This window comes from Kitasatospora sp. NPDC030952 (assembly GCF_055571335.1).
Genome location: NZ_JBVIFM010000040.1, coordinates 1 through 43,893, shown reverse-complemented (window position 1 = coordinate 43,893; position 43,893 = coordinate 1). Strand labels below are relative to the sequence as shown.

Below are 43,893 nucleotides of genomic sequence, written 5' to 3'. Positions count from 1 at the left end.
TCGGTCGCCGCAGCTCCGCTGCTACTCCCTCCTCCGCCTTGCCAGGCTCGGCCCGGACGCCGCTCCTTCCTCCACCCACCATGTGCCGGTCGGTCTAAGACCGACCACCCGGACGTACGGGCGGAAGCTCCGAGTCGGACAGGCACGCCCTAGCCGGAGGCAAGGCCGGTATTAGCCCTGCCGGGGAACATGGCCGGGACAGCGGCCAGGACGGCGGTTCAGGGAGCACCCGTGGAAGGATCCGGATGGCAGCGAACCGTATCGAAGCACTGAACGACCTGCTCGACGAGCCCCGGGACGACGGGATCGACCCGGCCGACTTCCGGCGGGTGCTGGGCCACTTCGCCACCGGTGTGGTGGCGGTGACCGGGATGGACGACGGGGTGCCGGTCGGGCTGTTGGTGAGCTCGTTCACGTCCGTCTCGCTCGACCCGCCGCTGGTGGCGTTCTGCGTGGCGCACACCAGTACCAGCTGGCCCCGGGTGCGGGGCGGGCGGCAGCACGGCATCTGCTTCCTGGCGGCCGGCCAGTACGGGCAGGCCCGGCGGCTGGCCACCGCCAGCGGGGACTCCAAGTTCCACGGGGTGGCCTGGTCGGCGTCGCCCTCGGGGATGCCGGTCCTCGACGGTGCGCTGGCCTGGCTGGAGTGCTCGGTGGAGGCCGAGCACCCGGCGGGCGACCACATGATCGTGGTCGCTCGGGTGCACCGGCTGGCCAAGGCCGGGGACACCTCCGAGGCCGGGCCGCTGGTGCTGTTCCGCGGCGGCTACGGGCGGTTCACCGCGGTCGCCCCGGCGCCGGTCGACGCCGCCGCGGAGGCCCCGTCGTGAGCGTGCCCGAGGGCGTCCTGGTGACGGGGCTCGGGCACCGGCCCGGAGGGAGAGCGGGTGCCCGCGCGGGCCGGGCCAGTGCGTAGGCTTCGGGCGACGAGAGGAGGACGGGGGTCGGCTGATCGTCCGGCACGTTCCGGCCAGCCCCCTGACCAGCCATGACCGCAGACGAACCCCTGGACATGCGGGCCCGCACCAAGCAGGCCACCCGCGAGGCGATCGGTGCCGCCGCGCTCCGGCTGGCGGTGGAGAAGGGCCCCGACGGTCTGGCCCTGGTCCGGGTGCGCGACATCGCCGAGGCCGCCGGAGTCGCCCCCCGGACGTACAACAACTACTTCTCCAGTCGGGAGGAGGCGATCTGTGCCGCCCAGACCGACCAGTCCCGCCGTCTCGGCGGGGCGCTGCGGGCCAGACCCGCGGAGGAGCCGCTCGGTGAGGCCATCATCGCGGTGGTGGTCGAGGTCTTCGCCGATCCCGAACCCGACCGGGCCGGGCTCGCCATGATCATGTCCACGCCGGCGCTGCAGGGTGAGGCGCTGAAGGCGTTCAGCATGGCCGAGGAGCCGCTGGCCGACGCGATCGCCGAGCGCACCGGCGCCGAACGCTGGGAACTGGCCCCGGCGGTGACGGCAGCCGTGGTCGCCGGGGCGGTCCGGGTGGCCGGCCGGTACTGGCTCAGCAGCACCAACGCCCCGTCGTTCGCCGAGGTGCTGCGCGAGGCCCTGCGCCACGCCCTGGCGATCGGCCCCGGCGACCCCGGCGACCATGGCGACCATGGCGACCCCGGCGACCGCCCTTCAGCCGTCCTTTAGCCCGCGCGGCTGCACTGGGGAGCGCCCGGCCGATCGGTCCCGCCGCCGGTGCCCGCTGCCCGGACAGGCCCGGAGCGGAGCGGAGCTCCGGCCGGCCCGGCCGGTTGGAACACCTGTACCCGGTCTGCCGGGAGCCCCGGCGGACCCGAGCCACGCCCTCGATCCGCCCGGCGGGAACGCGCCGCACCGACAACGGCTACGGAGGTACCACCACATGGGTGAGGACAAGGAAGCGATCCTGAAGCTGGTCAGGGACTACCACCACAGCCGGACCGACGGAGAGTTCGTCCCGGGGAAGACCCCGGTGCTCACCTCCGGCGCGGTCCTGGACGAGGAGGACCGGGCGGCGCTGGTCGAGGCGGCGTTGGACATGCGGATCGCGGCGGGGCCGAGCGCGCGCCGCTTCGAGCGCGACCTCGCCAGGTACTTCAAGCGGCGCAAGGCCCACCTGACCAACTCGGGGTCGTCGGCGAACCTGCTCGCGCTGACCGCGCTGACCTCACCGCAGTTGGGGGACCTGCGGCTGCGCCCCGGCGACGAGGTGATCACCGCAGCCTCGGGCTTCCCCACCACGGTCAACCCGGTCCTCCAGAACGGGCTCGTGCCGGTCTTCGTCGACGTCGAACTCGGCACCTACAACCCGACGCCGGAGGCCATCGCCGCCGCGATCGGACCGCGCACCCGGGCGATCATGACCGCGCACGCGCTCGGCAACCCGTTCGCCGCCGAGGAGGTCGCCGAACTGGCCCGCCGGCACGACCTGTTCCTGATCGAGGACAACTGCGACGCGGTCGGCTCGCGCTACCGGGGCAAGCTCACCGGCACGTTCGGTGACCTGTCGACGGTGAGCTTCTACCCGGCCCACCACATCACGGTCGGCGAGGGCGGCTGTGTGGTCACCAACGACCTGGCGCTCGCGCGACTGGTGGAGTCGATCCGCGACTGGGGCCGGGACTGCTGGTGCGAGCCGGGCGAGGACGACCGGTGCCTGAAGCGGTTCGACCAGGGGCTCGGCACCCTCCCGCAGGGCTACGACCACAAGTACATCTTCTCCCACGTCGGTTACAACCTGAAGAGCACCGACCTGCAGGCGTCGATGGGCGTGACCCAGCTGCGCCGCATCGAGGAGTTCGGCGCGGCGCGGCGCCGCAACTGGAGGCTGCTGCGGGAGGGGCTGGACGGGGTCCCCGGCCTGCTGCTGCCGGAGCCGACCCCGGACTCCGACCCGAGCTGGTTCGGTTTCGTGCTGACCGTCGAGCGGGACGCGCCGTACACCCGCCGCGAGTTGGTGGCGTTCCTGGAGGAGCGGCGGATCGCGACCCGCCGGCTCTTCGGCGGCAACCTGACGCGTCACCCGGCGTACGCGGGCGTCACGTTCCGGGTGTCGGGGGACCTGTCGGTCAGCGACATCGTCACCGAGGACACCTTCTGGATCGGGGTGTACCCCGGGATCACCCCCGAGATGATCGACTACGTGGTCGGCTCGATCAGGGAGTTCGCGGGAGCTCCCCGCTGAGGGCGAGTTGGTCCCGCATGGTGGCCAGGGCGTCCTCGATGCGGGAGAACCGCACCCCGAGCACCCGGGTCGCGTGCTCGTTGGACACGTTCAGCCAGCGCGGGTAGGGGCGTCCGGCGTCGCGCAGGTAGTCCGCGAGGCGGCCGCGGGCGGCGGGGGCGGCGTCGAGGCCGAAGGTGCGGGCCACCGTCATCGTGAGGTCGTAGGGGGACAGCGAGCTGCCGCCCGCGCAGTGGAACAGCCCGTCGGGCGGGCGGAGTTCCGCCACCCGCTCGACGGCCGCGGCGAACTCGTCGACGAAGGTGGGGGTCACCAGGGTGTCGTCGAACATCGGTGGGATCCGCCCGGCGGCGAGCCGGCCGACCAGCGTGCGGACCAGGTCCCCCTTGCGCCGGTAGCGGGCTCGGAACGGGAAGGAGGGGCGGAGGACGGAGAACGCGCAGCCGGATTCCTGCACCTCGCGTTCGGCCCAGAGCTTGGTCCGGCTGTACCAGTCCAGCGGATCGGGCGGGTCGGTCTCCCGGTACGGCTCCTCCTGGTCGCCGCTGAAGACGTAGTCGGTGGAGACGTGGATCAGGTAGCGACCGTGCCGGCGGCACGCGGCGGCGAGGTTCGCGGTCCCGTCGACGTTCACCCGGTAGCAGGGGCCCCCGCGGTCGCCGGTCTGCGCCGCCGCCGCGTCGAGGTCGGTGAACGCGGCGAAGTGCGCGACCACCTCGGCGGGGCTCTCGGCGACCGCCCGGTCCACCGCGGCGGCGTCCGTGAGGTCGCACTCCAGCTGGTGCCAGCGGTGCCGGCCGCCGAGCTCGGCGGCCCGGTCGCCGACCAGGCCGCGCAGGCCGGTGCCGGCCAGGGGGGACTGCTGCTCGGTCTCCATGGCTTCTCCCGTCATCGGTGTCCGACGGCCCGTCGGGGGAGGTCGGCGCACGGCCGGCGACGACCGGCGGGCGCCGGGGCAGACGTCGGAGGAGGCCGCCGGGACCGGCGGCCTCCTCGCTGCGGGCGGTCAGGCCTCGATCGACAGCGCCCGGGACGGGCACAGGGTGACGGCGGTCCGCACGGTCTCGGCCGTGTCGGTGTCGGGACGGTCGGTCCGCAGCTCGACCATGCCGTCCTCGTCGTTCTGCTGGAAGACGCGGGGCTCGGTGAGCACGCACTGGCCGGCGCCGATGCAGACGTCGCGGTCGACGACGATGCGCACGGGGGTGTCCTTTCCGGTCGGATGGCGGGGGTGGTCGGGGCTGCAGGGTCCGTCGGTGGCCTGCCCGGCGCTGCCCGGTTCGGCCGGCGCCGGGTAGGCGGTCACCAGGTGACGGGCAGCTCGTGCAGGCCGTAGGTGTTGGAGTCCTGCTTGAACGGAAGCTCCGACACGGGTACGGCCAGCCGCAGGCCCGGCAGCCGCGCGAACAGCGTGGTGAAGACGATCTCCAGCTCCGCCCGGGCGAGGTTCTGGCCCAGGCACTGGTGGATGCCGTAGCCGAACGCCATGTGGTGCCGCGCGCCCCGGTGGATGTCCAGCCGGTCGGGGCTGTCGAAGACCGTCTCGTCCCGGTTGGCCGAGCCCAGCCCGAGCAGGACGCCGTCGTCCTTGCGGATCGTCACGCCGTCGATCTCGATGTCCTCGCGGGCGGTCCGGAGCAGCACGTCCGAGATGGTGAAGTACCGGAGCAGTTCTTCGACGGTCCGGCCGATCCGGCTCGGGTCCGCGATCAGCTCGGCCACGACCTCCGGGTTCTCCAGCAGGCCGGTGGTGCCCAGCGCGATCATGTTCGCCGTCGTCTCGTTGCCGGCGACCAGCAGCAGGTAGGCCATCTGGAGCAGGCCCATGTGCGTGAACACCCCGGTCTCCCGGTTGTTCACGATGAGCCGGCCGAGCACGTCGTCGGTCGGCTCCTGCTCCTTCTCCCGGATCAGGCCGTCGATGAAGGTGGCCAGTTCGATCATGGCGGTCCGGCGTTCCTCGGGGGTGCTCGCGCGGCTGAGCATCGCCGAGGTGCGGGTGTGGAAGAACTCGCGCTCGGGCGGGTGGACGCCGAGCAGTTCGGACAGCACCATCGAGGGCACGCGCACCGCCACCATGGCCACCAGGTCGGCGCCGGGGCCGGCGGCGATCAGGTCGTCGATGCAGCTCTCCACGATCTCCGTGATGCGGGGCCGCAGTTCCTGGACGCGCCGGACGGTGAACTCGGAGATGACCATCCGCCGCGGCGCGGAGTGCTCCGGCGGGTCGAGCCCCACCAGGGTGTTGCCCATTCCGTGGGACTCCCCGCCCTGGGAGCCCCCCTCGGCGGGGCCGAGCGGGACGAGCAGCGGCAGGTTGGGGTGGTGGTGGTCCGAGCTGATCCTCGGATCGGTCACCAGCGCGCGCACGTGCGCGTAGCTCGTGACCAGCCAGGCCTTCTGCCCGCTCGGCAGCGCGACCTGGGTGACCGGCCGCTCGGTGCGCAGCCGCGCGTACATCGGCGCCGGGTCGAGCGGGCAGCCGCGCGACATCGGGAAGTCGGGCACCTGGGGAAGGTCGCCACTGTGCGGTGCCGACGTGGCCTCGGTCATGGCAGCTCCTGTTTCGGCGGCGGTGCGGCACGGCCGGAGTCGTCGGATTTCCGGCGCCGCGGGATTACCGACATCGCGGGAATACCGGCATCCTGGGACTACCGGTGCCGCGGGTGCGTCGGAATTCGTTGGTCCATGGCGGGTGCCAGGCTAACGGTGAAATCTAAAATCTCACTAATATTCGATCCGGGGTATTCCGACCCGAGACAGGCCGCCGCTTCGTTGATAAATTGGGCCGCTGTCGCGGGCCGCGAAACGGAATTCGCCGGAATCCCGCGGCCCGATACGGGAGGTGTGATGAGCACGGGCGAAACCGTCCGGATGCCGCTGTTCACCGACGGTGGCGCCGAACTCCTGGAATGGATGCGGCGCATGCGCGACGAGCAGCCGCTCTGGCAGGACGAGCGCGGCCACTATTTCGTCTTCCGGTACGCCGACGTCCAAGAGGTGTTCTCCGACCCGGCGCGCTTCTCGTCGAACATCGGCCGGCTCATGCCGGTCTTCGGCGAGGAGAAGCTCAGCGCGAACCTGCCCTGGCAGGATCCGCCGGACCACCGGAAGCTGCGGCAGCTGGTCAGCCAGGCGTTCACGCCGAAGACCGTCGCCGCCCTGCGGCCACGCATCCAGGAGATCGTCGGGGAGCTGCTGGCCGCCGCCCCGGACGACACCTTCGACTTCGTCGAGTACCTGGCCTACCCGCTGCCGGTCATCGTGATCGCCGAACTTCTCGGCATCTCCCCGGCCGACCGGGCGTTCTTCCGGGAGTGCGCCGACCGGCTGCTCGGCATCCGGGCCGACGACTCGGAGTCCGACGAGGCCGCGGCCAAGGCCATCGCGGACACCACCAAGGAGCTCGACGAGTACCTGCTGGCCGAGGTCCGGCGCCGGCGCTCGGACCGGTCCACCGGGGACGTGCTCGGCGCGCTGGCCGCGGCGGAGCTCGACGGGGAGCGGCTGACCGACCTCCAGGTGGCCACCTTCGCGGCCCTGCTGCTCAACACCGGCCACATCACCACCACACTGCTGCTCGGCAACACCCTGCTCTGCCTGGGGGACACCCCGGAGGCCGAGGCCCGGATCCGGGCCGACCGGTCCCTGGTGCCCGCGGCGCTGGAGGAGGTCGTCCGGTGGCGCCCGCCGTTCCCCCGGGCGCTGCGGATCGCCACCGGGGAACTGGAGTTGGCCGGCGGCGTCATCCCGGCCAACGGGATCGTCATGCCGTCGATCCTCTCGGCCAACCACGACGAGCGGCAGTTCCGGGAGCCGGAGCGGTTCGACATCGACCGCGACCCGAACCGCCACGTCGGGTTCGGCCACGGCATCCACTTCTGCCTCGGTGCCCCGCTGGCCCGGCTGGAGACCGAGATCGCCCTCAACGGACTCCTGGACGCATTCAGCGAGCTGCGGCCCACGGGCGACGCGGTGTTCCACGACTCGGAGTTCTACGGCGTCAAGAAGATGACCGTGTCCGCTCGGCGGTCGTGAACGGCGACCGGCGGGCGGGACGCCTCCCGGCCTCGGGAGGCGTCCCGCCGGGCCGGTGCCGGCAGGTGCGGTCAGGCCAGCTCCTCCAGGGTGCGCACCAGGTCGGCGGGCGACGGGGCGGCGGCGATCTCGTCGCGCATCTTCCGGGCGGCGGCCCGGATCCCGCCGTCGGCGAGTACCGAGTCGACCGCGGCGCCGATGGCCTCGGCGTCGGCTCCGGTGCCGCTCAGGGTGATGCCCGCGCCGCTCTCGCAGAAGTTGGCCGCGTTGGGCGGCCGTTCCACCAGGGGGAGCAGGACCTGCGGGACGCCGAGCGAGGCGGCGGTGAGGATGGTGTTGGTGCCGCCCTCGCTGATCACGGCGCCGCAGGCGGGCACCACCGCGTGCAGGGGCAGGTCATCGGCGAGGCGGATCCGGTCCGGGAGCGGGCGGTGCCGGACCCGGTCGATCCCGCTGCCGGTGAGGACGACGTCGACGTCCCGGGCGGCGAGCGCGTCGAGGACCCGGGTGAGGACGGGCGCCTCGCCGGCCCCGCCGTCGGGCTCGCCCCGCTCGCCCCAGCTGACGCAGACCCGCGGGCGGCCGCTCGGCTCCGGGGTCCGGTCGGGCGCGGCGGCGGCGCCGTCGTACGGGACGAAGCGCACGGGGATGCGGGCGGGCGCGTCCGGTACCTGCACGCTGCCCGGCCAGGGGTCGATGCTGCCCGACGCGTAGTCGTCGCGGATCGCCGCGCCGAACTGCGCGTAGAGCTCGGCCAGCCCGGTGGGCCAGTTGGGGGTGTACTCGTCGCCGGTCGTCGGCCCGTGCATCGGATTGTGGGTGCGGTGCATGATGTCGGGCCCGGTGAGGTGGCGCAGCAGCGGGATGTCCAGGGCCGCCGCGGCCAGCGGGGCCGCGAAGGCCATCGGATCGGCGACGACGAGCCGGGGGCGCCAGTGTTCGGCGAACCGCACCAGGTCGGGGGCGGTCCGGACGGCCGTGTCGACCAGGGGGGCGAACCTGAGGTCGAGGAGCCTGCGCCGCTCGTCGTCGGACGCCTCGGCGAGGAGGCCGGGCGTGGCGGGCGTGGCGGGCCGGCCGCCGGGGGCGGTGGGCGCCGCGGGCTCCGCCGCGCGCGGTCCGGCGCCGATTTCGGCCGGGGTGAGCCCGGCCCGGACCACCGCCTCGGTGAGGTCCGGTGGCGCCGCGATCCGCACCTCGTGCCCGGCCGCCCGGCAGGCCCAGGCCAGCGGCGCGACGAAGTACAGGTGGGGAGCCCTGGGGAGCGGGGCGAAAAGGATACGCACGGGGTCACCTCTCGGGATGCTGGTGGCCCATGGAAGCCCGGCGCGCTAAAGGAGGGCTGAACCCTCCGGACCCGCCGGGCGGGCGGTCCGGGCGGGCTGTCCGGGCGGTCCGGCTGTCCGGGCGGGCGGTCCGGTCCCGGGTGGACACCTCCAGCTGATCAGCAGATTTCTGCAGAATCGGCAATTGGTTGCGTGTCACGCAAGCTTGTGGGAGCCTGTTGCCGTGATCGAAAGGCCCGGATATGCGGACGTTCGCGAGGGAGTCTGATGGCGCAGAGTTCGAGTGACGCCCAGCCCGCCGGCAAGAGCCAGGGGTTACCACCCGAGCTGTTGAGGGTCGCCGGGGTCGTCCTGCTCGGCCTGCTGGTGATGCAGCTCGACGGGACCATGGTCAGCGTGGCGCTGAACACGCTCTCCCACGACCTGTCGGTCTCGGTGGCGACCCTGCAGTGGGTGGTGACCGCCTACCTGCTCGCCCTGATGGTCGGCATGCCACTCGCCGGTTGGGCGGCGGACCGCTTCGGGCCCCGGACGATGTGGATCGTCTCGATGGCCGTCTTCCTGGTCGGATCGGTCCTGTGCGGCCTGTCCAGCTCGATCTGGATGCTGGTGGTGGCCCGCGTGGTGCAGGGCCTCGGCGGCGGGATGATAGTCCCGGTCGGCCAGGCGATGCTGATGCGGCTCGCCGGCATGGAGCACCGGGCGAAGCTGGTCGCCCTGATGGCGATCCCCGGCATGATCGGCCCGACACTCGGCCCGGTCCTCGGCGGGGTCATCGTCGACGGCTTCGACTGGCGGTGGATGTTCTTCATCAACATCCCGATCGGCGCGATCGCCTTCCTGGTGGCGGGCCGCAACCTGCCGAACATGAGGGCGGAGACCGCCGCCAAGCTGGACGTGCTCGGGGTGCTGCTGCTCGTCCCCGGTCTGGTGGCCGTCGTCTACGGCTTCTCCCGGGCGGGCACGCTCGGGTTCGGCAGCGGCCAGGTGATCGCGCTGCTCGCGGTCGGCGGAGCGCTGCTCGCCGGGTTCGGCGTGCACGCCGCGCGGCCGAACGTCGACGCGTTGGTGTCGATGCAGATGTTCAAGTACCGGGGCTTCGCGACGTCCTGCACCCTGCTGCTGCTGGTCGGGCTCACCATGGGTGCCGGCATCATCCAGCCGCTGTTCCTGCAGCAGGTCCACGGCGAGAGCCCGATGAGCACCGGTCTGCTGCTGGTCGCCTTCGGGGTGGGCTCGGTGGTCACCTCCGTCCTGCTCGGCCGGGTGTTCAACAAGCTCGGCCCGCGGCTCGTCGGCGCGGTGGGCATCGTCATCGCCATCGCGGGCTCCGCCTTCTTCACGCAGTTCGACGCGGGCACCTCGCGGGTCCTCATCCTCACCGCCATGCTGGTCTCCGGTGTGGGCCTGGCGATGGTGGTGCTGACCATGTCGACCGCGCTCTACGTCGGGCTGCCGCCGCAGCAGATCGCCCGGGCGACCGGTGCCTCGCGGATCTTCCAGCAGCTCGGCCTGTCGGCGGGCACCGCCGTGATCAGTGTGGTGCTCCAGATCCAGCTGTCCGACCAGGCCAAGGCGCCCGACGGCACCGTTGGCCCGGCCGGTCTGGCGGACGCCTACAGCACCACCTTCTGGTGGAGCGTCGGCTTCCTGGCGCTCGCGGTCGTGCCGACCCTGTTCCTGCCGAAGACGGTGCTGGCGCCCGCGCCGGCGCCGAAGAAGGAGACCGAGGTCGCCCAGCCGCAGGGAGCCTGACCGGCCCGTGCGGCGGCCCGGCGGTGTCCGCACCGCCGGGCCGACCGCGTCCGCGCCGCTCGGCGCGCTCCGGGCGGGCGCCCCCGGACCGGTACCGGCCCAGCTCTTCGGACCCGACCAGCTCCGACCTGCTCCGACTGCTCCGACCAGCTCCGACCTGACACGTCCAACCGACAACCCGAGGATGCACACACATGACCACCACCACGGCCGCCTCCGCCGGAGACTTCCTGCTCGGCGGTGACCTGCGGGTCAACCGGCTCGGCTTCGGAGCGATGCGGATCGCCCTCGGCGGCTCGGTGCGCGACCCCGAGTCGGCCGCCGCCGTTCTGCGCCGCGCCGTCGAACTCGGCGTGAACCACATCGACACCGCGGGCTTCTACGGCTTCGGCGACCTCCAGTCGCACGAGACGATCCGTCAGGCGCTCTCCCCGTACCGCGACGACCTGGTGATCGCCACCAAGGTCGGCCCCATGCTGGAGGGCGGGGTGATGCCCACCGCCGAGGCCACCCCCGAGCAACTGCGCGGCCTGGTCGAGGAGGACCTTCGCCGGCTCGGCGTGGACCGCCTCGACCTGGTCTACCTGCGGGTCGGCGGTATGGGCGAGCCGGGCGGAGAGTCGGTCGGCGACCGCTTCAAGGCCCTGGCCGAGCTGCGCGCCGAGGGGCTGATCCGGCACCTGGGCGTCAGCAACGTCGACGCGGTCCAGCTCGCCGAGGCCCGGGCCATCGCCCCGGTCGCCGCCGTGCAGAACCAGTTCCACGTGCACCGCAGGGCCGACGCCGACCTCCTCGCGATCTGTGAGAAGGAGGGCATCGCCTACGTGCCGTTCTTCCCGCTCGGCGGGGGCGGCGAGAAGATCGACCCGGCCCGGGTGGCGGCCGTCGCCGCCCGCCACGGCGCGACCACCCAGCAGGTGGCGCTGGCCTGGCTGCTCGCCCACTCGCCGGCGGTGCTGGCGATCCCGGGCACCAGCGTCCTGGGGCACCTGGAGGAGAACGTCGCCGCGGCCGGCCTGCGGCTGACCCCCGAGGACCTGGCCGAACTGGCGGGCTGAGGACGCGACACCGCCCGGGCGGCCCCGGCCGGGCACCAACGGACCCCCCTCGGCGAGGACATGATCCTCGCCGAGGGGGGTCCGTTGGTGTTCCGACCCGTGAGGCCGGTGACGGTTCCGTGCCAGGGGGCGCGGCCGGAACCGCGCCCCCTGGCCACGGTCACCCCTGGCGGAACTCGCGGTCGATCAGGTCCATCAGCTCGTCGGCCGAGGCCGTCCCGATCCCGGCGCCGCCCGGCGCGCCGTCCGGCGCGCCGTCCGGCGCGCCATCCGCCGTGCCGTCGGCGGCACCGTTCGAGGACCCGTCCGCAGGTCCGCCCGCGGATCCGTTCCCGGATCCGTTCGCCGCGCCCGCATCCTTCGGACCGCCGGATGCCGTCCTCGGACGGAAGGCCAGCAGCCGCAGGCGCTGGTCGATCGACGCGTCCGAGTCCTCCTGGGGCAACGCCGCCAACGCCGCCTCCAGTTGGTCGAGGTGGGCGAGTACCGCCTCGGCCGGCGACTGCTCCGGCGGGGCGAGGCGCTCCCTCAGGTACGCGGCCAGCGCCCCCACCGTCGGGTAGTCGAAGACCAGGGTGGCCGGCAGGGTGAGCCCGGTCGCCCGGTTGAGCCGGTTGCGCAGCTCGATCGCGGTCAGCGAGTCGAAGCCCAGCTCCTGGAAGGCGCGGTCGGTGGCGAGGCCGGCCGGTGAGCCGTGGCCCAGGACGGCGGCCGTGTGGCCGCGCACCACCTCGACCACCAGGGCCTGCTGATCGGCCGGGTCCCGGCCGGTGAGCCGCTCGGCGAGGGCGGGGCCGGTGTCGTCCGCCCGGCGCGGCGGCACCCGGACCAGCCCGCGCAGGACCGGCGGCAAGGCGTCCGCGGCCGCCTGGGCGCGCAGTGCCCGCAGGTCGAGTTCGGCCAGGACCAGGGCGGCGGGGCCCGCGTCGAGGGCGGCGTCGAACCGGTCGAGCGCGTCCGGCGTGGTGAGCCGGACGAGGCCGCGGCGGGCCGCGCCGGTCTCCCTGGCACCCTCCGTCCGCGCGGTGAGCGCGCTGGTCTGCTCCCACGGGCCCCAGGCCAGGGACACCGCGGGCAGCCCCCGGGCCCGCCGGTGGGCGGCGAGCGCGTCGAGGAAGCTGTTGGCGGCGGCGTAGTTGGCCTGGCCGGGGGCGCCGAGGACGCCCGCGGCGGAGGAGAACAGCACGAACGCCGACAGCCCGAGGTGCTCGGTCAGGGCGTGCAGGTGCCATGCGGCGTCGGCCTTCGGGCGCAGCACGCCGTCCAGCCGCTCCGGGGTCAGCCCGGCCACCGTCGCGTCGTCCAGCGTCCCGGCGGCGTGGACCACGGCGGTCAGCGGGTGCTCGCCGGGGATCGCCGCGAGCACCGCGGCGAGTGCCTCGCGGTCCGCCGTGTCGCAGGCGGTGACGGTGACGGTGGCGCCGAGGCCGCCGAGTTCGGCGGCCAGTTCACCGGCGCCGTCCGCCAGCGGGCCGCCGCGGCTGACCAGCAGCAGGTGGTCGACGCCGTGCGCGGTCACCAGGTGCCGGGCGACGAGGCCGCCCAGGGTGCCGGTGCCGCCGGTCACCAGGACCGTGCCGCCCGGCCCGAAGGACGAGGGCACCGACACCGGCACCGACACCGGCACGGGCGCGGTCGAGGGCGCGGGTACGGGCGGAGCCGCGGCCGCCGGCCGGGCCAGCCGCGGCAGGTAGGCCCTGCCCGCGCGCACCGCGGCCTGCGGCTCCCCGGCGGCGATCGCCGCGGCGAGCGCGTCCTCGGTGGTGTCCGCGTCCACGTCGACGAGCTGGAAGCCGAACGGGTTCTCCGACTGGGCGCTGCGGACCAGCCCCCAGACGGCGGCCGCCGCGAGGTCCGGCACGTCCTCGTGCGCGGTGACGGGTGTGTCGTCCCGGTCCGTGACGGCGACCGCGCCGCGCGAGAGCAGGACCAGCGTCGCCCCGGCGAACGCCTCCTCGGCCGGCCACCGCTGGACCAGTTCCAGCGCGTGGCGGGTCGCCCGGTGCGTCCGCTCGGCCGGGTCGCCCGACCCCGCCTGCGCGGCGCCGCAGTCCACCACGACGGCGCGCGGTGCCGGGGCGCCGTCCGCGACGGCCGCGCGCAGCGCCTCCAGATCGGGGTACCGGGGGGAGCTGCCGCCGGTGATGCCGGTCTCGCCGACCAGGACGAGCGACGGCGCGGCGTCTGCGGCCCGGCCGGCCTCGACCCACCGGGTGGCCAACAGCGGCCCCCGGCCGCGGCCGGCCCCGAGCCCGCCCGGGCCCTGGACGAGCGGCCGCAGCCGCAGCGCCCCGATCCGCCCGAGCGGCCGGCCGGCGCCGTCGGCCAGGTCCAGGCCCACGGAGCGGTCGGCGCCGGACCGCACCCGGACGCGCAGCGTGCGGCCGGCGGCCGCCTCCAGCGAGAGACCGGTCCACGAGAACGGCAGCAGCACCGCCGACCCGTCGGCCGCGTCGCCCGGTGCGGGCGGCACCGCCATCAGGGCGTGCAGGGCGGCGTCGAGCAGTGCGGGGTGGACGCCGAACCCCTCCTGGTCGACGTCCTCGGGGAGGGCGACCTCGGCGTAGAGGTCACCGTCCCGCCGCCAGACCGCCCGCAGCCCCTGGAACACCGGCCCGTAGACCTGGCCCTTGGCGGTGAAGCGGTCGTACGCGGCGCCGGCGTCGAGCCGTTCGGCCCCGTCCGGCGGCCACACGGTCAGCGGCTCCGCCGCCGGGCCCGCGGCCGCGGTCAGCGACCCGGTGGCGTGGAGCGTCCACTCCGCGTCGGGGTCGTCGGACTCGGGGCGCGAGTGCACCGTGACGGGGCGCGCGCCGTCCTCCTCGGCCAGGACGACGACCTGCAGTTGGACGCCGCCCTGCTCGGGCAGCACCAGCGGCGCGAGCAGGGTGATCTCGTCCACCGCCGCGCAGCCGGTCTCGCGCGCCGCGTACAGCGCCAGTTCGACGAAGGCGGTGCCGGGCACCAGGGCGGCGTCCTCCACCCGGTGGTCGGACAGCCACGGGTGGGTGCGCAGCGAGACCCGCCCGCTGAGGATCCGCCGGCCGTCGGCGGCGACCGACAGTCCGGCCGAGACCAGCGGGTGCCCGGTGTCGGCCAGCCCGGCGGACGTGACGTCGCCCGCCACCGCCGAGGGCTTGAGCCAGTACGGGACGCGCTGGAACGCGTACGTCGGCAGGTCGGGCCGGGCGGCGGCGGGGGCGAGCACCGTCGTCCAGTCGACCGGGGCGCCGTGCGTGTAGGCCCGGGCGAGGGCGGCCAGCAGCTCGCGGCCGCCGTCCTCGTCGCGCCGCAGCGTGCCGAGGGCCTGCGCCGGGACGTCGGCGCGTTCGATGGTCTGCCGCATGCCGACGGTCAGCACCGGATGCGGCGCGGACTCGACGAACAGCCGGTGGCCGCTGTCGAGCAGCGCCTCGGTGGCCTCGGCGAACCGGACGGTGTGCCGCAGGTTGCGGTACCAGTAGTCGGCGTCCAGTTCGGCGGTGTCGATGATCGCGCCGGTGAGGGTGGAGTAGAACGGCACGGTGCCGGTCCGCGGGCTGACGGGGGCCAGCACCTCCAGCAGCTCGTCGCGCAGGGCGTCGATGTGCGGGGTGTGCGAGGCGTAGTCGACGGGGATCAGCCGGGCCCGGACGCCGTCGGCCCGGTACCGCTCGACGAACGCCCGGACGGCGTCCGCGCCGCCCGCGACGACCGTGCTGTCCGGCCCGTTGACCGCGGCCAGGTGGACGTCGTCGGCCTCGGCCAGGCGGGCGGAGACCTCCTCGGCGGGCAGCGGCACCGAGGCCATGGTGCCCGTCCCGGCGAGCCGGGTCAGGACCTTGCTGCGGAGCGCGACCACGCGCGCCGCGTCGTCCAGCGACAGCGCCCCCGCCACGTAGGCCGCGGCGATCTCCCCCTGGGAGTGGCCGACGACCGCGTCCGGGACGACACCGGCGGACTTCCAGAGCTCGGCCAGCGAGGTCATCACCGCGAACAGCGCGGGCTGGACCACGTCCACCCGGGACAGGTCGGCCGCGCCCGGGCCGCCGCGCAGGGTGTCCAGCAGCGACCAGTCGGTGTGGCGGTCGATCGCCTCGGCGCAGGCGGTCAGGTGTGCGGCGAACACCGGTGAGCGCTCCAGCAGGTCGAGCGCCATGCCGTCCCACTGCGAGCCCTGGCCGGGGAAGACCAGAACGGTTCGGCCCGGCCCGGAGGCGGCGTCCGGGCCGTGGACCAGTGCCGGGTGCGGCCGGTCGGCGGCGAGGGCCGCCAGCGCCGCGGCCAGGTCGTCGCGGTCGCGGCCGAGGACGACGGCGCGGTGCTCGAACGCCTCCCGGCCGGTGGCCAGCGCCCAGGCGGTGTCGGCCGGTTCGGCCGCGCCGCCCGCCGCGTACCCGGCGAGCCGGGCGGCCTGGCCGCGCAGCGCCGCCGGCGTCCTGCCCGACACCGGCCAGGGCAGCGCGGCTGCGCCCCGCGGGTCCGGTACCAGGACGGCCGGGCCGGCGGCGGCGGGTGCCGGCGCGGTGGCGCGGTCGGCGGCGGCCGGCTGCTCCAGGATGATGTGGGCGTTGGTGCCGCTGATGCCGAACGCGGACACGCCCGCCCGCCGGGCCCGCCCGGTCTCCGGCCACGGCACCGTCCCGGTGAGCACCGAGACGGCTCCGGACTCCCAGTCGACGTGCGGCGTCGGCTCGTCGACGTGCAGGATCGCCGGCAGCCGGCCGTGCCGCATCGCCTGGACCGTCTTGATCACGCTCGCCACGCCGGCCGCCTGCTGGGTGTGGCCGATGTTGGACTTGACCGAGCCGATCCAGAGCGGTCGGTCGGCGGGCCGGTCCTGCCCGTAGGTGGCCAGCAGTGCCTGGGCCTCGATCGGGTCGCCGAGCGTGGTGCCGGTGCCGTGCGCCTCGACCGCGTCCACGTCCGCCGGGGTGATGCCCGCGTTGGCGAGGGCCTGCTCGATCACCCGCTGCTGGGAGGGGCCGTTGGGGGCGGTCAGGCCGTTGCTGGTGCCGTCGGAGTTCACGGCCGAGCCGCGCACCACCGCGAGCACCTGGTGCCCGTTGCGCCGGGCGTCCGACAGCCGTTCGACCAGGAGCAGGCCGACGCCCTCGGAGAAGACGGTGCCGTCGGCGCCGGCTCCGAACGGCTTGCAGTGCCCGTCCGGCGCCAGGCCGCGCTGGCGGCTGAAGCCGACGAAGACGCTCGGCGAGGGCATCACGGTGACGCCGCCGGCCAGCGCGAGGTCGCACTCGCCGTTGCGCAGCGACTGCGCGGCCAGGTGCAGCGCCACCAGCGACGACGAGCAGGCCGTGTCGACGGTCATCGCCGGGCCCTCCAGGCCGAGGGCGTAGGCGATCCGGCCGGACGCGACGCTGCTGGCCGCGCCGGTCAGCAGGTAGCCCTCGACCGCCTCCGCCTCCCGGGACGCGCTGGCCGGGTACCCATAGGACGTCATGCCGACGAAGACGCCGGTGCGGCTGCGCCGCAGCGTCCCGGCGGGGATGCCGGCCCGCTCCAGGGCCTCCCAGGCGGTCTCCAGCAGGACGCGCTGCTGCGGGTCGGTGCCCAGCGCCTCACGCGGGCTCATGCCGAAGAACTCGGCGTCGAAGTGCCCGGCCTCCTCCAGGAAGCCGCCCCGGTCGACGTACGAGGTGCCGGGGTGGTCGGGGTCGGGGTCGAAGAGGCCGTCCAAGTCCCAGCCGCGGTCCTCGGGGAAGCCCGCCACCGTCTCCCGGCCGGTGTCGACGACGTCCCACAGCTCCTCCGGGGACCGGACACCGCCCGGGTAGCGGCAGGCCATCGCGACGATCACGACCGGGTCGTCGGCGCCGCCGGACGCGGCCCGGACGCGGACGGCGGCGCCCTCGGTCCGGCCGCCCAGCCGCTCGCGCAGGTACTCGGCGAGCGCGGCCGCGCTCGGGTGGTCGAAGACCAGGGTGGCGGGCAGTCGCAGCCCGGTCTCGGCGTTCAGGCGGTTGCGGAGTTCGACGGCGGTCAGCGAGTCGAAGCCGATCTCCTGGAACGGGCGCCGGGGGTCGATCGTCTCCGGCGCGGGGTGGCCGAGCACGGCGCCGACGTTGCCGCGCACCAGGTCCAGCAGCAGGCCGCGCTGCTCGGCCTCGGAGCGGCCGGCGAGCTCCCGCGCCAGCGAGCCCTGCGTGGCGGTCCGGCCGCCGGCCCGGCGGCGGGCGGGGCGCAGGAAGCCGCGCAGCACCGCGGGCGCCGCCCGGGTCTCGGCGGCCGCCCGGACCGCGGCCAGGTTGATGCCGGCCGGGACCAGGTCGGCGCGGCCCCCGGCGAGTCCGGCGTCGAACAGCGCGAGCGCCTCGGCGTCGGACATGGTGGTGAGCAGGCTGTGCGCGACGGCGTGCTGCTTCTCCGCGAAGAGGTCGGCGGTGATGCCGCTGGCGCTCTCCCACAGGCCCCAGGCGAGCGAGACCGCGGGCAGGCCCAGCGCGTGCCGGTGCGCGGCCAGCGCGTCCAGGAAGGTGTTGCCCGCCGCGTAGTTGGCCTGGCCCGGGTTGCCGAGGGTGCCGGCGAGCGAGGAGAACAGCACGAAGGCGGTGAGGTCGAGGTCGCGGGTGAGCTCGTGCAGGTGCCAGGCGGCGTCGACCTTGGGGCGGAGCACCGGGTCGAGCTGACCGGGCTCCAGGACGGTGACGGCGGCGTCGTCGGTGACGCCCGCGGAGTGCACGACGGCGGTGAGCGGGTGCTCGGGCGGGATCGTGCCGAGCACCCGGCGCAGCGCCTCCCGGTCGGCCGTGTCGCAGGCCAGCACGGTCACCTCGGCGCCCGCCCCGGCGAGTTCGGCCCGGAGTTCGGCGGCGCCGGCCGCCTCGGGGCCGCGCCGGCCCACCAGCAGCAGGTGCCGGACGCCGTGCTCGGCGACCAGGTGCCGGGCGACCGCCGCGCCCAGCGTGCCGGTGCCGCCGGTCACCAGCACGGTGCCGTCGGCGGCGAGCGGCCGGGGGACGGTGAGGACGAGCTTGCCGGTGTGCTTGGCCTGGCTCATCAGTCGGAACGCCTGGGGCGCCTGGCGGACGTCGAAGGCGCTGACCGGGAGGGGGCGCAGGACCCCCTCGTCGAACAGCCGGCCGAGCTCCGCGAGCATCCCCCGGACGTGGTCCGGGCCCGCCTCGACCGTCTCGAACGCCCGGTAGGCGACGCCCGGGTGCCGGGCCGCCACCTCGTCGGCGTCGCGGACGTCGGTCTTGCCCATCTCCAGGAAGGACCCGCCGCGGGGCAGCAGGCGGAGCGAGGCGTCCACGTACTCGCCGGCCAGCGAGTCCAGGACGACGTCGACGCCCTCCCCGCCGGTCGCGGCCCGGAACTCCTCCTCGAAGCCGAGCGTCCGGGAGTCGGCGATGTGCGCGTCGTCGAAGCCCGCCGCGCGGAGCGTGTCCCACTTGGGGCGGCTCGCGGTCGCGAAGACCTCCGCGCCCCAGTGCCGGGCCAGCTGGACGGCGGCCATGCCGACCCCGCCGGTGGCGGCGTGCACGAGCAGCCGCTGTCCGGGCCGCAGCCCCGCCAGGTCGTGCAGCGCGTAGTAGGCGGTCAGGAACGCGACCGGCGCCGCGGCGGCCTGGACGAACGTCCAGCCGGACGGCACCCGGGTCAGCGCGCGCCGGTCGGCCACCGCCACCGGGCCGACCGCGCCCTCCGGGAACAGCCCCATGACGGCGTCGCCGGGCGCGAGGCCGGTGACCTCCGGGCCGATCTCCAGCACCACGCCGGCGGCCTCGCTGCCGATGGCCGCCTCGCCCGGGTACAGGCCGAGCGCGATGAGCACGTCGCGGAAGTTCACCCCGGCGGCCCGGACGGCGACCCGCACCTCCCCGGCCGCCAGCGGCCGTTCGAGGGCGGGGGAGGGCTCCAGGACGAGATTGTCGACGGTGCCCGCCGCGGTGGTCGACAGCCGCCAGGCGGTGGCGTCCGCTGGCGGGGTCAGCAGCGCCTCGGTGTCGGCGTGGACCAGTCGGGCCGCGAAGGCGGAGCCGTCGCGCAGGGCGAGCTGCGGCTCCTGCGCGGCGAGGGCCTCGGGCAGCCGCCGGACGGAGGACTCCCGGCCGTCGAGGTCCACCAGGGCGAACCGGTCCGGCCGCTCCAGCTGGGCGACCCGCAGGAAGCCCCAGGCGGGGGCGGTGGCCAGGCCGGTGACGTGCTCCCCGGCCCGGACGGCGACCGCGTGCTCGGTGACCACGACCAGTCGGCTCTCCTCCAGCCGCTCGTCGGCGAGCCACTGCCGGACCAGGCGGTGGATCCGATGGGTGGTGGCGTGGGCGCCGTCGACCGGGTCCCCGGCGCCGGCTCCGGCCCGGTCCTCCGCCGCAGCGAACGCGACCACCGTCGCCGGGAGCGGCACACCCGCGTCGGCCTCCCGCAGCAGCGCCGCGAGGTCGTCGGCCGCCCGCGGCCGCCCCCCGAGCCACTCGACGGGGTGCGGGAACGCGCCGAGCACCGCCCAGTCGGCCGGGTCCTCCCGCTCGGCGGTGGCCGTCACCGGCTGCCAGGACAGGCGGTACAGCGCGTCCCGGCGGACGACCGGCGCGGCGCCCTGCCCGTCGGCGAGCGGCCGCACGGTCAGCGCCTCCACCGAGGCCACCGGAGCGCCGCTCCGGTCCGTGATCGACAGCCCGACGGTGTCCGGCCCGGACAGGGTGAGCCGCACCCGCACCGCCGTCGCCCCGACGGCGTGCACGGCCACCCCGCGCCAGGCGAACGGCAACCTGGTCCGGCCGTCGTGCTCGGCGCCGTTCAGCGCCGTCACGTGCAGCGCGGCGTCGAACAGCGCCGGATGCAGGGCGAACCCCCGGACGTCCGCGCCCGAGGGCAGCTCGACCTCCGCGAACAGGTCGTCACCCAGCCGCCAGGCGGCCCGCAGCCCCCGGAAGACCGGGCCGTACTCCAGGCCGAGGGCGCCGAGCCGCGGATACACCTCCGCCGTCTCCAGCCGGGTCGCCCCCGGCGGTGGCCACTCCTCGACGGGCTGCTCCGCCGGCGGCGCCGACGGGGCCAGCACCCCGGTCGCGTGGCGGGTCCACGGGACGTCCTCGGAGTCCGGGCCGTCGTCCTCGGGCCGCGAGTGGATGCCGACGGCGCGCTCGCCGTCCGGCCCCGGCGCGCCGACCATCACCTGGATCCGGACCGCGTCCCGCCCGGGCAGGACCAGCGGGGCGTGCAGGGTCAGCTCGGCCAGCTCGCCGCAGCCGACCCGGAACGCCGCGTGCAGGGCGAGTTCGGCGAACGCGGTGGCCGGCACGATCACCGAGCCGTGCACCGCGTGGTCGGCCAGCCACGGATGGGTGCGCAGCGACAGCCGCCCGGAGAACAGGTGGCCGGTGCCGTCGGCCAGTACGGTCTCGGCCGCCAGCAGCGGGTGGTCCGCCGAGCCCAGCCCGGCCGACCGGACGTCGCCGGCCGCCCCGGCCGCCTCCGGCCAGTAGCGCTCCCCGGCGAAGGCGTAGGTCGGCAGGTCGACGGGCGTCGCCGGCCGGCCGGGCGCGATCCGCGTCCAGTCCGGGCGGGCGCCGTTGACGTGGGCCTCGGCGAAGGACTCCAGCAGCCGGGCCCGGCCGCCGTGGTCGCGCCGGAGCGTGCCGTGCGCGACCGCCTCGGCGCCGCCGTCCTCGATCGTCTCCTGGATCGCGGCGGTGAGTACCGGGTGCGCGCTCACCTCGATGAACAGCGTGTGCCCGTCGGCCAGCAGGGCCCGGGTGGTCTCCTCGAACCGCACCGGCTGCCGCAGGTTGCGGTACCAGTACGCCGGGTCGAGGGCTTCGTCCGCGCCGAGCGGCGCCGCGGTGACGGTGGAGTAGAACGGGATGCCGGCCGGCTGCGGCACGATCCCGGCCAGCGCCTCCCCGATCCGCTCCCGGACGGCCTCCACGAACGGGGTGTGCGAGGCGTAGTCGACCGGGATCAGCCGGGCCGGGACCCGGTCGGCCCGGCAGGTGTCGACCAGCTCCCGCAGCTCCTCCGGCGCGCCCGCCACCACCGTGGTGCCCGGCGCGTTGACCGCGGCGACACTCAGGCTCCGCCGGTCCGGGCGGTCCAGCAGCCGTGCGGTCTCCGCCGCCGGCAGCGGCACGGAGGCCATGCCGCCGGTACCGGCCAGGTCGAGCAGGGCGCGGCTGCGCAGCGCCACGATCCGCGCGGCGGCGTCCAGCGACAGCGCCCCGGCGATGTGGGCGGCCGCGATCTCGCCCTGGGAGTGGCCCACCACCGCGTCCGGCCGGACCCCGGCGGCCTGCCACACACGTGCCAGCGAGACCATCACGGCGAACAGCGCCGGCTGCACCACGTCGACCCGGTCCAGCGTCGGTGCGCCCGGTGCGTCGTGCAGCACGTCGAGGAGCGACCAGTCGGTGTACGGGGCGAGGGCGTCGGCGCAGGCGTACAGGTGCTCGCGGAAGACCGCGGAGTCGTCGAGCAGGTCGACCGCCATGCGCGCCCACTGGGAACCCTGCCCGGGGAACACGAACACCGTTCGGGCGGCGGTACCCCGGCCGCGTACGACGTGGGCGCCGGGCTTGCCGTCGGCCAGCGCCCGCAGGCCCTCCAACAGCTCCTCACGGGTGCCGGCGACGACCGCCGCGCGGTGCTCGTGGTGCTCGCGCTCGACGGCCAGCGCGTGGGCGGCGTCGGCGGACGGGAGCTCGGGGCGGGCGGTCGCGAAGTCCAGCAGCCGCTGGGCCTGGCCGCGCAGGGAGCGTTCGCTGCGGGCCGACACCAGCCAGGGGAGGGCGCCCTCGGTCAGCAGGGGCGGGGCGGCGGCCTCGGCGGGCGCGGCCTCGGGGGCGGCGTCGGGCGGGGATCCGGGGGCGGCCGCCCCCGGTGTGGTCGGGCCCGGGCCGGCGGCCGGGTCCGGGCGCGGCGGTGCGGCCTCCAGGACGATGTGCGCGTTGGTCCCGCCGACACCGAACGAGGAGACGGCGGCGCGGCGCGGCCGCCCGCTCTCCGGCCACGGCCGCGCGGAGGTCAGCAGCCGGACGTTGCCCGCGTCCCAGTTCACGTGCGGCGTCGGGGCGTCGACGTGCAGGGTCTTCGGGAGCAGCCCGTGCTGCAGCGCCAGCACCATCTTGATGACGCCCGCCACCCCGGCGGCGCCCTGCGGGTGGCCGATGTTGGACTTCACCGAGCCGAGCCAGAGCGGCTCGCCGCCGGGCCGGTCCTGCCCGTACGTGGCGAGCAGCGCCTGCGCCTCGATCGGGTCGCCGAGTGTGGTGCCGGTGCCGTGCGCCTCGACGGCGTCGACGTCCCCGGCGGTCAGCCGGGCATCGGCCAGTGCCAGCTCGATCACCCGCTGCTGGGACGGTCCGTTGGGCGAGGTCAGGCCGTTGCTGGCGCCGTCCGAGTTGACCGCCGAACCGCGCAGCACGGCCAGCACGCGGTCGCCGTCCCGGTGGGCGTCCGACAGCCGCCGCAGCATCAGCAGGCCGACGCCCTCGCCCCAGCCCAGGCCGTCGGCGGCGGCGGCGAACGGCTTGCAGCGCCCGTCCGGCGCCAGGCCGCGCTGGCGGCTGAACTCGGTGTACCAGGCGGAGGTGGCCATGACGGTGACCCCGCCGGTCAGCGCCCGGTCGCACTCGCCGCCGCGCAGCGCCCGGATCGCCAGGTGCAGGGCCGCCGCGGAGGAGGAGCACGCGGTGTCCACCGTGAGCGCCGGGCCCTCCAGCCCGTACGCGTAGGCGATCCGCCCGGACATGATGCTGCTCTGGGTGCCGGTCAGGACGTAGCCCTCGACCTGGTCGACGGCCGGCGCCAGGCTCTGGTCGTAGGTCTGGCCGATGCTGCCGACGAACACCCCGGTACGGGTCCCGCGCAGCGCCGCGGGCGGGATCCCGGCCCGCTCGAAGGTCTCCCACGCGACCTCCAGCAGCTGGCGCTGCTGCGGGTCCATCGCGAGGGCCTCGCGGGGGCTGATCCCGAAGAAGTCGGCGTCGAACCGGTCGGCGCCCTCCAGGAACGAGCCGTCCCGGGTGTAGCTCTTGCCCGGGGCGTCGGGGTCGGGGTCGTAGATGTCGTCGATGTCCCAGCCGCGGTCGCCGGGGACGCGGGCCACGGCGTCCCGCTCGGACAGCAGCAGCTCCCAGAGCGCCTCCGGCGAGTCCACCCCGCCGGGGAAGCGGCAGCCCATGGACACCACCGCGATGGGCTCGTGCTCCCGGTCCTCGACCTCCGCGAGGCGTCGGCGCACCTGACGGAGACCGGCGGTCGTCCGATTCAGATAGTCGCGCAGCTTCGCCTCGTTGGCCGTCGGGCCCAGATCAGCCGAGTCGGAATTCATCCGCTTTCCCCGCCTCGCATCGGTCAATAGGAATTGCCGCCGAGAATCGCACCGGACGCTAACGGGGGCCTTGGCCGATGCTAAAGCCGGGCACCGGAACGGCGGGATCCGGTGGGAATTCGGCCGATTTTAGCGTCAATTTAAAGCAGGGCGGGACAATATGTGCCGGCGCTTCTGCAGAGGGGTGAATAATGAGCGAGATTCTCAGTCGGCCGTCCGCGTCGGCCGAGGTCCTGCCCGACGGTCCGCGCGTCACGCGGTCGGGGCTGGCCACCGAGGGTGTACTGACGACGAACGAGGAGTTCGCGGCCTGGCTCGGCGAGCGCGAGCGGACCGACCGGATGACGGTCGAGCGGGTCCCGCTGGCCGAGCTCAAGGGCTGGCACTTCACCGAGGGCAAGGCCTCGCTCGTCCACGACAGCGGGAAGTTCTTCAGCATCCAGGGGGCGGACGTCACGTCGGCCGGGCCCGACCGGCAGGCCTGGCAGCAGCCGCTCATCCACCAGCCCGAGGTCGGCATACTCGGCTTGCTGGCCAAGGAGTTCGGGGGCGTCCTGCACTTCCTGGTGCAGGCCAAGATCGAGCCGGGAAACCGCCGACAGCTCCAGCTGTCGCCGACCGTGCAGGCCACCCGGAGCAACTACACCAAGGTGCACGGCGGAGCGGCCATCCCGTACCTGGACCACTTCCTGCGGGCCGGCCGGGGCCGGGTGCTCGCCGATGTGCTCCAGTCCGAGCAGGGTGCCTGGTTCCTGGGCAAGCGCAACCGCAACATGGTCGTGGAGACCACCGACGAGGTCGAAGTCAGGGACAACTTCCGCTGGCTGACGTACGGTCAGATCCGGCGGCTGCTGGCCGTGCCGAACCTGGTCAACATGGACTCCCGGACGGTGCTCGCCTGCCTGCCGATCGCCCCGTACGGACCGTCTGACGGTCCGTATGGGCCGGGCGGGCCGGCCGGTGACCGGGTGGGCGAGCAGGCGGGCGGCCCGTCGGCGGGCGCGCCCGACCCGGAGTTCGCCGCCGACCTGTGGCGCTCCCTGCGGGCCGCCGACACCGACGGCCGCCACACCGACGCCGAGATCTCCGGCTGGCTCAACGACGTGCGGGTCGACACCGATCTCGCGGTCGGACCGGTCGAACTGACCGAGCTGCGGGAATGGCGGGTGTCGGACGGTGACATCGCACACCGGCAGGGCAAGCACTTCCGCATCATCGGCGTCTCGGTGCGCGGCCAGCGCGAGGTCGACGCGTGGCACCAGCCCCTGCTGGCCCCCGTCGACGTCGGCGTCGTCGCCTTCCTGACCCGCCGGATCGACGGGGTCCTGCACGTCCTGATGCGCGCCGCGGTCGAACCCGGCTTCCTGGACGTCGTGGAGCTCGGCCCCACCGTCCAGTGCAGCCCCGCCAGTTACGCGGACGCTCCGCCGGAGCGGCGGCCGCGCTTCTACGACTACGTGCTCGGCGCGACCGACAACGTCCGCTACGACGTGGTGCTCTCCGAGGAGGGCGGCCGCTTCTACCACGCCGAGTGCCGCTACCTGGTCGTCGACTGCGACGACCTGCCGGAGGCCATGGAGCCCCACCCCGACTTCCGCTGGATGACGGTGCGTCAATTGCTGACCTGGGTGCAGCACCGCAACTGCGTCAACGTCCAGGCGCGGACCCTGCTCGCCTGCCTCAACTCGCTTTGGTAGGAAGGTCGTACGATCATTCCGGTGATGGCGGAGGGGAGCGCCGGGCACTCCGCGGGCCGGTGGACGGGACGGCCGCGGAGACGGCCGCAGAGACAGGAGGGGAACCGATGACGACGGTCTCGGACGAGGGTGCCCGCTGGTTCCGACGGTACGTCCCGGAGGCCCGGGAGGCGCCGGTGCGGCTGGTCTGCCTGCCGCACGCGGGCGGCTCGGCCAGCTACTTCTTCCCGTTCGCCCAGGCGGTCGGGGAGCGTGCGGACGTCCTGGCGGCGCAGTACCCCGGCCGCCAGGACCGCCGGCAGGAACCCTGCATCGACGACATCGGGTCCCTCGCCGACGCCGCCTTCGCCGCGCTGCGCCCGTTCCTGGACCGGCCGGTGGCGCTGTTCGGCCACAGCATGGGCGCCACCCTCGGGTTCGAGCTGGCGCGCCGGATCGAAGCCGCCCCGGGGGCGTCCCTGGTGCGGCTGTTCGCCTCCGGGCGCCGCGCGCCCTCCCGGGCGGGCGGCGAGCTGGTGCACACCTTCGACGACGACCGCCTCCTCGCCGAGGTGGCCCGGCTCAGCGGCACCGACAGCCGCGTCCTGGCCGACGACGAGCTGATGCGCGCGGCACTGCCGGCGATCCGGGCCGACTACAAGGCCGCCGAGTCCTACCGGCCCGTCGGCGAGGTGGCGTTGGGCTGCCCGATCACCGCCCTCGCCGGCGACGCCGACCCCAAGACCTCGCTGGACGACGTCCGCGCCTGGGAGCGGCACACGACGGCCGACTTCGACCTGCACGTCTACCCCGGCGGCCACTTCTTCCCGGCCGAGCACCGGCAGCCGATCGTGGACCTGATGACCGAGCGGCTGGCCGCGCACACGGCCCCGCGCTGAACGGCCCGGCGCTGAACGGCCCGGCGCTGAACGACGACGCAGTCGAACGACGGAAGCCGAACGACGGAAGCCGAACGATGACGAAGCCGAACGACGACCAAGCTGAACGACGACCAAGGAGATGAACGCGTGCCCACTCGTAGATCACTGCTGAAGGGCGGCGCGGTGGCGCTGGCCGCGGCGGGCCTCGGCTCGATGGGCGCCGCCCCGGCCAGCCTGGCCGAGGCGACCGACTGGAGCCGGCTGGGGAACCGGCTGAAGGGCCGCCTGGTCCGGCCGCAGGACCCCGGCTACGCGCTCGCCAAGCAGCTGAACTTCATGGCGTTCGACGCAGTGAACCCGGCCGGCATCGCCTACTGCGCGGACGTCGAGGACGTCCGGACCTGCCTGTCCTTCGCCCACCACCACGGCATACCGGCCGTCCCGCGCAGCGGCGGGCACAGCTACGGCGGCTACTCGACCACCACCGGCCTGATCATCGACGTGTCGCAACTCAACGGCATCCAGGTCGGCCCGCAGAACGCCGTCCTGGGCCCCGGCGCCCAGCTGGTGGACGTCGTCGACCAGGCCTCCGCCAACGGCGTGGCACTCGCGGGCGGGATCTGTCCGACCGTGGCCATGGGCGGATACCTGCAGGGCGGCGGCATCGGCTGGCAGACCAGGGCGCTCGGCCTCGGCGCCGACTCGCTGGTGTCGGCGCAGGTCGTGCTCGCCGACGGGAAGGTGGTGACCGCCTCCGAAGAGGAGCAGCCCGACCTGTTCTGGGCGCTGCGCGGAGGCGGTGGCGGCAACTTCGGCATCGTCACCCGCTACGAGCGGCGCCACACCACCGTCCCGCGGATGGTCAACTACACGCTCGCCTGGCCCTGGGACATCGCCGCGGACGTGCTGGACGGCTGGCAGCGCTGGCTGGCCGACTCGGCGCCCCACACGATCGGCGCCCGCTGCCTGCTCGGCCTGCTCGACGCCTCCCCGGGCGCCGCGCCGTTCCTGCTCACCGACGGCACCTTCCTCGGCTCGCCCGAGGAGCTCACGCCGCACCTGAACGCGCTGGCCGCGGCGATCGGCCACACGCCGCCCTACCGGAACGTGCAGGACCTGGGCTTCCGCGGCGGCATGATGTCCTGGTTCAAGTGCTCGACCAGTTCGGTCGCCCAGTGCCACCGGGTCGGCAACAACCCGCAGGCGGACCTGCCCCGCACCGGGTTCCAGCTGAGCCGGTCACGGCTGTTCCGGGACAACCTGCCGCCCACCGGGGTGACCGATGTGCTCGGGGCCTTCGAGGCCGACCGCCGGGCCGGCCACGCCCGGATGGTGCACGTCTTCGCGCTGGGCGGGGTCTCCGCCGACATCTCCCGGACCGCGACCGCCTACGTCCACCGCGACGCCCGGTTCTCGGTGGACTGGGCGACCGTGGTGGCGCCCGACAAGGCCACCGACGAGGAGCAGGCGGCCGCCCGGGCGTGGATCGATCACGGCTTCGCCGTCACCGACCGGTACTCCGCGCACGAGACCTACCAGAACTACATCGACCCCGCGCTGCCGGACTGGCGCCAGTCGTACTACGCCGAGAACTATCCGCGGCTGGTAGCGGCGAAGAACGCCTACGACCCGCACGGGTTCTTCTCCTTCGAGCAGAGCATCGGCTGCTGACGCTCCGGCGGCCACCCGCCCCGGACGAGGGGCCCGGCACCAGGGCCCCTCGTCCGGGGCTTCGGTGCCGGGCCCCTCGGTCGTACCGGGTGCTCGGGTGCTCGGGTGTTTCGCGTTCGGCGCGTTCGGCGGTCAGACCAGCGCCACGAGGGAGTGGACGATCTCGGCCGGCGTCGGCGCGCTCATGATCTCCTCGCGCACCTTCCGTGCCGACGCCCGGAAGGAGTCCTCGGTGAGCACTCGGCCGACGGCCGCCCCGATCTCCGCCGGGCCCGCCTCGGTCGGGTCCAGGGTGATGCTCGCGCCGCCGGCGGCGAAGTTGGCCGCGTTGAACGGGTTGTCGGCCGTCTGCGGCATCATCACCTGCGGCAGGCCGTGCAGGGCCGCCGTGAGCAGCGAACTCGTCCCGCCCTGGTTGACGATGGCGGTGCAGCTCGGGAGGAACAGGTGGAGCGGCACGTTCTCGGCGATCCGGGCGTTGCCGGGCAGCGGCCCGATCTTGGCCCGGTCGCCGGCGCTGATCGCCAGCGTGACCTCCACGTCCAGGTCGGCGAGCCCGGCCACCACCTGCGGCAGGACGAACGCCTCGTCGCCGGCCAGCGCGGAGGTGGAGGTGCCCCAGGTGACGCAGATCCGGGGCCGCTCGGGGCGGTCGAGCACCCAGTCCGGTGCGGCCGCCGAACCGTTGTAGGGGACGAACCGCATCGGCAGCCGCCCGGGGATGCCCGGCAGCTGGAGGCTGGTGGGCCACGGGTCGACGGTGCGGACCGGGTAGTCGTTGCGGACCTCCGCCCCGTACCGGTCGAACAGTTCGGGGAGCCCGGTGGGCCAGTACGGGCGGACCTCGTCGCCCGCGCCGGGCAGGCCCTGCAGCGGCTGGCTGATCACCCGCATGACGTCCGGCCCCCAGGTCTGGCGGACCAGTGGGATCCCGAGGGCCGAGGCGACCAGCGGCGCGGCGAACACCATCGTGTCGGCCACCACCAGGTCCGGCCGCCAGCGTTCGGCGAACCGCAGCAGGTCGGGCGCCATCCGGACGGCGGCCTCGACGAGCGGGGCCATGGTGGCGTTGCGGAGCGCGGCCAGCCGGGCGGCCTCCGGGTCACCGGGGGCGGGCGGTCCGCCGTGCGGGCCGCCCGGGGCGGCCAGCCCGGTCCGGTCCCAGTCCTTCGCCGGGGCCTCGATCACCCGGTGGCCGCCGCGCGAGCGGATCACGCCGTCCATCAGCTCGTATCCGTGCCCGACCTCGACGGCGGGCAGGCCGACGCCGGTGACGGCCGGGGTGAGGTCCGGCAGGGCGGCGACCCGCACCTCGTGGCCGGCCGCCCGGAAGGCCCAGGCCAGCGGGACCATGTGGAACAGCGGTGTGGTCGTCGCGGCGACCGGCAGAAAGAGGATGCGCAAGGTGCCCTCCTGGGGCGTCGCGGGCGTCACTGGCGTCACGGATGAGATGCGTCACGGATGAGAGGGGGTGCCGCGGAGCGGGTGGGGTCCGCCCGGTGGGGTGCTGCCGGGCGGACCGCGCACCGGTGTCCCGCCGTCAGGCGGCGACCAGGGCCTCGATGGAGGAGACCACCGAGGCGGGCGACGGCATGGCGGCGATCTCCTCGCGGATCCGGTCGGCCGACGTCCGGACCGCGTCGTCGGTCAGGACGGTCGTCACCGCGGCGGTGACGGATTCGGCGGTGAGGTCGGCCGGCTCCAGCAGGACGGACGCGCCGCTGGCGGTGAAGCTGATGGAGTTGGTCGGTGTCTCGGAGTTCTCCGGCACGAGCACCTGCGGGACCCCGGCCGCGGCGGCCGTGAGCACCGAGCCGGTGCCGCCCTGGTTGACGATGGCGTCGCAGCTGGGCATCAGCAGGTGGAGCGGCAGGTTCTCGACGACCCGCACGTTGTCCGGCAGGTCCCGGAGGCTCTTCCGGTCGATGCTGCTGACCGTGACCACGAGTTCGACGTCGAGCCCGGCGAGCGCGTCGACGACGCGCGGGAGAACGGTGCTGCGGCCGCCGAGTGCGCTGGTGGTCGTCCCCCAGGTGACGCAGACCCGCGGCCGGCCGGTGCGCTCGAGCACCCAGTCCGGTGCCGTGCCCGCGCCGTTGTAGGCCACGTAGCGGCGGGGCATCGGCTTGGCCGGCCCGAAGGTGCGCAGGCTGGCCGGCCAGGGGTCGAGGGTCTGCGTGACGTAGTCGTTGCGGACCTCCGCCCCGAACCGGTCGAACAGCTCGACCAGCTCGGGGTGCCACTGCTCGCGCTCGGAGCCGGTGTTGGGCTGCCCCTGCAACGGGTGGCCGTAGAGGATGTCGGGGCCCCAGATGTTCCGGACGATCGGGATGCCGAGGACGGCGCTGGCCAGCGACGAGGCGAACAGCGTCGGGTCGGTGACCAGCAGGTCGGGCCGCCACTGCTCGGCGAACCGCAGCAGGTCCGGCGCCAGCCGCTTGTTCAGCTCGACCAGCGGGCCGGACCGCCGCTGTCCCATCGCGCGCCGCTCGTCCTCGGACAGCACCATCAGGGCGGCCGCGGAGATCCGGTGGGCCTCGGGCATGTCCGACATGCTGGCCATGAAGTCGTAGTCGTCGCCCACCTCGACCGGGGTCAGTCCGGTGCTGAGGGTCGTCGTGGTGAGGGACGCCTGCGAGGCGACCCGCACCTCGTGCCCGGCGGCGCGGAAAGCCCACGCCAGCGGCACCTGGTGGTAGAGGTGGCTCCCGACGGGGAGCGGGGTGAACAGGACGCGCATATGGACTCCCGGGGGTCTGTGCGGCCGGACGGGCCTAGGCCCGGACAGGACCTAGTCCATCCGACCCGCCTAAAGAGGCCCTGAAAGCGCTCGGAGGCGGCCCAGGTGGCCCGGGCCCGGCCCGGCACTTCTTGCCGACTCGGCAATTCCCTGCGGTGTCGGAACTTGCCCGGCCGGAACCCGCGTGCGACGCTGGGGCCGTGACGCCAACGGTTCGGGACAGCAAGGTGGCCGCCGTCCGCCGCGCGCTCAGCGAGGTCTCGCTCGGCCTGGCGGTCGAACGGGGCTGGGAGAACGTCCGGGTCGAGGACATCGCGGCCAGGGCCGGCATGTCCACCCGCTCGTTCGGCAACTACTTCCGCAGCAAGAACGAGGCCCTGTACGCGGTCGACCTCGACCGGTCGGCGGCGATCCGCGAGCACCTGCGGGACCGGCCGGCCGACGAACCGCTGCTCGAAGCGGTCGTCAACGCCATGCTCGCCGCCTTCCTGGCCGGCGACAACGTGGACCGCGACCTCGTCACCAAGGTGCGGCTGGCCGTCGCGACCTCGCCGCTCGGCGGCGAGTACCTCAAGGCGCACGCCGCCCGGGAGGCCGCCCTCGCCGCCGGGATCGCCGAGCGGCTCGGCGTCGACCCGCAGGCCGACGTCTACCCGCGGCTGCTGGCCACCATGGTGGTCAACGCGGTCCGGGTCGCGATCGAGTTCTGGGTCGACGAACCGCAGAACGTCCCGCTGTCGGAGGCCATCCGGTCCACCCTGGAACGGATCGCCCCCGCGCTCCCCGCGCCCACCGCATAGCGGCACCGACCGCCGGGACCCCGGCCCGGGGTCCCGGCGGCCCGGCCCGGAGCCGTCAGCGCGCCGCGCCGCCGCGCAGCCGGGCCAGCCGGTAGAGCAGGCCGATGGTCAGCGCCGCGGGAACGTTCCCGCCGCGGATCCCCAGCAGCGACCGGATCAGCCACAGCTGCGTCTCCACGGAGTGTGCGGGCGCGCCGTGCACGTCGTCGTGGACCAGGCTCCGGAAGTCCCGCACGTGGGTGTGGAGCAGGGACACGTCCGAGCCCGGGATGATCTCGTCGCGCGCGCAGGCGACGTAGCGGACCGGGATGTCCAGCGCGGCGAGCTGCTCGGGCCGCAGCGCCCACTCCCGCAGCTCGTCGAGCGCGGCGTCGGGCTTGCGGTCCATCAGGTGCGCCAGGGTGTCCACGGTGATCCGCGGCAGGGTGGCCTGCCAGTCCCGGTCGGTGAAGAAGCCGTTGACCGGCGCCCCGGCCGTCAGCACCGCCCTGATCCGGCGGTCGTCCATCGCGGCGCGCAGCGCCAGGTGGCCGCTGAAGCTCAGGGCCAGCGCGTACGAGTCGGCCACGTCGGCCCGGTCGGCCACGTGGTCGAGCAGCCCGGGCAGCATCCGCCAGGCGTCCCGGTCGTAGGGCAGGGTGTTCTCGCCGACGCCGGGCATCTCGGTGACGATGCCGGCCATGCCCAGGCGCCGGATCGCGGCCAGCGTGGGCCCCCACTGCTCCTTGACGGTGACGATGCCGCCGCTGACGATCAGCAGCGGCCGCCGGACGCCGTCGGACATCCCGGTCGCCCAGGCGGCGACCCGCCCGTTCGGCAGCTCCACCTCCAAGCGCTCGATGTCCGGGTCCTTCCGGCGCCACTCGTCGAAGGTCCGCACCGTCTCGTCCAGTGCTCGGCGGCGTGCGGCCCCGTCCACGAACGGGAACCGGGCCATCGAGTAGTGGCGGCACGCGTCCAGCAGTCGGCCCTCGAGCTCCAGCCGCTTCGCCGAGCGGGTCCACTCGGCGGCCCACGAGCCCTCGCCGTCCGCGTCGTCGCGGATCCGGGCCAGCACCTGCTCGTGGTCCGCGACCTTCTGCCCCCGGGTGTGCGCCAGCACGAACTGCTTCAACTCGCCGACATCGTTGGTGCCGCCCGCCCGGGGCGGCTCGTCCTCGAACTCCTCCAGCAGGCGCTTGAGGTCGGTCAGCAGGTCGGCGGCCTCCGCGCCGTCGATCACCCGGTGGTCGAAGGTAAGGTTCAGCCGCATCACGGGCGCCACCGTCACCGCGCCGTCGCGCACCACGGGCCGGTCGGTGATCCGCCCGAGGCCGATCGTGACCGTGGTCCCGCCGACCGAGTGGAACCCGTCCACCGCGCGGTGGGACAGCGAGGTCACCGCGACGGTGCCGACGGCGGCGGCCCGGCCGCGCAGCGGGCGGACCCGCGAGCGGTACGCCGCCTCGCCGAGCACCCACGGGAGGCGGCGCAGCAGCCGGGCGCCGGCGAACTCCGGCAGCTGTTCGGCGTCGCCGCCCGTGTAGTGGTCGACCTGCCGCTGGATCTCCTCCAGGCCCGCCGTCTGCAGGTCGGGGACGACCGCCGACAGCACCACCCGCTGCCCGTTCGTGGTGTGGTCCATCGTGAACTTGCCGTTCACCGAGGCGAACCGGGCCACCTTGGGCCGTACCCGGCCGGCGATCGCGGCGTTGGCCGCCGGGTGGGCCGCGAGGGCGCGCCCCGCCGCGAACAGCACGTAGCTCAGCCACGACGAGCGGCGGCCCTCGGCGAGCGCGGCCGCGCGGAGCGCCCCGACCCGGGTCATGTCGACCTCGGTGTCGAGGTGCACCGGCGCGAACGACCGGATCTCCCGGAGGAAGTACAGGGTGGGGCGCCGCTCCCTGGCGACCGGCCCGACCGGCACGGACGGCCCGGCGCTCATGCGCCCACCGCCACGCGGTGGATCTCCCGCAGGCTGCCCGCCGCCAGGACGTCCGGCAGCGAGACCGGCCGCCCGGTCTCCCGCTCCAGGGCGGTCAGCAGGGTCAGCAGGTGCACCGAGTCCCAGCCCGGGAGCCGGTCGAGCGGCAGGCCCGCGTCCTCGGGCCCGAGCGGCAGCCCGATCTCGTCGCGGACCAGCACCATGAAGTCCTCGATGGTCGTCAACTGCTCTCCTCCTGGGACTCGGTGAACTCGATGTGCGCGGGCGGCGCCGCGATGGCGGACAGGTCGTGGCGGTAGACCACGCCACCGCCGTCCGCCTCGCCGGCCCGGGTGAAGCCGTGCTCCGGATAGAAGTCCCGCGCTCCGGCGTTCTTCGGGCCCGGTCGGAACACGGCCTCCACCGCGTGCGCCCCGGCGGCCTTCGCGTCCGCCAGCACGGCACTCAGGCAGGCCGTCTCGATGCCCCGGGAGAACACCCGGCAGCTGAGCACGAAGTTGTCGATGTGCACGACGCCGGCCTCGGCCCGGGTGAGGACCACGCCGACCATGCCGTTGTCGCCGAACCGGTCCGCGGAGCGGATGGCGAGCACCCGGCTCCCGGCGCCGTCCGCGGCCGCCCGCAGCTCGGGCGGCTGGAGCCGCCGGCCGGTCATGTTGAACTGGTTGGTCCGCAGCGTGAGTTGCGAGGCCCGGGCCACCTCGGCCTCCGTCACGGGCGCGAGCCGCACCCGCACCCCTAGCCCGCGCAGGTAGTCGGCGACGGAGTCGAACGAGGCCAGGAAGCTCTGCCGGTCCAGCTCCTCCCGGTAGCGGGCGGACCGGGCGCGGTCGTCCGCGTTCAGCTCGCGGGTGTCGAACCAGCCGTCGGACAGCAGGCGTTCGACGTGCCGGGCGGGCTCCTCGTCCAGCCGGACCACCGCGACATCGGGCAGCGCGTGCCGGACCATCCCGCACTCGAAGGCGCTGTCGTCGACGAAGACGAAGGAGTCCACACCGATGTTGAGGGCCTTCGCCAGCTCGGCGAGGTTCTCCGGCTTCGGCCGCCAGTTCGCCGCGACCCGGACGAAGTCGTCCGGCCGCAGGACCATGCCCGGGTGGTCGCGCAGCGCCGCGGCGACCGGCTCCGGGTCGTTCTTGCTCGCCACCGCCAGCAGGACGCCCTGCGAGCCGAGCTGCCGGACCACCCGCTGGAACGCGGCGAACGCCTCCCCCCGGGGGGTCTCGCCCAGTTCCACGCCCTCCGCGCCGTCGTCCCCCAGCACCCCGCCCCACAGCGTCCCGTCCAGGTCGCACACCAGCGCCTTCCGGGTCCGCCCGGTGAGGTGCCGTGCCAGGTGCCCGACCTCGCGGGCGTACCGGGCCAGCAGGGCCGGCGACAGGCCGACCCCGGCGTAGCGGCCCAGCCGGGCGTCCTCCGCGGGGATCCCCTCGGCGAGCAGCGGGTCCAGGTCCAGGGTGACCACCGAGGGGAGTTCCTCGCCCAGCGCCAGCAGCCGGGCGTTGGCGGTGCGCCAGGCCGCGCCCAGCCGGGCCCGGGAGCGGTAGTCGACCAGCTGCGCGGTGAAGCGCCTCGGCAGCGGCAGCGTGTTGAGCACCAGGGTGCCGGCGCCCTGGCGGCCGAACGCGGCCGCCAGGCCGCGCACCAGCGCGACCTTCTCGTCCAGGACCCGTTCGACGTCCGCGGCCGTCCACGGCAGCGGCACCTCGTCGAAGACCACCTCCGGGTCCAGCACGCACAGCACGACGTCCGGCCGCGCCGCGTACAGGCCGCTGCCGAGGTCGCCGAGGTCGAAGACCCATCCGTCGAAAGCGGACAGGTGCGTTCGTGCCAGCAGGCCGTGGCGGGCCAGTTCGGCGGTCAGCGGGGGGACCAGGGTGCCCAGCGTGCGGTGCCCGGTGACCGCGACCCCGACCACCGGGGCGGACGGGTGCGCGCGCAGCACCTCGTCGGGGTCGAGCCGGGCCAGCACCTGGCCCGCCCTGGCCAGTTCGGCGTCCGGCAGGTCCGCGAGCAGCCCGCGGACCCGCGGGTAGTCGTCGGCGAGCCGGCCGGCCGCGTGCAGCTCGGCCACCGCGCGGGCCGAGGGGGCGGAGGGGGCGGAGGGGGCGGCGGGGGCGGAGGTCATCGCTCGACCCTCTCCAGGGCGTACCCGGCCTTGATCCACTTGCTCGACTCGATCGCCACCCCGACCGCCCGGTCACCGGCGATCATGCGCGGCAGCAGCCGCTCCAGCTGGAAGAACGGCAGCGCGTTGCCGGTGTTGCCGGTCTCGCGGATGCAGCTGACCTCCCGGGCGTCCGGCACGTCCAGCCGGGCATGGATCTCGGCGGTCATCCGGCCGGACAGCTGCGGCGGCAGGATGTAGTCCAACTCGTCCCGGTCCCAGCCGAGTTCCGAGAGCACCTCGTCGAGGGTGGCCACCGCCAGCGGGGGAACGCAATCGCGGACCGCCTGGTAGTCCTCGACCGCCGCGGGCCGGTCGAGGTGCCGGTCCGCCGCGCCGAACCAGTCCAGGGTCTGCCCCGGCGGCCGGTTCCGGCCCACGCACCGCACCTGCGTCCAGCGCAGCGCGACCGGCTCCGCCGACGGCTCCGTGCTCAGCACCGCCGCCCCGGCGCCGTCCCCGAACAGCACACCGTTGACCTGCTCGCCGGGCGGCAGCGCGCTGACGTCCAACGTCAGGTCGAAGTGCTTGGCACAGGAGTCGGCGCCGATCACCAGCGCGGTGCGGAACGCCCCCGAACCCAGCATGTGCCGGGCCACGTCGAGGGCCTGCACCGCGCCCGCGCACCCCGACTGGAGCTGGTAGCCGGGCACCCCGTCGATGCCCAGCCGGTCGGCGACCACGTTGACCGTGGCCGGCATCAGCATGTCCGGCGAGGAGGTGCCCATCACGACCAGGTCGACCTCGGCCGCCGTGATCCCGGCGGCCGTCAGCGCGCGCTGCGCCGCGGTCACCGCGAGATCGGCCAGGGAGAAGCGGACCTCGCCGGAGTCCAGGTCCACCGAGTAGTGCCGGAGGGGGGTGCCGATGAAGGTGTCGACCCACTGCTCCCAGACCTGGGGCAGTTTGAACCGTCGGGCCAGGGCCGGGATGTCCACCGGCGCGCCGGGCAGCACCGTCCCGGCGGAGTGCACGTACACGTCCATGTTCGTCCTTTCGCCTGCCACCGTCATGCTGTGCCGTGGCGCTTAATCGGTCCTAAGGGCCGGCGGGCCGGCGGGCCGGCGGGCCGGCGCCGGTGCGGCTCGGCCCGGGGCGTGGTCCGGGGTGCTCTTCGGTGGTGCTTTCCGGGGCCGGCCGGACCGGGCCTAGGAAGCGGCGGGCTCGCCGAACAGGGCGGTGAGGGCGGCGGCGAGGCCCGTGGAGTCCCCCTCCGCCCGCAGCGTCCAGGCGACCCGGCCGTCCGGCCGCAGCAGTACCGCCTCGGCGTCCACGCCGGGCAGCGGCTTCGCCGTGACGAGGTCCACCAGGCCCTCCCGGCCCGCGAGTTGGCCGGCCAGGCCGGTGCCGGTACCGGTACCGGAACCGGTGCTGTCGGCGCCGCCTCCGTCGCCTCCGTCGCTTCCGTCGCGGAGGTCGAGCAGCACCGCGTGGCCGGCCTCCCAGGCCGCCGCCAGCCCCGGCACCGCCCGCGCGGCCGCCGCCACCCCCGGCAGCCGGCGGCCGAGCAGCGGATCGGCGTTCGTTCCGGCCTGCCCCAGCGGATAGCGGGTGTCGGTGCCGCCGACCATGGTGACCAGGTACTCGTTGACGTCCGGGAACCGGATGAGCTCGGCGAAGACCTCCCGCAACGGCGTCAGCGGGTGCAGCAGCGCCGCCTGCGCACGGGTCGTCAGACAGGCCCGGGCCCCCACCGGGTGCCGTTCGTCGTGGTAGCTGTCGAGCAGGCCGTCCGGCGCCCGGCCGGCGAGGTCCGCCGCGAGCTTCCAGCCCAGGTTCACCGCGTCGTCCAGGCCGGTGCTGAGCGCCTGCCCGCCGAGCGGGAAGTGCCGGTGCGCGGCGTCCCCCGCGAGGAACACCCGCCCGGCACGGTACCGCTCGGCGAGCCGGGTCGCATGGGACCAGCGGGCCGACCAGAGCGGCGGCTCACCGGCGAACGCGACGCCCGCGAGGCGGCTCACCGCGCCCTGGACCTCCGTCAGTCCCGGCGCGTCGTCCCCGCCGGGCGGCTGCACGCCGAACTCGGCCGTCAGCACCCGGACCGTGTCCGGCCCCAGCGGGCTGACCGCCAGCAGTCCCGCCGGGTACTCGCGGGCGCCCAGGTGCTGGAGGAGGATGCTGTCCGACGTCACCGAGAAGTCGGAGACCGTGCCGTGGAAGGGCTCTTCGTCGCCCGGGAACGCGATGCCGGCCGCCCGGCGCACCACGCTGTCCACCCCGTCGCAGCCGACCAGGTGGCGGCTGCGCAGGGTCTGCCCGCCCGTCGGGCCCTCGACCCGTGTCTCGACCAGGTGCTCGTCCTGTTCGACGCCGACCACCCGGTGCCCGAACCGCAGGTCCGCCCCCAGCGCCCGCGCCCGCTCCACCAGGTGGTGGACCAGCTTGCCGTGCGGCAGCGAGAAGTTGTACGGGTAGCGGTCGGCGAGCGCGGACGGGTCCAGCCAGATGTGCGCGAAGTGGGCCATCGGGAACTCGAAGCCGTCCGGGCGGCAGGCCTTCATCAGCCCGCGCATCTCCAGGAGTTCGATGACCCCGGGATTGACGGCCACGCCCGGCGAGTGGGCCTCGGGGCCGGGTCGGCCGTCGAGGACGACGACCTCCGCGCCGGCCAGCCGCAGCTCGCACGCGAGCATGAGCCCGACCGGTCCGGCGCCGGCGATGACGATGTCGTGGTGCATGGAGGTGTCCTCCGGGGTTTCTAGCGGGCCGGGTACGCGGACGCGGCGAGCTTGGCGGGTGTCGGGTTGTCGAAGACCTGTTGCGGTGTCACGTCCAGTCCTGCGGCGCGCATCTGGGCACTCAGGTCGAGGGCGGCCAGGGACGACAGGCCCAGAGTGGGCAGATCGGCGTCCGGGCCGACGCCCTCGGCGGCGTCGATGCCCAGGACCTCCGCCGCCTTGGCGCGGACCAGCTCCAGCACGATCGCGGCGCGTTCGGCAGGATCCGCGGCGGCGAGCCGGGCCGACAGCGCCGGATCCACGGCCGGGGCGGGGGAGTTGGCGGCGGAGCCAGGTGCGGACGCGGCCGAGGCGGCGGAGGCGAAGCCGGGCAGGCCGGCGAAGAGCGGGTCGGACCCGGGCCAGGGCTCGGCCCTCCGATCCAGGTCGGCCACCGTCACGTCCCCGGCGCCGGGCTGCACGGCGTAGCCGAGCGCCTCGACGGCGAGGGCCGCCGGCAGCGGCCGGAGGCCGGCGGGGGAGACGGGGTGCTCGCCGTCGGTGGGGACGGCGGCGGCACCGGCGGGGTCGGGGGCGTCGTTGGTGCCGGGGGTGTCGGCGGGGTCGGGGGCGAGCGGTCCGAAGGCGAGGGACAGTGCGCGCCCCCCGCGTTCCCGCCGTCGCCGGGCCACCGCCGCCAGGGCGGCGTGCACGGGGGCCGGCCCGTCCTCGCCGGGGGCGGCGAGCGCGCCCGGCCCCGAGGAGCACACCACGAACGCCGCCAGGTCGAGGTGCGCGGTGGCCTCGTCGACCGCGAGCGCGGCGTCGACCGCCGCCCACGGGGACGCGCCGCCGGCGTGGGCGAGGTGCACCACGGCCCTGGGCGGCCACTGCGCGACCACCCGGGCGAGCGCCTCGCGGTCGCCGGCCGGGCAGTGCGCCACCGTCACCTCGGCGCCCGAGTCCTCCGCCGTCCCGATGAGATCGGCCGCCCCGGCGGCGCCGGCCGCGGGGTCCGCCGGGCCGGCCAGGACCAACCGGGTGGCGCCGTGCTCGGCGAGCCAGCGGACCGCGTGGCCGCCGAGCACCGGATCGGCTCCGGTGACCAGGACCGGTCCCTCCGGCCACCGGGGGAGGTCGCGGCCGTCCTCGGGCGGGGCGACCCGGGCCAGCCGCCGGGCGAAGAGCCCGGGACCGCGCAGTGCGAGGCGCGGGTCGGCCGGAGGCGCGGAGAGCAGGCCGGCCAGCCGCCGTGCGGACCGGTCGGATCCCCCCTCGTCCGGGCGGCGCGGGGCGGCCGGGGCATGCGCTCCGGGCCGCGCGGGCGGGACCTCCAGGTCGAGCAGGCCGATCGCGCGGTGCGGGTGCGCGCCGACGAGGGCCTCGCCGAGGCCCCGGACCGCGGCGTGGTCCGGCGAGACCGGCGGGTCGAGCCGGCCGACCGTGACCGCGCCGCTGGTCAGCACCCACAGCGGAGCGTCCACCCCGGCCCGGTCCAGCGCCTGCGGCAGGGCGGCGGTCAGCGCCAGGCCCCGGCCGGGCTCCGGTGCGAAGGCGAGCAGCGACACGACCGCGCCGGGCGTTCCGTCCGGGCGTCCGGCGCCGACCAGTGCGGCGAGGCCGTCGGCGTCCGCGGCAGCCCCGGTGCTCCCGAACGAGGCGGGCACCACGAGACGGTCGGCGGCGTCGCCGAGCCCGGCGGCCAGCCGGGCCGCCGGGCCGTCGTCGTCCGGACCGTCGGGCATCAGCAGGAGCAGCCGCCGGGCGGCCGCCGCCGGGCCCTCCGCGACGGGCTGCCAGAGCGTCCGGTGATGCCAGCCGGCGCGCCGCCGATGGACGGCCAGCAGGGGCAGGACCTCGGCCAGTGAGGCGAGTTGGGCATCCGACAGCCGCAGGGACCGGCCGAGCGACTCGGCGTCCTGCTCGTCGACGGCCGCCCAGAACCGGGACTCCAGGGATCGCTGCCCCGGCCCGGAGGCGGCCCCGGCCGGGTCGGCGACGGGGTTGAGCCAGTAGCTCCGGCGCTGGAACGGGTAGGTCGGCAGCGGGACGCGCGCGGCCCCCGTGCCGGCGAGAAGGGTCGCCCAGTCGACCGGGCGGCCCGTCGCGTGGACCGCGGCCAGCGCCGTCAGCGCGGTCTGCGGCTCGGGCCGGCGGGCGCTCAGCACGGGCACCAGCGTGGGCGTCCGCCCGCCGGCCGCCGGCCCGCCGTTCGTCCCGTCGGTGTCCGCCGGCCCGCCGTCCCCCCGGTCGCGCAGGCACTCGCGCGCCAGTGCGGTCAGCACCGCGTCCGGCCCGAGTTCGACGAAGCAGGTCACCCCGGCCGCGCGCAGCGTGCGGATGCCGTCGGCGAACCGGACCGGCTGCCGGGCGTGCCCCAACCAGTAGCCGGCGGAGCGCAGTTCGGCCGGGTCCGCGAGCCCGCCGGTGACGTTGGAGACGAGCGGGACGGTCGGCTCGGCGAACGTCACCCTGGCCAGGGCCTCCCCGAACTCGGCCAGCACACCGTCCATGTGCGGGGAGTGGAAGGCGTGGCTGACAGCGAGCCGCCGGACCCGTCGGCCCTCGGCGCGCCAGTGGGCGGCGACCTCCAGGACCGCCTCCTCGCCCCCGGAGACCACCGTCGCCGACGGCCCGTTGACGGCCGCCACCGACACCTGGGCCTCGCGGCCGACCAGGGTGGCGAGCACCTCCTCCTCCGCCGCCTCGACGGCGACCATCGCGCCGTCCGGCCGGGCCCGCTGCATGGCGCGCGCCCGGGCGGCGACCAGCCCGGCCGCGTCGGACAGGCCGAGGACCCCGGCCACGTGCGCGGCGGTCAGCTCGCCGACCGAGTGGCCCAACAGGAAGTCGGGCCGCAGCCCCCAGTGCCCGAGCAGCCGGAACAGCGCCGTCTCCACGGCGAAGATCGCCGGCTGCGCGTACTGCGTCCGGTGCAGCAGCGCGGCGTCCGGGTGGTCCTTGGTGCCGAAGAGCAGTGGGCGCAACGGGCGGTCGAGGTGCCGGTCCAGCTCGGCGCACACCTCGTCCAGGGCGTCGGCGAACACCGGGTGGGCCGCGGCGAGGGCCCGTCCCATCCCGGCGCGCTGGCTGCCCTGGCCGGTGAACAGGTAGGCGAGCCCGCCCGGCCCGGGCTCGGCGCGGCCCACCACCACGTTGCCGGGCAGCAGGTCGCCCCGGGCCAACGCGTCCAGGCCGCGGGTCAGTTCGGCCCGGTCCGTGCCGACGACCACCGCGCGCTGCGCCATGGCGGTGCGGGTGGTGGCGAGCGAGAACGCCACGTCCACGGGGCGCGGCGCCGGGTCGGCGGCGAGCCGGACGGCCAGCTCGCGGGCGGCATCGCGCAGGGCCGGTTCGTTCCGGGCCGACAGCACCAGCGGGACCGGCCGGGCCGCGGTGTCGTCCGCTGCCGTGCCCTGCACCGAAGTGCCCTGCACCGGAGTGCCGTTCGGCGAAGTGCCGTCCAGCGAAGTGCCGTTCGGCGTGGTGCCGTGCACCGAAGTGCCGTTCGCCGAGGCGCCCTCCGGTGTCGCGTCGGCGGGGCCGGGCGCCTCCTCCACGATGACGTGCGCGTTGGTGCCGCTGACCCCGAAGGAGGAGACGGCGGCGCGGTGCGGCCGGTGCTCGTGCGGCCAGGGGCGGGCCTCGGCCAGCAGCGCGACGCTGCCGGCCGTCCAGTCCACGTGCGGGCTCGGCTCGGCGGCGTGCAGGGTCCTGGGCAGCACCCCGTGCCGGATGGCCTGCACCATCTTGATCACCCCGGCGACGCCGGCGGCGCCCTGGGTGTGGCCGATGTTGGACTTCACCGAGCCGAGCCAGAGCGGCCGTTCGGCGGGCCGGTCCTGCCCGTAGGTGGCCAGCAGGGCCTGCGCCTCGATCGGGTCGCCCAGGACGGTGCCGGTGCCGTGCCCCTCCACCACGTCCACGTCCGACGGTCCCAGCCGCGCGTCGGCGAGGGCCTGGCGGATCACCCGCTGCTGGGCCGGGCCGTTGGGCGCGGTGAGCCCGTTGGAGGCGCCGTCCTGGTTCACCGCCGAGCCGCGCACCACGGCGAGGACGGGGTGCCCGTTGCGGCGGGCGTCGGAGAGCCGCTCCAGCAGCAGCAGGCCGACGCCCTCGCCCCAGCCCGTGCCGTCCGCGCCGGCCGCGAACGACTTGCAGCGCCCGTCCGGTGACAGGCCGCGCTGGCGGCTGAAGTCGACGAAGACGCCGGGTGTCGCCATCACGGTCACCCCGCCCGCCAGCGCCAGCTCGCAGTCCCCGGCGCGCAGCGCCCGGGCCGCCAGGTGCAGGGCGACCAGCGAGGAGGAGCACGCCGTGTCCACCGTGACGGCCGGGCCCTCCAGGCCGAGGGTGTACGCGATCCGCCCGGACGCCACGCTGCTCGCGCTCCCGGTCCCGAGGAAGCCTTCGAAGCCCTCCGGCGTCCGCTCCATCAGGCGGGCGGCGTAGTCGTCGTACAGGACGCCGGCGAAGACACCGGTCCGGCTGCCGCGCAGGGTGGCGGGGTCGATCCCGGCGTTCTCGAACACCTCCCAGCTCGTCTCCAGCAGCAGCCGCTGCTGCGGGTCGACGGCCATCGCCTCGCGGGGGCTGATCCCGAAGAACTCGGGGTCGAAGTCGGCGGCGTCGTAGAGGAACCCGCCCTCCTGGGTGTAGCAGGTGCCGGCCTTCTCCGGGTCCGGGTCGTAGAGGGCGTCGAGGTCCCAGCCGCGGTCGCGCGGGAAGGACGAGACCGCGTCGACGCCGTCCGCCACCAGCTGCCACAGGTCCTCGGGCGACCGCACTCCGCCGGGGTAGCGGCAGCCCATCGCCACGATGGCGATCGGCTCGCGCTGGGCGGCCTCGACCTCGGCGAGCCGCCGCCGGGTGTCCTGCAGCTCCGCGGTCGTCCACCTGAGGTAGTCGACGACCTTCTGTTCCTTCACCGCGTCCATCTGGGCAGGTCCTCCGGTCATCGGTCCTCCAGCCCTGCCAGCCCGAGCTCCTGGTCGAGGACGTCGAAGAGTTCGTTGTCGGTCACCGACGCGAGATCGTCGCCGTCCGCGGTGGCCGTTGCCGCCCCCCGCGTCTCGGTGACCCGTAGCAGCAGGGCCTGCAGCCGGGCACCGAGCCGGTCCCGGCCCGCGTCGTCCAGGTCCGTGGCGGCCACGGCTGCTTCGAGACGCTCCAGTTCCGCCTGGACCGGCGCCTGCCGACCCGCACCGCCGTTGTCGAACTGCTCGCCGAGATGGCTCGCGATGGCCGCCGCGCTGGGGTGGTCGAAGACCAGCGTGGTCGGCAGCCGGAGGCCCGTCGCGGCGGACAGCTGGTTGCGCAGGCTGACGGCGGTGAGCGAGTCGAAGCCGAGGTCCTTGAGCGCCTGGCCCGGCACGATGCCGGCGGCCGATTCGTGGCCCAGTACCGTCGCGACGTGCGTGCGCACCAGGTCGAGCAGGACCTGTCCCCGCTTGTTCTCGTCCAGGCCGCTGAGGCGTTCGGCCAGCGCCGCGCTGCCGGCGGATGCCGCCGCCTGCCGGGCGGGGGCGGGGACCAGCCGGTCGAAGAGCGGCGGGAGCGTGCCGTTGCGTGCGTGGCGGCGTAGGGCGGTTCGGTCGGTGGGGGTGAGGAGGAGGTGGGGGTGGGGGGTGTGGAGGGTGGTGTCGAAGAGGGTGAGTGCGGTGGGGGTGGTGAGGGGGGTGAGTCCGGTGGTGTTGAGGCGTTGGTGGTCGGTGTGGGTGAGGGTGTTGGTCATGGTGCTGGTGTCGGTCCAGAGTCCCCAGGCGAGGCTGGTGGCGGGGAGTCCTTGGGTGTGGCGGTGGTGGGCGAGGG

Annotated in this window: 24 protein-coding genes; 10 read left to right on the top strand and 14 right to left on the bottom strand. The window is 75.1% G+C overall.

The features are described from left to right. Positions 1–245: 245 nt before the first annotated feature. The 3 genes from ACZ47G_RS38310 (at position 246) to rfbH (ending at position 3,158) form a co-directional block, all read left to right on the top strand. On the top strand, positions 246–830 hold the full coding sequence (locus tag ACZ47G_RS38310; protein WP_465750923.1) for a flavin reductase family protein: 585 nt from the start codon (positions 246–248) through the stop codon (positions 828–830). A 158-nt stretch (positions 831–988) separates the two neighbouring features. Further along, complete coding sequence (locus tag ACZ47G_RS38305) at positions 989–1,642, top strand: TetR/AcrR family transcriptional regulator (protein WP_465750921.1); 654 nt, start codon at positions 989–991, stop codon at positions 1,640–1,642. A gap of 214 nt (positions 1,643–1,856) precedes the next feature. Further along, positions 1,857–3,158, top strand: a complete 1,302-nt coding sequence (gene rfbH, locus ACZ47G_RS38300; protein WP_465750919.1) for a lipopolysaccharide biosynthesis protein RfbH — start codon at positions 1,857–1,859, stop codon at positions 3,156–3,158. On the opposite strand, the gene ACZ47G_RS38295 is transcribed toward rfbH, so the two are convergent. The 3 genes from ACZ47G_RS38295 to ACZ47G_RS38285 form a co-directional block, all read right to left on the bottom strand. Beyond that, entirely contained in the window at positions 3,130–4,035 is a 906-nt protein-coding gene (locus ACZ47G_RS38295; RefSeq protein WP_465750918.1) for an SDR family oxidoreductase, read from the bottom strand. The two genes, rfbH and ACZ47G_RS38295, sit on opposite strands and share 29 nt — an antisense overlap. A 129-nt stretch (positions 4,036–4,164) precedes the next feature. Next, positions 4,165–4,359 (bottom strand): ferredoxin, encoded by a 195-nt coding sequence (locus tag ACZ47G_RS38290; protein ID WP_465750916.1) that lies wholly within the window; start codon positions 4,357–4,359, stop codon positions 4,165–4,167. A 101-nt stretch (positions 4,360–4,460) separates the two neighbouring features. Continuing rightward, the gene (locus tag ACZ47G_RS38285) at positions 4,461–5,711 is read right to left on the bottom strand and encodes a cytochrome P450 (RefSeq protein WP_465750914.1); all 1,251 of its coding nucleotides are present in this window, start codon (positions 5,709–5,711) and stop codon (positions 4,461–4,463) included. A gap of 297 nt (positions 5,712–6,008) precedes the next feature. Between ACZ47G_RS38285 and ACZ47G_RS38280 the strand changes: the two genes are divergently transcribed. After that, positions 6,009–7,196 carry a cytochrome P450 gene (locus ACZ47G_RS38280; RefSeq protein WP_465750912.1) on the top strand — a complete coding sequence of 396 codons (1,188 nt, stop codon included), beginning with the start codon at positions 6,009–6,011 and terminating at the stop codon, positions 7,194–7,196. Positions 7,197–7,267: 71 nt separating this feature from the next. On the opposite strand, the gene ACZ47G_RS38275 is transcribed toward ACZ47G_RS38280, so the two are convergent. Next, the gene (locus tag ACZ47G_RS38275) at positions 7,268–8,482 is read right to left on the bottom strand and encodes a nucleotide disphospho-sugar-binding domain-containing protein (RefSeq protein WP_465750910.1); all 1,215 of its coding nucleotides are present in this window, start codon (positions 8,480–8,482) and stop codon (positions 7,268–7,270) included. Between the two features lie 267 nt (positions 8,483–8,749). Between ACZ47G_RS38275 and ACZ47G_RS38270 the strand changes: the two genes are divergently transcribed. Both ACZ47G_RS38270 and ACZ47G_RS38265 read left to right on the top strand, forming a co-directional pair. Continuing rightward, the gene (locus ACZ47G_RS38270) at positions 8,750–10,237 is read left to right on the top strand and encodes an MDR family MFS transporter (protein ID WP_465750908.1); all 1,488 of its coding nucleotides are present in this window, start codon (positions 8,750–8,752) and stop codon (positions 10,235–10,237) included. Positions 10,238–10,431: 194 nt separating this feature from the next. After that, positions 10,432–11,295, top strand: a complete 864-nt coding sequence (locus tag ACZ47G_RS38265; RefSeq protein WP_465750906.1) for an aldo/keto reductase — start codon at positions 10,432–10,434, stop codon at positions 11,293–11,295. 160 nt (positions 11,296–11,455) lie between these two features. Here the strand turns inward: ACZ47G_RS38265 and ACZ47G_RS38260 are convergent, their stop codons facing one another. Continuing rightward, a complete protein-coding gene (locus tag ACZ47G_RS38260; RefSeq protein WP_465750904.1) occupies positions 11,456–23,566 on the bottom strand; it encodes an SDR family NAD(P)-dependent oxidoreductase in 12,111 nt (4,036 codons plus the stop codon). 191 nt (positions 23,567–23,757) lie between these two features. Between ACZ47G_RS38260 and ACZ47G_RS38255 the strand changes: the two genes are divergently transcribed. The 3 genes from ACZ47G_RS38255 (at position 23,758) to ACZ47G_RS38245 (ending at position 27,794) form a co-directional block, all read left to right on the top strand. Then, entirely contained in the window at positions 23,758–25,263 is a 1,506-nt protein-coding gene (locus ACZ47G_RS38255) for an NDP-hexose 2,3-dehydratase family protein (protein WP_465750903.1), read from the top strand. Between the two features lie 107 nt (positions 25,264–25,370). Next, positions 25,371–26,141 (top strand): thioesterase II family protein, encoded by a 771-nt coding sequence (locus ACZ47G_RS38250; RefSeq protein ID WP_465750901.1) that lies wholly within the window; start codon positions 25,371–25,373, stop codon positions 26,139–26,141. 129 nt (positions 26,142–26,270) lie between these two features. Beyond that, entirely contained in the window at positions 26,271–27,794 is a 1,524-nt protein-coding gene (locus tag ACZ47G_RS38245) for an FAD-binding oxidoreductase (protein WP_465750899.1), read from the top strand. A 132-nt stretch (positions 27,795–27,926) separates the two neighbouring features. Here ACZ47G_RS38245 and ACZ47G_RS38240 read toward each other — a convergent pair whose 3' ends face one another. Continuing rightward, a complete protein-coding gene (locus ACZ47G_RS38240) occupies positions 27,927–29,198 on the bottom strand; it encodes a nucleotide disphospho-sugar-binding domain-containing protein (RefSeq protein WP_465750897.1) in 1,272 nt (423 codons plus the stop codon). A 136-nt stretch (positions 29,199–29,334) separates the two neighbouring features. Then, the gene (locus ACZ47G_RS38235; protein WP_465750895.1) at positions 29,335–30,534 is read right to left on the bottom strand and encodes a nucleotide disphospho-sugar-binding domain-containing protein; all 1,200 of its coding nucleotides are present in this window, start codon (positions 30,532–30,534) and stop codon (positions 29,335–29,337) included. A gap of 200 nt (positions 30,535–30,734) precedes the next feature. On the opposite strand from ACZ47G_RS38235, the gene ACZ47G_RS38230 reads away from it, so the two are divergent. Then, the gene (locus ACZ47G_RS38230) at positions 30,735–31,334 is read left to right on the top strand and encodes a TetR/AcrR family transcriptional regulator (RefSeq protein ID WP_465750893.1); all 600 of its coding nucleotides are present in this window, start codon (positions 30,735–30,737) and stop codon (positions 31,332–31,334) included. Between the two features lie 55 nt (positions 31,335–31,389). Here the strand turns inward: ACZ47G_RS38230 and ACZ47G_RS38225 are convergent, their stop codons facing one another. The 7 genes from ACZ47G_RS38225 to ACZ47G_RS38195 all read right to left on the bottom strand — a co-directional run. Then, positions 31,390–33,258, bottom strand: a complete 1,869-nt coding sequence (locus ACZ47G_RS38225; RefSeq protein ID WP_465750891.1) for a 2-oxo acid dehydrogenase subunit E2 — start codon at positions 33,256–33,258, stop codon at positions 31,390–31,392. After that, positions 33,255–33,482, bottom strand: coding sequence for an acyl carrier protein (locus ACZ47G_RS38220; protein WP_380461392.1), 228 nt, complete (start codon positions 33,480–33,482; stop codon positions 33,255–33,257). Before ACZ47G_RS38220 ends, ACZ47G_RS38225 begins: the two co-directional genes overlap by 4 nt. Beyond that, positions 33,479–35,386 carry an HAD-IIIC family phosphatase gene (locus ACZ47G_RS38215; protein WP_465750888.1) on the bottom strand — a complete coding sequence of 636 codons (1,908 nt, stop codon included), beginning with the start codon at positions 35,384–35,386 and terminating at the stop codon, positions 33,479–33,481. Before ACZ47G_RS38215 ends, ACZ47G_RS38220 begins: the two co-directional genes overlap by 4 nt. Further along, a complete protein-coding gene (locus ACZ47G_RS38210; RefSeq protein WP_465750886.1) occupies positions 35,383–36,411 on the bottom strand; it encodes a 3-oxoacyl-ACP synthase III family protein in 1,029 nt (342 codons plus the stop codon). Before ACZ47G_RS38210 ends, ACZ47G_RS38215 begins: the two co-directional genes overlap by 4 nt. Positions 36,412–36,573: 162 nt before the next feature. Next, positions 36,574–38,103, bottom strand: a complete 1,530-nt coding sequence (locus tag ACZ47G_RS38205) for an FAD-dependent monooxygenase (RefSeq protein ID WP_465750884.1) — start codon at positions 38,101–38,103, stop codon at positions 36,574–36,576. 20 nt (positions 38,104–38,123) lie between these two features. Further along, on the bottom strand, positions 38,124–43,010 hold the full coding sequence (locus ACZ47G_RS38200) for a type I polyketide synthase (protein WP_465750925.1): 4,887 nt from the start codon (positions 43,008–43,010) through the stop codon (positions 38,124–38,126). A gap of 26 nt (positions 43,011–43,036) precedes the next feature. Next, positions 43,037–43,893 (bottom strand): acyl carrier protein (locus ACZ47G_RS38195; RefSeq protein WP_465750882.1); only part of this gene is annotated, 857 nt, incomplete at its 5' end.

Coding starts and splice junctions, on each gene's coding strand:
- ACZ47G_RS38210 (WP_465750886.1), bottom strand. CDS start 36,411: ATGGACGTGTACGTGCACTCCGCCGGGACGGTGCTGCCCGGCGCGCCG.
- ACZ47G_RS38205 (WP_465750884.1), bottom strand. CDS start 38,103: ATGCACCACGACATCGTCATCGCCGGCGCCGGACCGGTCGGGCTCATG.
- ACZ47G_RS38215 (WP_465750888.1), bottom strand. CDS start 35,386: ATGACCTCCGCCCCCGCCGCCCCCTCCGCCCCCTCCGCCCCCTCGGCC.
- ACZ47G_RS38255 (WP_465750903.1), top strand. CDS start 23,758: ATGAGCGAGATTCTCAGTCGGCCGTCCGCGTCGGCCGAGGTCCTGCCC.
- ACZ47G_RS38310 (WP_465750923.1), top strand. CDS start 246: ATGGCAGCGAACCGTATCGAAGCACTGAACGACCTGCTCGACGAGCCC.
- ACZ47G_RS38250 (WP_465750901.1), top strand. CDS start 25,371: ATGACGACGGTCTCGGACGAGGGTGCCCGCTGGTTCCGACGGTACGTC.
- ACZ47G_RS38235 (WP_465750895.1), bottom strand. CDS start 30,534: ATGCGCGTCCTGTTCACCCCGCTCCCCGTCGGGAGCCACCTCTACCAC.
- ACZ47G_RS38270 (WP_465750908.1), top strand. CDS start 8,750: ATGGCGCAGAGTTCGAGTGACGCCCAGCCCGCCGGCAAGAGCCAGGGG.
- ACZ47G_RS38295 (WP_465750918.1), bottom strand. CDS start 4,035: ATGGAGACCGAGCAGCAGTCCCCCCTGGCCGGCACCGGCCTGCGCGGC.
- rfbH (WP_465750919.1), top strand. CDS start 1,857: ATGGGTGAGGACAAGGAAGCGATCCTGAAGCTGGTCAGGGACTACCAC.
- ACZ47G_RS38265 (WP_465750906.1), top strand. CDS start 10,432: ATGACCACCACCACGGCCGCCTCCGCCGGAGACTTCCTGCTCGGCGGT.
- ACZ47G_RS38280 (WP_465750912.1), top strand. CDS start 6,009: ATGAGCACGGGCGAAACCGTCCGGATGCCGCTGTTCACCGACGGTGGC.
- ACZ47G_RS38305 (WP_465750921.1), top strand. CDS start 989: ATGACCGCAGACGAACCCCTGGACATGCGGGCCCGCACCAAGCAGGCC.
- ACZ47G_RS38225 (WP_465750891.1), bottom strand. CDS start 33,258: ATGAGCGCCGGGCCGTCCGTGCCGGTCGGGCCGGTCGCCAGGGAGCGG.
- ACZ47G_RS38285 (WP_465750914.1), bottom strand. CDS start 5,711: ATGACCGAGGCCACGTCGGCACCGCACAGTGGCGACCTTCCCCAGGTG.
- ACZ47G_RS38260 (WP_465750904.1), bottom strand. CDS start 23,566: ATGAATTCCGACTCGGCTGATCTGGGCCCGACGGCCAACGAGGCGAAG.